Genomic DNA, 55,343 nt, shown 5'->3' with positions numbered 1-55,343 from the left:
GCGGCGGGCGTGTTGGTCCCGTCGACGTTCAGGTTCTCGACCGTGCCCTTGAAGGTCCGCTTCACCCCGGCGCAGCGCTCCTCCAGCGACACGTTGCCCTGTTCGTGGATGACACAGACGGTCTTCTTCCTGCCGCGCGCGTTCAGCTGCTCGCCGACCGCCTCACCGGCCACGCCCTCGTCCTGGCCGATGTGGCCGATCGCGCCGAGCTCCTTGGAGTACTGGGCGCCGGAGTTGATGGTGACGACGGGGATGCCCGCCGCGACCGCCTTCTTCACCACGTCCCGTAGTGCCTCGGGCTTGGCCAGGGTGACGACGATCCCGTCGACTCTCTGGTCGATCGCCGCCTGGACCAGCTGCGACTGCTGCTGGCCCTCCTTGTTCGCCGAGTAGAGGAAGTCGACGTTGTCCTTGGCGGCCGCCTGTTTCGCGCCGCTCTGGACGATGTCCCAGAACGTGTCGCCCTCGCCCGAGTGGGTGACCATCGCGATCTTCAGCCGTGGCGTGGAGACGCCCTTGCCGCCGGACGCGGCGCCCTTGGCCTTGTCCTCCGAGCTCTTGCCGCCCGAGCTGCTGCATCCGGTGACCGTGAGCGCGAGCGCCGCGACGACCGCCGCCGCCGTGACCGCCGTGCGGGGTGTGCGCATGGGTTCCGCCTTCCGCCAGGGCCGCCCGGGTGCGGCACGTGAGTTCTAGCGGCGGGCGCGCGGCCCCGTCAATACTTTGTCCGAACATTCTTACGCGGCGTTCGAGAGCGAACCACCCCCGCGATCATGGCGTACGGGCAGATCACGGCCGGACGAGCAGCTGGAACTCGAAGGCGTACCGCGAGGCGCGGTAGATGTGCGAGCCGAACTCGACGGCCCGGCCGGTGTCGTCGAACGTGGTGCGCTCCATGGTCAGCAGCGGCGCGCCCACCGCCTCGGCCAGCAGCTCCGCCTCGGCGGCCGTCGCGGCCCGCGCCCCGACCGACTGCCGGGCGCTGTGCAGGGTGATCCCCGCGCCGCGCATCAGCCGGTACAGGCCCGTGGCCTCCAGCCGCGCGGTGTCCAGGGCGAGCAGGCCGACGGGCAGGACGTTGCGCAGCCGGGCCATCGGCTCGCCGTGCGCGTACCGCAGCCGCTCCACCACATGGACCTCGGCGCCCTCGGGCACCCCGAGGGCCGCCGCCACCTCGGCGCTCGCCGGCTCGACGGCGTTGCGCAGCACCGTGGTGGCGGGTTTCTGCCCGGCCGCCTCCAGGTCGTCGTAGAGGCTGCTCAGCTCAAGCGGTCGCTTGACCTGGCTGTGCACGACCTGCGTGCCGACGCCCCGGCGGCGCACCAGGAGGCCCTTGTCGACCAGGGCCTGGATGGCCTGGCGGACGGTGGGGCGGGACAGGCCGAGCCGGTTCGCCAGGTCGATCTCGTTGCCGAGGAGGCTGCCGGGCGTGAGGGTGCCCCGCTCGATGGCCGCTTCCAGCTGCTGCGAGAGCTGGAAGTAGAGCGGGACCGGACTGGTGCGGTCCACGCTGAGCTGGAGCGGAGCGACGGTCTCCGGCACGGTTCTGGGCTGCTTGGACACGGGGCGAGCGTAGTGCGCGGAGCATGTTGACGGGAAGTCCGGAAGTTAGATTGTCAGGACAAACTCTTGACAGGACGTCCCGGTGCCGCCACCTTTTGGCCATGCGCATCGGACTCATCGGAACGGGACGTATCGGCGCCTTCCACGCGGAGGCCCTCACCCGCCATCCCTCGGTCACCGAGCTGGTGGTGGCCGACGCCGACCCGGGGCGCGCGGCGGAGGCCGCCGCCCGGACCGGCGCCACGGCCGCCTCGGTCGACCGGCTCTTCGCGGACCGCCCGGACGCGGTGGTGATCGCCTCGGCGACCGCCGCGCACGCCGAGCTCATCGCCCGGGCGGCCCGGGCCGGTATCCCCGCCTTCTGCGAGAAGCCCATCGCCCTTGACCTGGCCGGGACGCTGGCGGCGCTGGCCGAGGTCGAGGCGGCCGGAACGGTCCTGCAGATCGGCTTCATGCGGCGCTTCGACGCCGGGTACACCGCCGCCCGTGAGCTCGTACGCGCCGGACTGCTCGGCCGGCTGCACACCGTACGGGCCATGACCTCCGACCCGGCGCCGCCGCCCGCCGCGTATCTGCCGCTCTCCGGCGGCCTCTACCGGGACTGCCTGGTCCATGACTTCGACATCCTGCGCTGGGTCACCGGCCGCGAGGTGGTCGAGGTGTACGCGACCGGTTCGGACGCGGGGCCCGCGATGTTCCGCGAGGCCGGGGACGTGGACACGGCCGCCGCCGTCCTCACCCTCGACGACGGCGCCCTGGCCACGGCGACGGCGACCCGGTGCAACGGCGCCGGGTACGACGTACGGATGGAACTGGCCGGAGAACTCGGCCAGTTCGCCGTCGGGCTCGGCGAGCGCACCCCGATCGTGTCGGCCGAGCCCGATGTGCCCGCGCCCGCCGGCAAGCCCTGGACCGGCTTCCTGGAGCGGTTCGCACCCGCCTACCGGGCCGAGCTCGACGCCTTCGTCCAGGTCGTACGGGGCGAGCGGGACAACCCCTGCGACGGGCGGGAGGCGCTGTACGCGCTGCGCGTCGCCGAGGCGTGCGAGCGCTCGCGGCGCGAGCGCCGCCCGGTCGCGGTCGCGGAGTTCACCACCTGACGGGCAGGCTCTCCGGCCCCCGCACCAGCATCCCCGAGCGCCAGGTGACCGCGGCCGGGTGGATGTCGAGCGCCAGGTCGGGGCAGCGCTCAAGGAGCGAGCGGATCGCGATGCGCGCTTCGAGCCGCGCCAGCGGCGCGCCCAGGCAGTAGTGGATGCCGTGGCCGAACGCCACATGGCCGCGCGCGTCGCGCCGGATGTCGAAGCGGGACGGCTCGGGGTAGCGGGCCGGGTCGCGGTTGGCGTCGGCCATGGCGACGAGCACCAGCTGCCCGCCGCCGGGCACCACCGTGCCGCCGATGTCGACCGGTTCGGTGGTGAAGCGGTACGTCGGGGTCTCGACCGGGCCGTCGTAGCGCAGCATCTCCTCGATGGCGCCCTCGATGAGCCCGTCGAAGTCGGCGCGCAGCGCGGCCAGCTGCTCGGGGTTGCTCAGCAGGGCGAGCACGCCGTTGGAGATCAGGTTGACGGTCGTCTCGTGGCCCGCGACGAGCAGCAGCCAGGCCATGCCGAGCAGTTCGGGGCCCGACAGCCGGTCGCCGTCCTCGTCCGCCGTGTGGATGAGCGCGCTCATCAGATCCCCGCCGGGGTTCTCGCGCTTGTCCGCGAGCAGCGCGGTCAGATACTCCGACATGGACTTGGCCGCCGCCAGCCGGTCCGCCAGCGCGGTCGCCGATATGGAGGCGTTGGACCACTCACGGAAGCTGCCCTGGTCCAGGCTCGGCACCCCGAGCAGATCGCCTATGACGGTGATCGGCAGCGGGAAGGACAGCGCCTGGACCAGATCCGCGCGGCCGGGCCGCTTCAGCATGGTGTCGAGCAGCGCGTCGGTCGTCTCCTGGACCCGCGGGGCCATCTGCTCCACCCGGCGCGGGGTGAACTCCCGGGTGACCAGCTTGCGCAGCCGGGTGTGGGCCGGGGCGTCGGAGCTGAGCATGGTGGTGCCGGAGGCGACCTGCTGCACACCGAGGTCGGGCGAGGCGTTGCGCCACTCCTTGGACAGGCGCGGGTCGGCGAGCGCGGCGCGGCCCGCCTCGTAGCCGACGACGAGCCAGGCGTCCGCGCCCTCCGGCATCCGGACGCGGTGCACCGGTCCGCGCTCGCGCAGCTCCGCGTAGACCGGGTACGGGTCACGGGTGAAGTCCTCGCCCAGTGCGGTGAGATCGACAATGGCATCGCTGGTCAACGCGGGTCCCTTCAGGACGTGGTGCACACCGCCCGGCGGGCACACCGTGATGGGTCGGCACACCCTAACTCTGCGGTAGCTTCGGGGGCTTCTACCCTGGTCGCAGCGAGGGGAGGCTCGGTGCTGAAGCGTTGGTGGTTCATGGGGATGCTGCGCCCGGCCGGTCCCGTACAAACGGCGCGGGAGCCGTCGAAGGAAGAACAGCAGCGGATCCTGGACGAGTGGGAGACCGCCCGCGAGCGGCTTGAGCGGCTGGTGTCGGCGCGGGTCACGGCCGTCGGCGACGTGCTGCGCCAGGCCGAACTCCCGGTGGAGCGGGCCGCTCTGGACCCGCTGGGCGAGCACGACTACACCTGGGCGCTCGACGCGTTCCAGGCCGCGGGCAAGCTGCTCGACGAGGCGGCCGACCTGCCGGATCTGGCGGCCGCGGCGGTCCTCGCGGAGCGCGCGCTTGTGCGGTTCGCCGCCGTGCACGCCCGCCGCGCGGGGCAGCAGGTGCCCCGGCCCGCCGAGGGCTGCTACTACAACCCGCTGCACGCGGCCGCCGAGCACACCGGCTCGCCCGCGCGCAAACAGCACCGGCGGCGGGCCCGGCGCCGGACCGGGCCGCGCGAGGCGGCCGCCGACCGCCGGCCCGCCTGCGCGTCGTGCCGCAACGCGATCCTGGCGGGCCAGCAGCCCGACGTGCTGCCCGCGCTCGTCCCGGTGAAGGTGTCCCGGCTGCGCAAGGTACGGATGCTGGTGCCGTACTACTCGGTGCCGCAGCAGTGGTCGCTGTGGTCGGTCTCGGCCTGCGGGGCGTACGGGGACGAGTGGCCGGGACTGGTCCTGCGCGGCGAGCACCGCAGACGGGCGGCGGCCGCGCGCAAGGCGTGAGCGCCGCCGGTCACCAGCGCACGGGAAGATGCCGTACGCCCCGGATCAGCAGCCCCGGCAGCCACTCCAACGGGCCGCCGTCCGGATCGCGTTCGAGACCGGGCGCGCGCTCCAGGAGCGTACGGATCGCGATCCTGCCCTCCATCCGGGCCAGCGGCGCGCCCAGGCAGTAGTGGATGCCGTGGCCGAAGGCGAGATGGCCCTGCGGGGCGCGGGTGATGTCGAAGCGGTCCGGATCCGGGTGGCGGCCGGGGTCGCGGCCCGCCGAGGCGAGGGCGACGAGGACGGACCGACCGGCCGGGATGACCGTGCCGCCGTATTCGACGGGTTCGCTGGTGAAGCGGTACGTGGAGGTCTCCACCGGGCCGTCGTAGCGCAGCATCTCCTCGACGGCGCCGTCGATCAGCGCGTCCGGATCGGCGCGCAGAGCCGCCAGTTGCGCAGGGTGGTCGAGCAGCGCGCGCACCCCGTTGGAGATGAGGTTGACGGTGGTCTCGTGTCCGGCGACGAGCAGCAGGAAGGCCATGCCGATGAGCTCGTCGGGCGACAGCGCGTCGCCGTCCTCGTGCCGGGTGCGGATCAGGGCGCTCATCAGGTCGTCGGCGGGCCGGGTGCAGCGCTTGTCCTCGATCAGCCCGACCAGGTACTCGCCCATCTCCCGTACGGAGGTGTTCTTGCCGTCGTCGGCGGTCGGGGCGACGGCCTCGTTGGAGAGTCTGCGGAAGGTCTCCCGGTCCAGGTCGGGCACGCCGAGCAGTTCGCAGATGACGGTCATCGGCAGCGGGAAGGCCAGCGAGTCGACCAGATCGGCCCGGCGGCCGGGCGCGGCCAGCATGGTGTCGAGCAGCCCGTCGGTGATCTCCTGCACCCGCGGGCGCAGGGCCTCGATCCGGCGCGGGGTGAACTCCCGCGCCACGAGCTTGCGCAGCCGGGTGTGGCGCGGCGGGTCCGACTCCAGCATGTTGGCGCTGACCGGGGTGTCCTCGTACTCCCAGTCTCCGAAGTCGCGCCAGTCCTTGGAGAGCCGGGGGTCGGCGAGCGCGGCCCGCGCCTCCTCGTGGCCGACGACCAGCCAGACCTCGTCGGCCTCGTGGGTGCGCACGCGGTGCACGGGCCCTTCCGCGCGCAGCTTCGCGTAGTACGGATACGGGTTCGCGGTGAAGTCCGCGTTGTCCCGCAGGTCGACCACCGTCATGGCACTGACCGCCTTCCCCCGCCGTGTCGCGTGGTTTTCAGCGTACGTCGCCGTCCTCGTCGAGGAGTCCGGCGTCGTGCACCAGGAGCGCGATCTGGACACGGTTGTTGAGGCCGAGCTTGGCCAGGACGCGCGAGACATGGGTCTTCACGGTGGGCACGCTCAGGAAGAGGGCGGCGGAGATCTCCGCGTTGGACTGGCCCCGGCCGACCCCGACCGCCACCTCCCGTTCGCGCTCGGCGAGTTGGCCGATCCTCGCCCGAGCCCGCGCCGCCCGGTCGCCCAGCGGGCCGGAGCCGCCCGCGACCTGCCGCATCAACTGGCGGGTGACGGCCGGGGAGAGCACCGGCTCGCCCGCCGCCACCCTGCGGACGGCGGCGACGATCTCGGCGGGCGGGGTGTCCTTGAGGACGAACCCGGCGGCCCCGGCGCGCAGCGCCCGTACGACCTGGTCGTCGGCGTGGAAGGTGGTCAGGACGAGCACTTCGGGCGCGTCGGGGCGGGCGCGCAGGGCCTCGGTCGCGGTGAGGCCGTCGACGGTCGGCATCCGGATGTCCATCAGGACCACGTCCGGGCGCAGCCGGTCCGTCAGCTCCCCGACCTGCGAGCCGTCCGACGCCTCCCCGACGATCTCCAGGTCGTCGGCGCCGCCGAGCATGAAGGTGAGTCCCGCACGGACGAGGGGGTCGTCGTCGACGACGAGGAGCCGGATGGTCATGAGGGCCACGGTAGCCAGGCGCCGACCCGGAAGCCGCCGTCCGGGGTGCCGCCGTGCTCCAGGCGGCCCCCGGCGAGCATGGCGCGCTCGGTCAGGCCGATCAGCCCCTGCCCGGAGCCGGGCACCTTCGGTACGTCGCCGACGGGTGCGGGGTTGCGCACCTCGACGGTGAGTCCGTCGCCCGGCCCGCCGGTGACCAGGACGGTCACCTCGGCGCCCGGGGCGTGCTTGCGGGCGTTGGTGAGGGCTTCCTGGGCGATCCGGTAGGCGTTGCGCCCGGTGGCCGCCGGGACGGCCTCAAGATCGCCGATCCGGCTGTCCAGGGTGACCTTCATCCCGGCCTGCCGTGACTCGGCGACCAGCGCGTCCAGGGTGGCGAGCGTCGGCTGCGGCCGGTCCTCGGCGCCCTCGCCGGGGCTGCGCAGCACGCCGATGATCTGGCGCAGGTCCTGAAGGGCCTCGTGCGCGCTGTCCCGGATCACCCCGGCGGCGCGGGCGACCTCGGCCGGGGGCGCGTCCGGGCGGAACTCCAACGCGCCCGCGTGCACGCTGAGCAGGGTGAGCCGGTGGGCCAGTACGTCGTGCATCTCGCGGGCGATGGACTCGCGGGCCAGCCGCTGGGCGTTCTCGGCCCGCAGCGCGGCCTCCTCCTCGGCGCGGGCGGCCCGTTCGCGCAGCGCGACGACGAGCTGGCGCCGGGCGCGTACGAGCATGCCCCAGCCGATGACGAGGAGCACGATCAGCGTGCCGACGACGGCGTTGGCCAGCATGCTCGACGTCGGATCGGGGCGGACCACCGGCTGGAGCACCGAACTGACCACGGCGGCGATGCCGACGAGAGCGACGGCCGGTTTGAGCGGCCGGTGCACGGCCAGGCTGAACAGGGCCACGAGCAGCGCCCCGGCGGCGGCGGGCGCCCCCACGGTGACGGCCACCAGCGCCGAGGCGAGCCCGACGGGATGGCGTCGGCGCAGCCACACCGCGCCGCAGGCGGCCGCGCCGACCAGCAGGTCCAGCGCCTGGAGCGGCGAGTCCCGGTAGCCGGCGGTGGAGTTCATGGAGTCGGCGGCGAGCAGGCCGACGAGGACAGCGGCGAGAAAGGCGAGGGTGTCGACGACCCAGTCCCGTACCGTCCGGCGCGGCCTGCTCTTCTGCGAGCGGTCGCCCGGCAGCTCGGGGGCGGCGACCGCCGAGGGCAGCAGCCAGCGGTATTCGGGACCAAGGCGTGTCATGCCCACCAAAGTACGCAGGCCACAGGCGGTCCGGCGGGATCCGGCCGCAGCGCGCTACCAAAGTCGCGGGAGCCGAGACTTTCGCCTCGGCGGGCGCGTCGGAAGAGGGGCGGGGTGTGTCCGGGGGCGGGCGCGGGTGGTGCGGCGCGGGGCGCCCCGGTGCTGTCGGGCCGGGGCGCCCCGGTGCTGTCGGGCCGGGGCGCCCCGCGCATGGGCGGCTGTGTCGTCAGCCGCCCAGCTCCTGGTGGCGGGCGGTCAGCCGCGCCGCGCCGTCGGCCGTGAGCGAGCCGAACAGGCGCAGGCGGGAGATGCCGCCGTCGGGGAAGATGTCGATCCGGACGTGGCTCGCGACCGCGGGAGCGGCGAGCACGAACCGGTGGTTGGTGTCGGGCTGCAGCCGGGTGCGGGGCAGGATCTCGGTCCAGTCGCCCGACTCCCCGTCGCGGACCGAGAGCGCCGCCCAGCCCGCCGAGTTGCCCTTGAGGTACGCGGTGTCGATCTCCACCGCGCGGATCTCGGACTGGGCGGCGAGCTGATAGCGGATCCAGTCGTTGCCCTTGTCGCGGCGGCGGCGGGTCTCCCAGCCGTCGTCCATCTTGCGGGAGCGGCCCGGCTGGATGGTGTTGGTGGCGGGCGAGTAGAAGCGGTCGGAGGCGTCCTCGACCTGGCCGCCGTTCTCCAGGGCCGCGAGGTCGAAGGTGCCGAGCGCCGCGAGCCACTTCGGGTCCGGGGCGACCTCGCCGTACACGCGCAGGCGGGCGATGCCGCCGTCCGGGTGCTGGTTGACGCGCAGGTGCGTGAAGCGCTGCTCGACGTCGACGGCGAACCCGTTGGCCGCGTGGCCGCCGACCGCCGTACGCGGTACCAGCGTCACCCACTTCACGTCGTCGGCGAGCAGGTCCTCGGGCGAGGGCGAGCCGCCGACCGAGGTGGCCTGCACCGACACGGCCTGCGGGTAGTTGCCGCGGAAGTGGGCGGTGTCGACGACGATGCCGCGTACGACGCCGGGGGCGCCCAGGCGCACCAGCGCCCAGTCGTGGTCCTCGTCGGCGGGGTGCGGGACGGCGGCCGAGACGCCACGGCGTCGGCGGGTCTCCCAGCCGTCCATGATCTTGCCCTTGTGGCCGAAGTGCTCGGGGTCGAACTCGGCGGCCTCGGGCTTCAGCAGGTTCTCGCGCTCGGCGAAGAACTCGTCGTTGGCGGCGATGGCACCCGCGCCCAGGCGCCGGTCGGCGAGGTCCGCGTACCGCGTGAACGGGAAGTCGGCGGTGCGGTAGTCCGCGTACGGGTCGCCGCCGCCGTAGGGGCTGGCGTCACCGGTGTAGGAAGGGATCGCGCTCACGGTTCAGTTGTTCCTTTCGAGCAGGCGGCCGGTGGGCTCGGTCAGGGTGCCGTCGTGCTGGATGCGCTCGCCGCGCAGCCAGGTCGACTTGACGACACCGTGCAGGGTCTTGCCCGCGTACGCGGTGACACGGTTGCGGTGCTGGAGGGCGGCGGGGTCGACGGTGAAGGTCGCGTCGGGGGCGAGCACCGCGAAGTCGGCGTCGCGGCCCGCCTCGATGGCGCCCTTCTGGGTGAGCCCGACGAGGGAGGCGGTGGCCGAGGACATCCAGCGCACCACGTCCTCCAGGGTGTGGCCGCGCTTCCTCGCCTCGGTCCAGATCGCGGAGAGGCTGAGCTGGAGGCCGGAGATGCCGCCCCAGGCGGTGGCGAAGTCGTCGGTCTTGAGGTCGGCGGTGGACGGCGAGTGGTCGGTGACCACGCAGTCGATGGTGCCGTCGGCGAGCGCGGCCCACAGCAGGTCCTGGTTGGCGGCCTCGCGGATCGGCGGGCAGCACTTGAACTCGCTGGCCCCGTCCGGGACTTCCTCGGCGGTCAGGGTGAGGTAGTGCGGACAGGTCTCCACGGTCAGCCGTACGCCCTCGCGCTTGGCGGCTGCGATCAGCGGCAGCGCGTCGGACGAGGACAGGTGCAGGATGTGCACCCGGGCGCCGACCCGGCGGGCGGCCGCGATCAGGCCCTCGATCGCGGTGTTCTCGGAGACCTTGGGCCGGGTGGCGAGGTAGTCCGCGTACTTGGGGCCGCTCAGCTGGGGCGCGGCGTCGAGCTCGTGCGGGTCCTCGGCGTGCACGATCATGAGGCCGTCGAAGCCCGCGATCTCGGCGAGCGAGCGGGCAAGCCGGTCCTGGTCGAGCTCGGGGAACTCCTCGACGCCGGACGGCGAGAGGAACGCCTTGAAGCCGAAGACCCCGGCGTCGTGGAGCGGCCGCAGGTCCTTGACGTTGTCCGGCAGGGCGCCGCCCCAGAAGCCGACGTCCACATGCGCCTTGGCCCGCGCGACCTCCTGCTTGGTGCGCAGATTGGCGACGGTGGTGGTCGGCGGCAGCGAGTTGAGCGGCATGTCGACGAGGGTGGTGATGCCACCGGCGGCCGCGGCGCGGGTGGCGGTCCAAAAGCCCTCCCACTCGGTACGGCCGGGGTCGTTCACATGCACATGGCAGTCGACGAGACCGGGCAGCAGGACGTCGTCGCCGAAGTCCTCCAGGCGCGCCCCGGCGGGGACGTCCGCGTCGTACGGCAGCACCGCCGCGATCACGCCACCGGCCACGGCGACCGAGGCCGGGCGGGTGCCCTCGGGGGTGATGACGCGCGAGGAGCGCAGTACGAGGTTGACGTCGGACACCCGAGCCCTCACTTCCGCAGTGGTTCAGCTGGTGCAGCTGATGTGGCTGATTCAGCCAGCGAAATTCAACGAACTGTTGAAGGAGTCTTCACGCCGATCAGGGAGCCGTCAAGGGTGTCCCGGCTCCGGCGACCGCCAACGGCGTGGGTCTTGGAGGTTTCCACAGAATGGAATTAGAATTTCACTTCTCAGAATGTAGCTATCGCCACGGGGCAGCCACCTCGACCGGACAAACCAGCCCTGACCGGCAAGGACGCCCCACGTACGCACTGTACGGCGACAATCCGCCAAGTAGGCTGCTCACCTGCCAGCATGAAAGGACCGCGCCGTGCCGACGTCCAGCGCCAGCACCACCGACGCCTCCAAGCCATCCGCCGCGAGCGGTGGCGTCCAGTCCCTTGAGCGCGCCTTCGACCTCCTTGAGCGGATGGCGGACGCCGGGGGCGAGGTCGGCCTCAGCGAGCTCTCCGCCAGCAGCGGCCTGCCCCTGCCGACCATCCACCGCCTGATGCGTACGCTCGTGGCCTGCGGCTATGTCCGCCAGCAGGCCAACCGGCGGTACGCGCTCGGCCCGCGCCTGATCCGCCTCGGCGAGTCCGCCTCCCGGCTGCTCGGCACCTGGGCGCGGCCGTATCTGGCCCGGCTGGTCGAGGAGACCGGCGAGACCGCCAATATGGCGCTGCTCGACGGGGACGAGATCGTGTACGTGGCGCAGGTGCCCTCCAAGCACTCGATGCGGATGTTCACCGAGGTGGGCCGGCGGGTGCTGCCCCACTCCACGGGCGTCGGCAAGGCGCTGCTCGCGCACACCCCGCCGGAGGAGGTGCGCGCGCTGCTCGCCCGTACGGGCATGCCGGCGGCCACCGAGAAGACCATCACCACGCCGGAGGGCTTCCTCGACGCGCTGGAGCAGGTGCGGCGGGCGGGGTACGCGGTGGACGACAACGAGCAGGAAATAGGAGTCCGGTGCCTGGCGGTGTCCGTGCCGAACTCCCCGACGGCCGCGGCGATCTCCATCTCCGGCCCGGCCGGCCGGGTGACGGAGGCGGCCACGGAGAAGATCGTGCCGATCCTCCAGGGGATCGCGGTGGAGCTGTCGGCGGCGCTGGCGAATACGGGGCAGGGCTAGCCCTGGAGGGACCGGGGTTTCGGGTTGCCTGTCGACTGCGGGCCGGTGGGGGCTGGTCGCGCAGTTCCCCGCGCCCCTTAAAGGCTCGGGCAACCCGTACCCCCCGTCAGCCGACCACCTGACCCGCAGGGCGCGCGCCCAACCGCCCGTCCGCCATCTCCACGACGTGGTCCACCCGCTCCAGGTGGGCCGCGTCGTGGGTGACGAGCACCGTCGCGGTCGCGCGCTCCCGGGTGAGCCGGACCAGCAGGTCGAGGACGGCCGCCCCGCGCGCGTGGTCGAGCGCACTGGTCGGCTCGTCCACCAGCAGCACCGACGGCGAGTTCATCAGCGCCCGCGCGATGTTCACCCGCTGGCGCTGGCCGCCGGAGAGCTGGTGCGGGCGCCGGTCCGCCCGGTCCGCGAGGCCGACCGCGTCGAGCAGTTCGAGCGCCCGAGCCCGGGCGGCGGCGGGCTTCGTGCCCGACAGATGCGCCATGACCTGCAACTGCTCGGCCGCCGTCAGCGACGGCAGCAGATTCGGCTGCTGGAAGACGATCCCGATCCGCTCGCGCCGCAGCGCCGCCCGCTCGGCCGCGCTCAGCTCCCCCGTCTCGGCCCCGGCCACCACCACCCGCCCCCGGTCCGGCGCGATCAGCGTCGCCGCCACCGCGAGCAGGCTCGACTTGCCCGAGCCCGACGGGCCCACGCACGCCGTCAGGGTGCCGCCCGGCACGGCCAGGGCGACATCGTCGAGCGCGGTGAGCCGGCCGTCGCCGTCCGGGTAGGTCAGCGTCACGGAGTCGAGCAGCAGCGGCACGGTCATCGGGCACTTCCCAACGCGGTCAGCGGGTCGACGGCGGTGATCCGCCGGATGGACAGGGCGGCGCCGAACGCGCCGAGGGCGATCAGGACAAGCGCCGGGATCAGCGTGGTGCGGGCGTCCAGGACGAACGGCACCGAGTCCTCGACCAGGCCCCCGACCAGCGCCGCCAGACCCGTCCCCGCCGCCGTCCCCGCGCACAGCATCAGCACGGCCTGCCCGAGCGCGTCCGTCAGGAGGTACGGCGTGGACGCGCCCAGCGCTTTGAGGACCGCGATGTCCCCGCTGCGCTGGATCGTCCACACCGTGAAGAACGCCCCGACCACCAGCGCCGAGATGACGAAGAGGAACCCCCGCATCAGCTGGAGCGAGCCGTTCTCGGCCTGGTAGGAGGGCAGCGCGGAGAGCGCGCCGTCCAGCGTGCGCGTCGTCGTCCCCAGCTCCCGGTCCGTCGCGGCCAGCGGCACCCCGTCGTCGAGCCGGAGCGCCACCACCGTGGCCGGGGCGCCGGACGCGAGAGCCGTCCAGACGACCGGCGTGTGGCTGTACGAGTCCTCGCCGCGCACCGCCGACACCTTCAGCGCACGGCCGCCGAGGACCAGCGTGTCCCCCACCGCCGCGCGCAGCTTGTCCGCCGCGCCCCGCGACAGCACGGCGCCCCCGTCCCGTACCGGTGCGAGACCGGAGCCGGGGCGGACGGCGAAGAGCGACACCGCGGCCGTCCGCTCACCCGCCCTGGCGTTCACCGTGGAGATCGCGATCGGCTCGGCGGAGCGCACCCCGGTCACCCGGCCCCACCGCTCCCACACCGACGGCCGCAGTATCGAGCTCGTGAAGGAGAGCGACTGCCCGGCGGGCGGGGCTGCCAGCGCGAGCCGGTCGGCGGGCAGCGCGGTGACGGCCGAGGTGTTGTCCCGGGCCAGCCCGGCGGTGAGCCCCGACAGCAGGCCGACGAGCAGGGTGATGAGCACCACCACCGTCCCCATCAGCGCGAACCGGCCCCTGGCGAACCGGAGATCTCTCCATGCGACGAACATGGCTCCAGCCTCGCGGCCGAAGCCCGCCCGGGCATCGCGCCACAGCACGCATGCCCCGGATCGAAGGACGGATCCGCATATCAAACTTTCGATTGACCGGGCCGGGGCCGGGCCCGCTTACGCTGGAAGTCCTATGAACCCCCTCCCCCACACCCCGGTCGCCCGGCTGCTGCGCCTGTGTCTGCACGCGCTGCTGGGCGGGCTGCTCGTGCTGGTGGCCGCACGGGCGCTGGGCCAGGTGCCCGTGCTGGTCGCGGTGGGCGCGCTGGCCGCGGTGTACGCGGCGGGGGCGCTCGCGCCGAGGGTGCGGCCGCGGACCCGGGAGGCGGCCTGGTGGCTCGGGGCGCTCGGCGGCATCTGGCTGGTGCTGCTCGCGCTCTCGCCGGACGCCCTGTGGCTGGCCTTCCCGCTCTACTTCCTCCAGCTGCATCTGCTCCCGGCCCGCTGGGGGACGCCGGTCGTCGCGGCGACGGCGGGCGCGGCGATCGCGAGCTTCCTGCTGCACGGCGAGAGGATCACACCCGGCACGTTCATCGGGCCGCTGCTGGGAGCCGCCGTGGCGGTCGCGACCGTACGCGGCTACGAGGCGCTGTACCGGGAGAGCGAGCGGCGGCGCGAGCTCATCGAGGAGCTGGTCGCCACCCGCGCCGAGCTCGCCGACGCCGAGCGCGCGGCGGGCACGCTCGCCGAGCGCGAACGGCTCGCCCGCGAGATCCACGACACCCTCGCCCAGGGCCTGTCGTCCATCCAGCTGCTCCTGCGGGCCGCCGAGCGCGCGCTCGGGCCGGACGACCCCGCCCGCGCCCATGTCGAGCAGGCCCGTACGGCCGCGCAGGACAATCTGGCCGAGGCCCGCCGTTTCGTGCGCGCGCTGACGCCGCCGGATCTGGAGCGCGCCTCGCTGCCCGGCGCCCTGGAGCGCCTGTGCGCCTCGACGCCGGGTCCGGCCGTGCAGTTCGGGGTCAGCGGCACACCGGTCGAGCTGCCCACTCCGTACGAGGTCGCGCTGCTGCGGATCGCCCAGTCGGCGCTCGCCAACACGGTCCAGCACGCGGCGGCGGCGCGCGCGGAGATCACGTTGAGCTTCATGGACACCTCGGTGGCACTGGATGTCGTCGACGACGGACGCGGCTTCGACCCGCGCGGCGTACGGCCGTCCGGCACCGGCGGCTTCGGGCTCCCGGCCATGCGCTCACGGGCGCGCTCGCTCGGCGGCACCCTGAGCGTCGAGTCGGCGCCGGGCCAGGGCACGGCGGTCGCGATCACCCTGCCGCTGGACCGGAGCACGTCATGAGCGGGCCGACGACCGGACCGATCAGGCTGCTGCTCGCGGACGACCACCCGATCGTCCGGGCCGGGCTGCGGGCGGTGCTCGACACCGAGCCGGACTTCACGGTGGCCGGGGAGGCCGCGACCGCCGAGCGGGCGGTGGAGCTCGCGGCCGGGGGCGGTTTCGACGTCGTCCTGATGGACCTCCAGTTCGGCGCCGGTATGCACGGCTCGGCGGCGACCGCCGCGATCACCGCACGGCCGGGCGCGCCCCGGGTGCTGGTGCTCACCACCTACGACACGGACGCCGACATCCTGGCGGCGGTGGAGGCGGGCGCGGCCGGGTATCTGCTCAAGGACGCGCCGCCGGAGGAGCTGGCGGCGGCCGTGCGGACGGCGGCGGCCGGGCACTCCGCGCTCGCCCCGGCGGTGGCGCACCGGCTGATGGACCGGATGCGCACCCCGGCCGAGGCGCTGACCCGCCGCGAGCTGGAGGTGCTGCAACTCGTCGGCGACGGGCTCTCCAACCAGCAGATCAGCAAGCGGCTGTTCCTGAGCCAGGCGACCGTGAAGTCCCATCTGGTGCACATCTACGCCAAGTTGGGAGTGGAGTCGCGCACGGCGGCGGTCGCGGCCGCCTCGGCGCGGCGGCTCATTCGCCAGCCGGGGTGAATTCGTCTACGCCCCCGCATCGGAGGTGGCGGGGCGGGGCATTGATGCGTCATGTGCCCGGCCTGACCCCGTGCGGAGGCCCGTATGCCACAGACAGCACGCCAGTACTGGTGGAACCTTCAAGGGCGCACCAGGCTCAACTTCAACTGGGGCATCATCAACCACGACTCGACGGTGATCGTCACCGCGTCCGAGTTCAGCGTGGACAACAACGACCCGCGCCACAGCCCCCGGTTCGTCGGCGCCGCCACGATCACCGTGGAGAACATCAGCCCGCACTCGCCGCCCTACGACCCCAACCACGGCGTCACGTTCACGGTCAACGTCGACTGGGGCTCCCCGCTGCACATCGTCACCGACATCACGGTGCTCGACGGGCCACCCGTCGACATCGAGTACCAGAACGGCTGAGGGGGGCCGATGCCGCGTACCGCACGTCAGTACTGGGCCGGTCTGCAGGGCCGGACGGCGCTGAACTTCAACTGGGGCATCATCGACCACGACTCGACCGTGATCGTCACGGTCTCCGAGTACAGCGTCGACCCGAACGACCTCCAGCACAGCCCGAGGTTCACGGGCGCGGCGCCGGTCCGCGTCAGCAACATCAGCCCGCACTCACCGCCGTACGACCCCAACCACGGTGTGACATTCGTGGTCACGGTTGACTGGGGCGCGCCGCTGCACATCGTCACCGACATCACGGTCCTGGACGACAAGCCGGTCTACCGGCTGTGGGACGGCGGCCGCCTCGCCTTCGTCATGCAGCACCAGCAGCAGACCAACTGGTGCTGGGCGGCGGTCTCGACCAGCATCGCGCTCTACTACAACGCGGGCAGCACCTGGACCCAGTGCGCGGTGGCCAACCAGCAGACCGGGCGCACCGACTGCTGCGCGGGCGGCGCGAGCGGCGCGGGCTGCAACTCCCAGCAGCCCCTTGACAATCCGCTGAGCATCGTCGGCCACCTCGACCACATGGTCTCCAACACGGTGGACTTCGCGACCGTCGAGTCCGAGGTCAAGGCGGGCCGCCCGCTGTGCATCAGGATCGGCTGGTCGACCGGCGGCGGGCACTTCCTCACCGCGATGGGCGTGGACGCGCCGTACAACAACTCGGACGCGATCGTGGCCGTGGACGACCCGATCTACGGTCCGTCCGACCAGGTGTACAACACGCTCGCGACCAACTACCAGGGCAGCGGAACCTGGACCCACAGCTACTACACCCGGGCATAGGGACGGACCATGGCGCTTCAAGTACCGCAGCCACCCGAGGAGTCGCGTTCCGCCGCCGAGGCCGGGGTCGAGCTCCTGGCGGGCCTCGGCCGGGTCCGACCGGCGGCCACGCTGGTGCCCGCCGGGGCCGACGAACTCCGGCTGGCGCACCCGCTCCAGATGTACGTGATCGGGCTCGCCGATCTGCCGGGCGGCCTGGCCGGGGCGCGGCCGGTGGCCTGGCGCTATCTCGTCCAGCACGAGTCCGGCCCGGTCGCGCTCGCCGAGACGGTACGCGACGAGGCGGGCGGCCATGTCTTCAGCCAGCTCAACTACGGCCCGTTCGTGGCCGGAACGGCGGCCGCGCTCGACGCGGCGGGGCGCGAGCCGGGCGACGCGGAGGTGCGGCTGCTGCATCTGCCGGCCGTCCACCTGATCGCGGTCTGGCTGCACGGCGAGGCGTCGGACACGCTGATCCCGGCGGCCCCGGCCCCGCCGAACGTCGAGGCGGACCACGCGTATCCGGCGACGGACCTCTTCACGCTCCTCGCCCGCGACGCCCCGCAGGACATCCTGCCGCCCGAGGCACAGGACGACCGGGGCGGCGGCTGACGCAGCCCCGCGGGCCTCACCCCCGCAGGGTGAAGTCCTCGGCCGTCGCATGACGCAGCTCCCGGGCCGCGCCTTTCGGGGGGCGCGGCGCCGGTACGGTCAGAAGCGGGCACTGGGCGTGCCGCAGTACGTACCGGCGCACCGGGGCCCACCGGGCGCCCGGGCGGCCGCCCACGACCAGCAGGTCGTCGGGCCGGCCCGCGACGGCGCACAGCACCCGGCCGGGCCGGTCCATGCCCGCCACCTTGCGGACCTCGACGCCCTCGGGCAGTCCGCCGAAGGCGTCCTCGAAGGCCCGGTCGAGGCGTTTGCGCGCCTCCAGTTCCCAGTGCGCGGCCCAGGCGGGTTCCGGGTTGCGCAGATACAGGGCCCTGCCCTCGGGCGGCTCCCAGGCGATCACGGCGACCAGCACGCGCCCGAGACGCCGGGCCTCCCCGACCCCCGCACGCAGGGCGGCGAGCCCGCCGAGCGACCCGCTGACGCCGACCGCGACCCGCCCGGGCGCGGGGTCCGTCGGCGCGCTCACTTCCGCCTCCTCGTACGCCCCCACCACGTCCTGAGCCGCCCCGGCGACACCCTCCTCGCCCCCTCCTCGCGGAGCCGCTGCATCTCGCGTTCGAACCGGTCCGTCACCACGACCGCGTCCGGTACCTCGCCGTACATGGTTCTCGCCCTCTCCCCACTTCCGCCAGGCCAATCGCGCCGACTTCCTTCGAGTCTGTACGCTGATTGGACTGGACAGCAGGGCCAATCCAAGGGAGTTGGTATGGCAGGGATCCGCATGGTCCACTCGGTGGGCGGCACGGCGGACACCAGCAGGACGCTGGGCAGCCGACAGCTGGCCACCCTGGTCGGCGCCACCGCAGGACCCCGCCCCGGCTACCGCCCGCTCGCCCAGGGCGTACGCACCCTGCTCCTGGACGGCCGGATTCCGCTGCACACCAGGCTCCCCGCCGAGCGGGAGCTGGCCACCGCGCTGGGGGTCAGCCGGGCCACCGTCACGGCCGCGTACGACCTGCTGCGCGAGGGCGGGTACGCGCTGAGCCGGCGTGGCGCGGGCACCTGGACCGAGCTGCCGGAGGGCCAGCGCCCGGCCAATGTGGCCAGCTTCGCGGACGGCTCGGACCTCATCGACCTGGCCATGGCGGCGCCCGCCGCGCCCGAGGCCGAGTACGCCGAGGCGCTGGCCCTCGCCGCGGACGAGCTGCCCGCCCATCTGCGCACGCCCGGCTACCACCCGCTCGGCCTGCCCCGGCTGCGCGCGGCCGTCGCCGAGCGCTACACCCGGCGCGGCCTGCCGACGCTGCCCGACCAGATCCTGATCACCACGGGCGCCCAGCAGGCGCTCTCGCTGGTGGTGTCCCTGCTCGGCCGCCCGGGCGACCGGGTCCTGGTCGAGAGTCCGTCGTACCCGAACGGCCTGGACGCGGTAGGGCACGCCGGGCTGCGCATCACGCCCGTACCGGTGACGGACAGCGGCTGGGACGGCGAGCTGATGGAGTGCGCGCTGCGGCAGACCGCGCCCCGGCTCGCGTATCTGATCCCGGACTTCCACAACCCGACCGGCGCGCTGATGCCGACCGAGCAGCGCACCCGGCTGCTGCGGTCGGCGCGGGCCACCGGCACCTGGCTGCTCATCGACGAGACGATGGCGGAGATGGCGCTGGACGTACCGGCGCCCGCGCCGTTCGCCTCGCTCGCGCACCACGGCGAGGCCGAGCAGATCGTGACGGTCGGCTCGCTCAGCAAGACGCACTGGGGCGGGCTGCGGATCGGCTGGGTGCGGGCGGGTTCACGGCTGATCACCGAGCTCGCGGGAACGCGGATCCATCAGGACATGGCGTCCTCGGTCCTGGACCAGCTGGTGGCGGTGAACCTGCTGCCCGGCATGGACGACGTACTGGTGGAGCGGCTGCGGCGGATGCGGGAGCAGCGCGCGGCCCTCACGGACGCGCTCACCGCCCAGTTCCCCGAGTGGCGCTGGCAGTCGCCACCGGGCGGCCTGACCCTCTGGGTCGACCTGGGCCGCCCGATCGCGGGCGCGCTGGCGCGGGCGGCGCTGGCGCACGGGGTACTGCTCCAGGGCGGCGCCCGCTTCGCGGCAGACCCGGGCACCCACGAGCACCGCCTGCGAATCCCGTACTGCCTGCCCGCCGACCTGACACGCGAGGCGGTACGAAGGCTGGCGGTGACGCTGGACGAGGGCCTGCCGACAGTGACGGGCGAGCCGTCCCAGCCGCACTGGGTGGCGTAAGCGCGATGCGGTACCGGGTACCTCCAGGGGCGCGGGGCTGTCACATTGTGCGGCTCCGCCGCGTGGGCGCGACCAGCCACGCACGGCCCGCAGCCAAACAACCGCAGGCGCAGCGCCTAGCGCGACGGCTCGCCGAATAAGTCAACGGCTTCCCGCACACCCTTCACCGCAAGGGACAACGCGCTGACAGACCCGATGGACCCGGCGATCAGGAGCAGCGAGCGGCGCAGCCGCGGAACCTCCGGGTTCCCGGAAACGGCCATGGCATCCAGCGCCGCCAGCTCGTCCTCGGCCACGGCCCGGTCCCGGAACTCCGCCGGATGCCCGGCCAGCTCCCGGCGCAGCCGTGCCACGGCCACCCGCAGTTCGGCCACTCTGGGGTCCTCACCACTGCCGGTCACGGGCCTCTGCTCCACGCGTCGCAACACAAGTCCTTCCCCCAGGCACCCCACGCACACCGTCGGGCCGGCGTTCACAGCCCGTCAGCGAAGGTCAACTGACGGGAGTTGCGGGCAAGTTAACGCCATCGCGCCGGGCGCGCGCCACTGTGCGGACGGAATTCGGCGGGCCCATTCGGTATACGTGGGGCCATGACGACACCGATGAACGACGAACCGCAGGTCGTGGGTCTGCTCCTGGCTGCGGGCGGCGGGCGCCGCCTCGGCGGACGGCCGAAGGCTCTGTTGACGCACCGGGGCCGCCCGCTCGTGGAGCACGCGGTGCGGGTGCTGCGCGAGGGCGGCTGCACGGCCGTGCACGTGGTGCTGGGAGCCTCCGCCGACGAGGTACGAAAGCGCGCCCGGCTCGACGACTGCGTGCTCGTCGACAACCCGGAGTGGGCCGAGGGCATGGGCTCCTCGCTGCGCGCGGGGCTCGCCTCGCTCGCCGGTACGGGCGCACCGGCCGCCCTGGTCTGTCTGGTCGACCAGCCCGGCATCGGCCCGGCTGCGATCGCGCGCGTACGGGCCGCCTACGCCTCACCGTCGTCGCTGGTCGCGGCCGCGTACGAGGGGCGGCGCGGCCACCCGGTGCTCTTCGGGGCCGACCGCTGGCCCGACATCGCGGCGAGCGCGGAGGGCGACCGCGGGGCGCGCGCGTATCTGAAGGCGCACGAGTCGGCGATCACGCTGGTCGAGTGCGGGGACGTGGCCGAGCCGTACGACATCGACACGGAGGCGGATCTCAAGCGGCTCGACTGATACTCCGGTACACCTGGAGTGAACGGGGTGGCACCGAGCGCCACGGTCTGTCGACCCGGAGAATCTCGACATCAACAAACCATTGAACTTCCACCATGAGGAAACTAGTATCCACTGTTCAGAAGCGCCCGATTGATTGAGACGGCGCCCCCAGTCGCATCCGGGGCCATGGCACTCAGTGCCATTTCTGCCTCCCGGCGGCCGGCGAGGGCACCGCCCGCGAAGGAGTGACAGCACATGTCCGCACCAGCGCCGTCCCCGCTGGCCATCGTCGACGCCGAGCCCCTGCCCCGGCAGGACGAGGTGCTCACCGACGCGGCCCTCGCCTTCGTGGCCGAGCTGCACCGGCTGTTCACGCCCCGCCGTGACGAGCTCCTGCTCCGCCGCCAGGAGCGCCGCGCCGAGATCGCCCGCACCTCCACGCTGGACTTCCGCCCCGAGACCGCCGCCGTGCGCGAGGGCGACTGGAAGGTCGCCCCGGCCCCGGCCGCGCTCAACGACCGCCGGGTCGAGATCACCGGCCCCACCGACCGCAAGATGACCATCAACGCGCTGAACTCCGGCGCCAAGGTCTGGCTCGCGGACTTCGAGGACGCCTCCGCCCCCACCTGGGAGAACGTCGTCCTCGGCCAGCTCAATCTGATGGACGCCTACGAGCGCCGGATCGACTTCACCGACCCGGGGTCGGGCAAGTCGTACGCCCTCAAGGACGCGGACGAGCTCGCGACCGTCGTGATGCGGCCGCGCGGCTGGCACCTGGAAGAGCGCCACCTGCGCTTCGACGGCCGCCCGGTGCCGGGCGCCCTGGTCGACTTCGGCCTCTACTTCTTCCACAACGCCAAGCGCCTGATCGAGCTCGGCAAGGGCCCGTACTTCTACCTCCCGAAGACCGAGTCGTACCTGGAGGCCCGCCTCTGGAACGACATCTTCGTCTTCGCCCAGGACTACGTCGGCATCCCGCAGGGCACTGTCCGCGCGACCGTCCTGATCGAGACGATCACGGCCGCGTACGAGATGGAGGAGATCCTCTACGAGCTGCGCGACCACGCGGCCGGGCTGAACGCGGGCCGCTGGGACTACCTCTTCTCCATCGTCAAGAACTTCCGCGACGGCGGCGCCAAGTTCGTGCTGCCGGACCGCAACGCGGTGACCATGACGGCCCCCTTCATGCGCGCGTACACCGAACTCCTGGTCCGCACCTGCCACAAGCGCGGCGCGCACGCCATCGGCGGCATGGCGGCCTTCATCCCGTCCCGCAAGGACGCCGAGGTCAACAAGGTCGCGTTCGAGAAGGTCAAGGCCGACAAGGACCGCGAGGCGGGCGACGGCTTCGACGGCTCGTGGGTGGCCCACCCGGACCTCGTCCCGATCGCGATGGCGTCCTTCGACGCGGTCCTCGGCGACAAGCCCAACCAGAAGGACCGGCTGCGCGAGGACGTGTCGGTGGCGCCCGGCGACCTGATCGCCATCGACTCGCTCGACGCCAGCCCCACCTACGACGGCCTGCGCAACGCCGTCCAGGTCGGCATCCGCTACATCGAGGCCTGGCTGCGGGGCCTGGGCGCGGTCGCCATCTTCAACCTCATGGAGGACGCGGCCACCGCCGAGATCTCCCGCTCGCAGATCTGGCAGTGGATCAACGCGGGCGTCGTGTTCGAGAACGGCGAGCTCGCCACCGCCGACCTCGCCCGCAAGGTCGCGGCCGAGGAACTGGCCGCGATCCGGGCCGAGATCGGCGAGGAGGCGTTCGCGGCCGGCCGCTGGCAGCAGGCCCACGACCTCCTGCTGAAGGTCTCGCTCGACGCGGACTACGCGGACTTCCTGACGCTGCCCGCCTATGCGCAACTGGTCGGCTGACCAGGGCATTTACGGCCGGCACTGAGCCAAGGGGCGCGGGTCCGGGGCGAATCGACCGCTCCGGGCCCGCGCCCCTGTCAGAATGAGTGAATGTTACGTGGAGGCAGGGTCGCCGTAGTCGGGGGAAGCGTCGCCGGATGTGCCGCGGCGCTGGCAGCGCACCGCGGCGGCGCCGCGCAGATCACCGTGTTCGAACGGGCGGCGGGCCGGCTCGCCGACCGGGGCGTCGGGCTCGCGATGCACAACGACCGGTACGCGGAGCTGGAGTCGGCCGGGTATGTGGACGCGGCGATGCCGTGGCTCCAGCTGAGCCGCCGCTGCTGGTACGTCAGGAACGGCTCGGCGCCGCTGGGCCGCCGGATCGGGGTGCTGCCGTTCCCGTTCCGTACGTACAACTGGGGTCCGCTCTGGCAGGAACTGCGCGACCGCGTGCCGAAGTCGGCGGAGTTCCGGGGCGGGGCGACCGTGACCGGCATCGAGGCGGACCCGGACGGGGTGGAGCTGACCACCGCGTCCGGCGGGAGCGAGCGGTTCGACCTGGTGATCGGCGCCGACGGCTACCGCTCGGCGGTCCGCACGGCAGCGTTCGCCGAGGTGCGCCCCGAGTACGCGGGCTATCTCGCCTGGCGGGGCGCGTTCCCGGCCGACCGGCTGATGGCCCCGGAGCTGTGGCCCGACGAGGACTGCGTGTACGCGGTCTTCCCCGGCGGACACACGATCATCTACCGCATCCCGGACGGCAAGGGCGGGCTGCGCATCAACTGGGTGCTCTACACCGCCCCGCCCGCGGACCTCGGTCTTGACTTCGACAACCCCACCAGCCTGCCGCCGGGCACCCTCGCCGAGACCCTGCACACCCGGCTCGCGCACATCGCGGACACCCGGCTCGCCCCGTACTGGGGCCAGTTGGTGCGCACGACCACCGCCGACGAGCTCTTCGTCCAGCCGATGTACGACTTCACCGCGCCGCACTACGCCAGCGGCCGGCTGGTCCTCGCGGGCGACGCGGCGACGGTGGCCCGCCCGCACACCGGCGGCGGCGCGGTCAAGGCGCTCCAGGACGCCACCGCCCTGGAGGCCGGTCTCATGGCCGCGCCCGACTGGCAGACGGCTCTTCGCGCCTACGACGAGGGCCGCGCTGCGACCGGCCGTTCCATGGTCGAACTGGGCCGCCAACTCGGCCTCGGACTGGTCGAGGAGACGCCCGACTGGAGCACGATGGACCAGCGGGGCCTGGAGAAGTGGTGGCAGCAGGTCGACGGTTCGGGCGGATTCGGCGGCCGCCGCCTCAAACCGTGAACGGTCGGGTCGCGAACAGTCGGGTCGGGAACGGCCGGGTCGTGCACAGTCGGGTCGGGAACAGTCCGGAGGAATCGTTCAGCCACCGATGAGTTCCACCCGCCCCACCGGTCTCCCCTGCATGGACGCACACACCCAGACCCCCGGGCCCGACCTGGCCCCCGCCGCCGAAGCCGTGGCCCGCCTGATCGACGGCGTACGGGACGACCAGCTCGCGGCCGCGACCCCCTGCCCCAAGTACTCCGTACGCGAGCTCGTCGGGCACATCGCCGGGCTCACCGCCGCCTTCACCGCGGCCGCGCACAAGGACTTCGGTCCCGCGACCGGCACCGACCCCGGGTCCGTCACGCCCGTACTGCCCGAGGACTGGCGCACCGGGCTGCCCGGGCGGCTCACGGCGCTGGCCGAGGCGTGGCGGGAGCCGCAGGCGTGGGAGGGGGACACCCAGGCGGGCGGCTTCACCCTGCCCGCCGCGATCGCGGGCGTGGTCGCGCTCAACGAACTGGTCGTCCACGGCTGGGACCTGTCCCGCGCGACCGGCCAGGCGTACGACCCGGGCGCGGCCGGCCCGGAGGCGGTGTACGGGTTCTTCGCGGCGAACCGGGACAGCGCCCTGCGCGCCCCCGCGTTCGGGCCGGTCGTCGAGGTCCCCGAGGACGCCCCGATGCTCGACCGGGTCGTCGGGCTCAGCGGGCGGGACCCGGGCTGGGCCGCCTGAGCCCGGCGGCCACGGCGGCTCCGGTGGCGACGAGCAGCAGCCCGGCCGCCCAGAAGGCACGTTGGGCTCCGTGGGCCGGATCCGCCGCGCCCAGGAAGACGCTGCCGAGCAGGGCGGTGCCCAGGGTCCCGCCGAGCTGCTGCACCGCGTTGAGCAGCCCGGCGGCCGAGCCGGTCTCGGCGGGGCCGACGCGGTGCAGGGCGGCGGTGAAGAACGGGACGGTGAACAGCCCGACGCCCGTGCCGCACACCGCGAGCGCGCCGGGGAGCGGCCACGGGTAGCGGGCGGGGTCGCTCGCCGCGTACACCGCCGTCGCGGCCAGGACGCCCACGAGGAGAGTGGCGAGCCCGGCGTACATCAGGCGCGGCCCGTACCGGGGCACGAGCCGGGTGCCCGCGACCCAGGACGCGACGGCCATGCCGAAGGACCAGGGCAGCAGAGTGAGACCGGCCGTCAGCACATCGGATGCCAGGCCGAGTTGGAGATGGAGCACCACGACCAGCATCAGGCCGTTCAGCACCGCGAAGAAGAGCGTGGAGGTCACCAGGGCCGCCGGGAAGCCCCGGTGCCGGAAGAGTGAGGCCTCGACCAGCGGGCTGCGGCCGCGGCGGCTCTTGCGGCGCTGGTCGAGCCCGAAGAGCCCGAGCACCGCCACCCCGGCCGCCAGGAGCACCCAGGACCAGGCGGGCCACCCGGCGTCCCCGCCCTCGATCAATGGGTAGACCAGCGCGCCGGATCCGGTCACCACGAGCGCGGTGCCGGTGAGGTCCAGGCGCGGACGCCGGGCCGCCCGGTCCTCGCGCAGCAGCGGGGCCGCGAGCAGCACGGCGGCGCCGAGCGGCAGGTTCACCAGGAACACGGACCGCCAGGACGAGCCGAACAGATCGGCGTGGGTCAGGAGCCCGCCGAGCGCGGGCCCGCAGACGGCGGCGAGCCCCATCACCGGACCGATGCTCCCGAGCGCACGCGCCAGCTCTCCACCGTCGAACATGGCCCGGATCAGGCCGATGGTCTGCGGGATGACCAGCGCGGCGGCGGCTCCCTGCGCGGCCCGGGCGCCGATCAGCACCCCGTACGAGGGCGCGACCGCGCAGGCCAGCGAGGCCGCGAGGAAGACCACCACCCCGACGCGGAACACCCGTCGGCGCCCGAGGATGTCGCCCAGGCGTCCGCCGGTGATCAGGAACATGGCGAAGGGGAGGGTGTACGCGGCGGCGTACCACTGGACCACGGAGTCCGGGCCACCCAGGTCGGTCCGGATGACGGGCGTCGCGACCTGCACGATCGTCGCGTCGAGCAGATTCATCGCCTCGGCGACTAGCAGCACGGCGAGCGCGGCCCAGCGCCACCGGTACGGCCCGGCGGACGACCCGGGTGATCCGGGCGCCCCGGGCGATTCCGGCACCACACCCACCCGTACGACCTTCGACACCTTCGGCACAGCCGCTCCTTCCGTAGAGCCGCCGGGCTCCCGGCGGCTCCCCCGAGCCTGCCGACGCGTACGCTTGTGGTTCCATCCACAGCGTCGGATTTGCCGATTCATTCCATTGGCGCGCCCGAGGTGAAGGAATCTCACGTGCTCGACGAGATCGACCGTGCCCTGGTCCACGCCCTGCACCTCGACGGGCGGGCCCCGTTCGCGCGGATCGCGGCGGTCCTGGACGTGTCGACGCAGACCGTCGCCCGGCGCTACCGGCGGCTGCGGGCCGAGGCGGGGCTGCGGGTGGTCGGGCTCGCCGATCCGGCCAGGGCGGGGCTCGCGCAGTGGATGGTGCGCCTGAGCGCGGTGCCGCGCGCCGCGCAGGATCTCGCCCAGGCCCTGGCGCGCCGCGAGGACACCTCCTGGGTCAAACTCGCCTCGGGCGGCACCGAGATCGTCGCGATCGTCCACGCCCCGCAGACCATGCTGCTGCGCGAGATCCCCCGCACCGCCGGAGTGACCGCCGTGTCCGCGCACTACGTCCTGCACACCTACCTCGGCGGCCCCACGGCCTGGCACGGCCGGGCCCGCGCCCTGGACGCGGAGCAGCAGCGAGCTCTCACCCCAACTGTCGCACCGGAGAAGGAAGTCGAGGGATCACGGGCGCTTCCCGTCCCCGCCGACGACCGCCTCCTCGCCGCCCTGCGGCACGACGGCCGGGCGGCCCTCGCCGACCTCGCCGCCGCCACCGGCCTCTCGCCCGCGACGGTCGCCCGGCGGATCGCCGAACTCCGTACCAGCGGGGCCCTGTTCTTCGACGTCGAGATCGACAGCGCCCAACTGGGCGGCGGCACCCAGGCACTGCTGTGGATGGCGGTGACCCCGGCGCATCTCGACGAGGTGGCCCGGACGCTCGCCCGCCACGACGAGCTCGCCTTCGTCGCCGCGACCACCGGCCCGAGCAACCTCGTCGCCCAGGCGCTCTGCCCCGACCCGGCCGCGCTGCACCACTACCTCACCCACCGGCTGGGCGCGCTGGAGGCGATCCGCACCCTGGAGACCGCGCCGGTGCTGCGCACGGTGAAGGCCGCGGGTCCGCTCGCCCCCGCGCGGCGCGCCGCTCCGGGCGGGCGCACCCTCAACTCGCCTCCCGCACCGGGACCTTGAGCTGGTTGAAGCCGTAGTACACCGCGAGCAGGCCGTGCACCGCGAGGGTCAGCGGCGCCGAGACGAAGGCGAGCCCGACCGTCGCCGGGTAGGCCAGCGACCCGAACGCGAAGCGGGCGCGGGCGGCCCGGGCCGCCCGGACGTCGACCCGGGAGTCGAAGAGGTGGCCGGTGCGGGTCAGATGCCACCACAGCGCCGTGAAGTTGAGGGCCATGACGACCATGAAGCCGCTGTACACGGCGGCGGCGACATGCGAGGCGTGCTCCTCCCGCAGATATTCGGCCATCAGCCCGGCCGGCCAGGGGATCGCGGCGACCGTCATGAGCAGCAGCAGATTGAGGAACATCAACGTGCGGTCGACGCGGACCACATAGCTGAAGACCGTGTGGTGGTTGACCCACATGATGCCGATGACCAGGAAGCTCACCACATACGCGGCATACGAGGGCCACTGCCGGCCCAGGTCGCTCCACAGGTGGTCGCCGGAGTGCTGGGGCACCTTGATCTCCAGGATGAGGAGGGTGATCGCGATGGCGAACACGCCGTCGCTGAACGCCTCGACCCGGCTTGATTCATTCACCGGGTGAACTGAACAGGACCCGGCCCGATTCTTCAACATCCTCGTGCCACAAGGGTGTACGGGCCCGCCCGACACCTGGTAGGAAAGTTTCCTAACAAAACAGGGAACGACGAACTCCCCCCAGGAGGTCCGGTGCTCACCCCCCACCACAGCGCCCTCGTACGTCGTCTCAGGATCACCGCCACGGCGCTGCTCGGCATCGCCGTCCTCGCCGTACCCGCCGCCAACGCCACCGCGGCCACCAGCCACAATGCCCCCATGGCAGCTGCGGCGACCGGGCTAGACGACCCGGCCAAGAAGGAAATCGCGATGGAGCTCGTCTCCAGCGCGGAGAACTCCTCACTCAACTGGAAGGCCCAGTACAAGTACATCGAGGACATCGGCGACGGCCGGGGCTACACGGCCGGGATCATCGGGTTCTGCTCCGGCACCGGTGACATGCTGGACCTGGTCCAGCTGTACAGCGACCGCGAGCCCGGGAACGTACTGGAGAAGTACCTGCCCGCGCTGCGCAAGGTGAACGGATCGGACTCGCACGCCGGGCTCGACCCGCACTTCACCCGGGACTGGAAGACGGCCGCCTCGGAGACCGCCTTCAAGAACGCCCAGAACGACGAGCGCGACCGGGTGTACTTCGACCCGGCGGTCAGGCAGGGCAGGGCCGACGGCGTGGGCACGCTCGGCCAGTTCATCTACTACGACGCCCTCGTGATGCACGGCGACGGCGACGACCCGACCACCTTCAGCGGCATCCGCAAGAAGGCGCTGGCCAAGGCCCAACCGCCGTCCCAGGGCGGCGACGAGACGAGGTATCTGAACGCCTTCCTCGACGCCCGCGTCTGGGCGATGAAGCAGGAGGAGGCGCACAGCGACACCAGCCGCGTCGACACCGCGCAGCGGGTATTCCTCAAGAAGGGCAACCTGAACCTCGACCCGCCGCTGGACTGGAAGGTCTACGGCGACCCGTACCACATCGACTGAAGACGGCCGATGAGCCGGTGAGACGGTGAACGAGCGGCGCGCACGGTACGGGCAAGGTACCGTGCGCGCCGCTCGCGTCCGAGGACCGTAGGCGGCGGGTCAGTGCGCGACCACCGCGTGCTCGGCCGCCACTCCCGCTTCCGATGGCGTCGAACTCACCTTCTTACCCAGGTGGTTGAAGGCCAGGTTGAGGACGATCGCGATCACGCAGCCGGTGGAGATGCCGGAGTCCAGGACGACCCGGACGTTCTGCGGGAAGGCGTCGTAGAAGGTCGGCGCCGCGATCGGGATGAGGCCGACGCCGAGGGCGGCCGCGACGATCAGCGCGTTCTCGCCCTGGTCGAGGGCGGCCGTGGACAGCGTCTGGATGCCGCTGGCCGCGACCGAGCCGAAGAGCACGATGCCCGCGCCGCCGAGGACCGGCAGCGGGACCAGCGCGATCACGGACGCGGCCACCGGGCACAGACCGAGCAGGACGAGGATCCCGCCGCCGGTGGCGACCACGAAGCGGCTGCGCACCTTGGTCATCGCGACCAGGCCGATGTTCTGCGCGAAGGCGCTCGCCATGAAGCCGTTGAAGAGCGGACTCACCGCGCTGCCGAGGGTGTCGGCGCGCAGCCCGCCCTCGATGGTGCGCTCGTCCGCCGGACGGCCGACGATCTTGCCGAGGGCCAGCATGTCGGCGGTCGACTCGGTCATACAGACCAGCATCACGATGCACATGGAGACGATCGCGGCGATCTCGAAGTGCGGGGCGCCGAAGTGGAACGGCGTCGGGAAGCCGACGACGTCCGCGTCGCGGAGCGCGTCCAGGCTGGTCATGCCGAACGGCACGGCGATCAGGGTGCCCACGACCAGGCCGAGCAGGATCGCGATCTGCTGGAGGAAGCCGCGCAGCAGCTTGCGCAGCGCCAGCACGATCACCAGGGTGAGCGCGGCCATCCCGATGTTCTTCGTCGAGCCGTAGTCGTGCGCGGCGGCGTTGCCGCCCTGCGCCCACCGGAAGGCCACCGGGAGCAGGGAGACACCTATCAGGGTGATGACCGTGCCGGTGACGACGGGTGGGAAGAAGCGGAGCAACTTGCTGAAGTACGGGGCGAGTACGAAGCCGAGGACGCTCGCGACGATCACCGCCCCGAAGATGACGGTCATGCCGTCGTGGCCGCGGTCCTTGCCGATGGCGATCATCGGGGTGACACCGGCGAACGAGACGCCGTTGACGAACGGCAGACGGGCGCCGACCTTCCAGAACCCGATGGTCTGGAGCAGGGTCGCGAGCCCGGCGGTGAACAGACTCGCGCCGATCAGGAACGCGGTCTCCTTGGCGGTGAGCCCGACCGCGGGCCCGACGACCATGGGCGGGGCCACCACGCCCGCGTACATCGCGGCCACGTGCTGGAGGCCGCTGGTGAACATCTTCAGTGGGGGGAGGGTCTCGTCGACCGGGTGCGCGGCACCTTCGGCGGCCGGGACACGAGGGGCGGGTGCTCCCTCGGGTGCTGCATCGTTGCGGGGCGCGGGCAGGGCGGCCACGGGCGGTTCCTCCGGTCGGGTAACGCGTCGGCGGCGACGCGGGTGTCAGGGAGGTGGTGCAGTGTGGTGCGGCTGTGTTTCGTGGGGCGTACGGTTCGGTCTCGTACGGCGAAAAGATCTTTCTCGCACGTCTCGTGCGAGGAAAAGACCTGCCTCGTGCGGGGATTGGCACGAGTCACCGTCCCGGGGGGTGCGCACCTTCCTGTGGTGCGCACCCCCCGGGCGCGGCTGCCGCGGGCCCCGCTCGGGTCCACGGCGACCGGCCGAGGGCCGTCCCCCTCGGCCGGACTCCTGGGCGGGAATCCCGGCCGGGATCAGGCCTGCGCGGCGATCCGCGCGAGGCGCTGCGCCTCGTCCCGCGTGGCGCGGGCGATGGCGTCCTCGTCGACCGTGAGGAGGCGGTTGTCCTCGACGATCTGCTTGCCGTTGACGAACGACGCCGTCACCGGGGCGGCGGCGCCGAAGACCAGTGCGATGACCGGGTCGGCGATGGAGGCGTGGGCGAGGGTGTCCAGCTTCCACAGCACGAAGTCGGCGAGCTTGCCGGCTTCGAGGGAACCGATCTCGGCCGAGCGGCCGAGCACCTGGGCACCGCCGTACGTGCCGAGCCGCAGCGCCTGGCGGGCGTTGAGGGCGGCCTCGCGGTGGGCGCCGAGGCGGTTGATCAGAAGCGCGTTGCGCAGTTCGGTGTGGAGCTCACCGGACTCGTTGGAGGCGGTGCCGTCGACGCCGAGGCCGACCGGGACACCCGCCTTCAGCATGTCGGGAACGCGGGCGATACCGGCGGCCAGGCGCGCGTTGGAGGACGGGCAGTGGGCGACGCCGGTGCCGGTGCGGGCGAAGGCGGCGATGTCCGAGTCGTTCATGTGGACGCAGTGCGCCATCCACACATCGGAGCCGAGCCAGCCGGTCGACTCGAAGTAGTCGGTCGGACCCATGCCGAACAGCTCCTTGCAGAACTGCTCCTCCTCGACGGTCTCCGAGCCGTGGGTGTGCAGCCGCACGCCCTTGCGGCGGGCCAACTCGGCGCCCTGCTTCATGAGTTCGGTGGAGACCGAGAACGGCGAGCAGGGGGCGACCGCGACCTGGGTCATCGAGTCGAAGGAGGCGTCGTGGAACCGGTCGACGGTCTCCTCGGTCCCGGCGAGCGCGCCCTCCAGGGTCTCGACGGCGAAGTCCGGCGGCAGACCGCCGTCCTTCTTGCTGCGGTCCATGGAGCCCCGGGCGAGCGTGAACCGTACGCCCATCTCGGCGGCGGCGCCGATGATCGCGCCGGAGAGGTCACCGGCGCCCCGCGGGTAGACGTAGTGGTGGTCCATCGCGGTGGTGACACCGCCGCGGGCCATCATCGCGAGCGAGCCCTGTGCGGCGACGCGCCCCATCTGCTCGTCGATGCGCGCCCAGGTCGGGTAGAGCGCCACCAGCCAGTCGAACAGGTTGTGGTCGGTGGCCAGGCCCCGGGTGATCCACTGGTAGAAGTGGTGGTGCGTGTTGACCAGGCCGGGGGTGACCAGGTGGCCGGTGCCGTCGATGCGGCGGACCACGTTCTCCAGGTTCCGCGGGGCCTGCCCCGCCCCGATCGACTCGATCCGGTTGCCGGCGACCACGAGGTACCCGGAGGCGTACTCGGTGTCGTTGGCGTCCACGGTCGCGATCGAACAGTTCTCGATGACGATGCGCTGGGCTGCCGATGGTGCCATCGTGCTTCCTCTTCTTCTTCATCTTGCAGAGCGGGCACGGCAGGACCCTAGAGGATTTGAGTGCCGGGGCCGGGTGGCCCACGGGTGCCGAGTGGGTGGAAAAGCGCCCCCGGGCGGCGGGGTCCGGGGGCGCTCCGCGTCAGAGGTTGGTCATGTCGACCGGGATGCGCGGCTCGACGCCGTCGCGCAGCACGGTGGCCTCGATCAGACCGTACGGGCGGTCGGCCGCGAAGTAGACCTCGTTGTCGTTCTTGAGCCCGAACGGCTCCAGGTCGACCAGGAAGTGGTGGTTGTTCGGCAGCGAGAAGCGGATCTCGTCGATCTCGCTGCGGCTGTTGATGACCCGCGAACCCATTTGGTAGAGGGTCTGCTGGAGCGAGAGCGAGTACGTCTCGGCGAAGGCCTGGAGTATGTGCTTCTTGGCCTGCTCGTACGACTTCTCCCAGTTGGGCATCCGGTCTTCGTCGCTGGTCCAGTTGTAACGCCAGGCGGCGGAGACGTCGGTGCACAGGATGCGGTCGTACGCCTCCTTCAGCGTCGTGTACTTGTCCTTGACGTAGCCCCAGAACTCCGAGTTGGTGGAGTTCATGACCGTGAGGTCCTTGAGACCGGAGATGATCTCCCAGTTCTCACCGTCGAAGGTGATCTGGGTGGTGCGCAGCTCCTGGCCCTTGCGGGCGAAGGAGTGCCGTACCTCGTCCGAGCCGATGAACTTGGAGTTGGCGTCCGAGGTGGCGATGCGCTCCCAGGTGTACTCCTCGATGCGGATGCGCGCCCGGTGGATCGGCTCCTGCGACGTCACGAAGTGACGGGCGAGGTGGATGCCGAACTGCTCGGCGGACTCGATGCCGTACTCCTTGGCGAAGGCGAACACCGTGTTCTTGGTGGTGTCCGTCGGCAGGACGTTCGCGTTCGAGCCGGAGTAGTGGACGTCGTCCATGTCGCCGGAGAGGGCGACCGAGACGTTCAGGTCCTTGATGTGGTGCGTGTCGCCGTCCCGCGTGATCTTGACGACGCGGTTCTCTGCTTTGCCGTACTGGTTCTGGCCGAGGATCACGGGGCGGGTGTGGCGGGAAATGTCAGTCATGTCTGCTAGCTCCCTCGGTAAACGGAGTAGCCGAACGGGTTGAGCAGCAGCGGTACGTGGAAGTGCTCGCCCGGCACGACGGCGAACGTGATCGCCACCTCCGGGAAGAACGCACCGCTGTCCCTTACGCGGGGGGCGTCCTGCTGCGCCTCGGCTTGCTTCTTGTCGAAGTAGGACTCGACCTCGAAGTCGAGTCGTACGTGGGTCGTGCCCTCCGGCAGCGCCGGCAGGTCCTTGCAGCGCCCGTCCGCGTCGGTCGCGGAGCCGCCGAGCGTCACCCATCCGGCGTCGCGGCCCGAGCGGGCGGCGAGCGAGACGGCGACGCCCTCGGCGGGGCGGCCGACGCTGGTGTCGAGGATGTGCGTCGACACCGACGCGGTGGTCGCGGTGCTCATCAGTTGGTGCCCTCTTCTTCCGCGGTTTCCACGAGACGGGTCAGCCGGATCCGGTTGATCTTCCCGAGTTCGGCGCGCACGATCTCGCGCTCCGCCTCGGCGGTGTTGCCGATCCTGGCCTTCATCGCGTCGCGCATCTGCTCACCGGTGGCCCCGGTGGCGCAGATCAGGAAGACATGGCCGAACCGGTCCTGGTAGGCCAGGTTGAGTTCGAGCATCTCGGCCTTGAGCTCCTCGGAGGCTCCGGCCATCCCCCGCTGTTCGCGGGCGGACGTCGGATCGCCCGGCTTCGGCCGCCCGATCGGCGGGTGCCCCGCCATCGCCTCCCGGAGGTCCGCCGCGTCCAGCTCGACCATGGCGGCGTCGCTGGCGGCGAAGAGCTCGTCGGCGGTGGCGTACGGGCGCTGGGCGAGCAGCTTGCTCCCCCATACCGAGCTGGCGCACACCTCGTGGAGCGCGGCGAGCGCCGTGCTGTCGTCGGAGGTGTTGAACCGGGCGAGGCCCGGCGTCGAGGTCGAAGTCACGAACGGCCTCCGTGGCCTTGGTGCTGGACGGGCTGCGGATAGCTAACGCCCTCGGAAACATCCCGTCAACACTTTGTTGAAAACTTGGAGCAACAAAAAGCCGCCGTCCCATTCGATGGACGGCGGCTCTGTGCACGAGGCTCCGTGGCGCGCCGCGCTCACTCGCCCTTGGCGGCGTTTTCCCTGTTCAGATAGTTGTACACGGTGAAGCGGCTCACCCCGAGCGCGGACGCGACGGTCTCCACCCCATGGCGTACGGAGAACGCGCCGCGCGCCTCAAGGGTCCGTACGACCGACTGCTTCGCCTTGCGGTCGAGCTCGGCCAGCGGCACGCCGTGGCGCCGCTCCATGGCGGCCAGGATGTGGTCCAGGGAGTCCGACAGCTGGGGCAGCCGGACCGCGACGACGTCCTCGCCCTCCCAGCTGAGCACCACGTCGTCGGGCTGGGCCTGGTCGGGCCCCAGTATCTCGGCGCCCATGGCGTCGACCAGCGGCTTGACGGCGGTGACCAGCGGGTGGTCGGCGGGCTCGGTCACTTCTCGCCCTCCCCCACCACGTTGACCTGGAGCGAGACGCGGGTGGCACCGGCCGCCAGGGACTTGCGCAGCAGCGCGTCGACGGCGGTCAGCACCTCGTCCGCGCCACCCTCGGCGGTGTTGCCGAAGGGGCCCACGTCCACGGCGTCGAGCGCCGCCGTCTGCAGGACCTCACGGGCGGCCACCGCGTGCGGGGGCGCCTCGTCCAGGTCGAAGGGCTCGGTCGTGAACTCCACTCTCAATCGCACGCGCACAACCTACTGCGCGGATTCGGCAATCCGGGAGGCCAATCGGACAGGGCCCCCTTGACAAGCTCGGCACTCTGCCTGCAACCTTCCATCAAGCAGAAAGTAACTTCCGCAATACGGAAGGAGCGCCGACCCTCATGGGATATTCGGACCAGCGCTTCGATGTGAACCTCTCGATCCTCTTCACGGAACTCCCGCTCCTGGAGCGCCCCGCGGCCGCCGCCGCGGCGGGCTTCACGGCGGTCGAGCTGTGGTGGCCCTGGATCGAAACCCCCACTCCGGCGCAGGCCGAGCTCGACGCCCTGAAGAAGGCGCTCGACGACGCCGGCACCCAGCTGGTGGGGCTGAACTTCTACGCGGGCGCCCTGCCGGGCCCCGACCGCGGAGCCCTCTCCGTACCCGGCGAGGAGTCGGACCGCTTCCGCGCCAACATCGAGGTCGCGGCGGACTTCGCCGCCTCGGTGGGCTGCAGGGCCCTCAACGCGCTGTACGGCAACCGCGTCGAGGGCGTGGACCCGCAGGTCCAGGACTCGCTCGCGCTGGAGAACCTGGTGCTCGCGGCCCGCGCGGCCGACCGCGTCGGCGCGATCCTCCTGGTCGAGACCCTGAACAAGCCGGAGTCGCCGCTGTACCCGCTGGTCAGCGCCCCGGCCGCGATCGAGGTCATCGACAAGGTGAACGCGGCGACCGGCCTCGGCAACGCCAAGTTCCTGCTCGACATCTACCACCTGTCGATGAACGGCGAGGACGTCGCCCAGGTCATCGAGGCGTACGCGGACAAGACCGGCCACGTACAGATCGCCGACAACCCGGGCCGCGGCGCCCCCGGCACCGGCTCGCTGCCTCTGGAGTCCCTGCTCGACCAGCTCGCCAAGGCGGGTTACGAGGGCTGGGTCGGCCTGGAGTACAAGGCCGCCGACGCCGCCGCGTCCTTCGCGTCGCTGCCGTCCGAGGCCCGCGCGGCGCGCTGAGGCTGAGGCAATGGGCTCAGCCGCCCCCTGAACTTCCTGACGCAACACCGCAGTTGAGAGAGGCCCCCCAATGAGCACCCTTCCCAAGATCGCATGGATCGGCCTCGGCATCATGGGCTCCCCCATGTCCGAGAACCTGATCAAGGCCGGTTACCCCGTCACCGGCTTCACCCTTGAGCAGGACAAGCTGGACCGTCTGGCCGCCGCCGGTGGCACCGCCGCCGCCTCGATCGCCGACGCGGTCAAGGACGCGGACGTCATCATCACGATGGTCCCGGCCTCCCCGCAGGTCGAGGCCATCGCGTACGGCGAGGCCGGCATCCTGGCGAACGCGAAGGCGGGCGCCCTGCTGATCGACATGTCGTCGATCACCCCGCAGACCTCCGTGGACCTGGCGAAGGCGGCGGCCGACAAGGGCGTGCGCGTCCTGGACGCCCCGGTCTCCGGCGGCGAGGCCGGCGCGATCGAGGCCGTGCTCTCCATCATGGTGGGTGGCGACAAGGCCGACTTCGACGAGGCCAAGGGCATCTTCGACGCGCTGGGCAAGACCATCGTGCTCTGCGGCCCGCACGGCTCCGGCCAGACGGTGAAGGCCGCCAACCAGCTCATCGTGGCGGTCAACATCCAGGCGTGCGCCGAAGCCGTGGTCTTCCTGGAGAAGTCCGGCGTGGACCTCACCGCGGCCCTGGACGTCCTCAACGGCGGTCTGGCCGGCTCGACCGTGCTGACCCGCAAGAAGGACAACTTCCTCAACCGCGACTTCGCGCCGGGCTTCCGTATCGACCTGCACCACAAGGACATGGGCATCGTCACCGACGCCGCCCGCAACGTCGGCGCGGCGCTCCCGGTCGGCGCGGTCGTGGCCCAGCTGGTCGCGTCGCTGCGCGCCCAGGGCGACGGCGGCCTGGACCACTCGGCGCTGCTGCGCGCGGTCGAGCGCCTGTCGGGCGCCCAGATCTGAGCCCCGGCCCGCCGATACGGGCGGGCCCCCTGACTTCCGGGCGGCGGTGGCGCTGACACCTGTCCTGTCGCGCCCAGGCGTCGCCGCCGCCCGGAACACCCCACTTCATTTTCAACAAACTGTTGACGTTCGCTTCGGGGCGTACCTACGCTCCTGACACCGCAGACCGTTCAGCAGTGCAGCTCCCGTACGGAAGGTCACGATGTCGAAGCGCGTGCTTACGACCGAGTCCGGCGCCCCCGTCGCCGACAACCAGAACTCCGCCACCGCCGGCGTCGGTGGCCCCATCCTCCTCCAGGACCAGCACCTGCTGGAGAAGCTCGCGCGCTTCAACCGTGAGCGGATCCCGGAGCGCGTGGTCCACGCCCGCGGCTCCGGCGCGTACGGCTACTTCGAGGTGACGGACGACGTCACCGGCTTCACGAAGGCCGACTTCCTCTCGCAGGTGGGTAAGCGCACCGAGACGTTCATCCGCTTCTCCACGGTGGCGGACTCGCTCGGCGGCGCGGACGCGGTCCGCGACCCGCGCGGCTTCGCGCTGAAGTTCTACACCGAGGACGGCAACTACGACCTCGTCGGCAACAACACGCCGGTGTTCTTCATCAAGGACCCGATCAAGTTCCCCGACTTCATCCACTCCCAGAAGCGCGACCCGTTCACGGGCAAGCAGGAGCCGGACAACGTCTGGGACTTCTGGGCGCACGCCCCCGAGGCGACGCACCAGATCACCTGGCTGATGGGCGACCGCGGCATCCCGGCGTCGTACCGCCACATGAACGGCTACGGCTCGCACACCTACCAGTGGACGAACGAGGCGGGCGAGGCCTTCTTCGTGAAGTACCACTTCAAGACCAACCAGGGCATCCGCAGCCTGTCGTCCGAGCAGGCGGCCGAGTTGGTCGGCAAGGACGCGAACAGCCACCAGACCGACCTCCTCCAGGCGATCGAGCGCGGCGTGAACCCGTCCTGGACGCTGTACGTGCAGGTCATGCCGGCGGCCGAGGCTGCCGACTACCGCTTCAACCCGTTCGACCTGACGAAGGTGTGGCCGCACAGCGACTACCCGCTGCAGCGCGTGGGCCGCCTGGTCCTGGACCGCAACCCGGACAACGTGTTCGCCGAGGTCGAGCAGGCGGCGTTCTCCCCGAACAACTTCGTTCCGGGCATCGGCCCCTCCCCCGACAAGATGCTCCAGGGCCGCCTGTTCGCGTACGCGGACGCGCACCGCTACCGCCTGGGCGTCAACCACACGCAGCTGCCGGTGAACGCGCCCAAGGCGACGGTCGCGGACAACTACGGCCGGGACGGCTACATGGCGACGCGCAACGGCCGCCGCACCGACAAGAACTACGAGCCGAACTCGTACGCGGGCCCGTCGCAGACGGACGCGGCCCTGTCGGCCCCGCTCGCGATCGCGGGCTGGACGGGCACGCACGCCGCCCCGACCCACGTGAAGGACGACGACTTCTTCCAGGCGGGCGAGCTGTACCGGCTGATGTCGGACGACGAGAAGTCCCGCCTGATCGCCAACATCGCGGGCGGCCTGTCCCAGGTGACCCGCGACGACGTGATCGAGAAGAACCTGGCCCACTTCCACGCCGCGGACGCCGAGTACGGCAAGCGCGTGGAGGAGGCGGTCCGCGCCCTGCGCGAGGACTGAGCGGGTTCGTTTCATGAGACCGCGCGAGGAATCTGACGGGAGGTCACATTCCCCGCGCAGTCCGGACCGCCGGCCCGATGAGGGGTGGCCGGCGGCCCCGGACGGGCCGAGGATCGCGGCGGCATTTCGTGATGCCAGTGCGGTGGTCAAGGTCGTCCCCGCCCCCTTCTTGACCTGAAGGAAGGGAGCGCCGGGGCCGAACCAATCACTGGCCGCCGCGATCCCGGACGCCCATTTACCCCTCTCCACAAGACTCCGCCCGGCGGCGCGAACGTCCTGTCGCGCCAGCCTCGTTCCGTCGGGCGGCCACCACTTCACAGCCAGGGCGCTGGGTTCGGTTTACGGTCCCGAATCGAGCGCTCGATGATCAAGGCTTCACCTGGACGTTGTCCGGGTGGAGCCTTGATCGTTTTTAAGCCCGTGGGGCAGTTGAGCCTTGAATGCTGTCACTCTCCGCACTCAGTCGCGACGGTCGTCACCAGATCCACATCGCTCGCGCGTCAGTCTGACCTCTCCCGTCAACGCCGATCAGATGGGCCGCCTCGGGACCCACGCGCGAAGCCTGGTCCAACGGGATGGCAAAGCGGTGCTCTCCGAAGTCCACCGCGAGGAGCCGGTCCGCGAGCAGCTCGTAGTCGTCGACGGTCTTGCCGATGAAGGAGCGCATGAGCTCTAGGGATCCCGGCGCGGGGAAGTGCCATCCGCGGCAGCCATAGAGGCCGAAGGGGGTGCTGAGTGCCCGCAAGACCGGCCCGTCGAAGTGCAGCTCGACCCAATCGCGCACGAAGCAGAGGGCGCTCACCTCCCGCCCCAGAAGCAGCCGGAGGGGGTCACTCGACTCGTCGACGATGGTCACGGGCTCATGCTGCCAGACGCTCCCGCTCCAGCAGGCTCGGCCTCCTGCGCCCATCACCGAAGGTCTGCATGGAGATTTGGCGCGCCCCCTGACGGGGTCTGCTACAAGGCAGGGCACCACGATCACGACGCTGCCCCGGTGATGGTGAGCCTGCAACAGGCCGGCGCAGGACACCGACACCGGACAGGGGTGCGGGGTGGAGGGGGCGCTCCCGTGGTGCGCGTCGCCGAGCCCGTGCTGCACGCCGAGTACACGCTGGTGCCGCCCGAGCCGCTGCGGGACGCACGTATCACGCGTCTCGCCGGGTTCGTCGGCGATCTGCTGGCCGAGTACGCGCGGGCGGCCGGACTGCCGTACGAAGGTGGGGACGCGGTTCGGGCGGAACGGGGCCTCTTCGTCATGTGCCGGCAGCCCGCGCGGCTTCCAGGGCCAGGTGCCACGGGTATGCCTCCGGCCGCCCCTGCCCAGGCTGGTTGGGCACGAATCCGCCCTCGCCGTACAACACGGTCACGCCGGCTCCACGCAGTGTCTCCACCGATCGGTCGAACGCCGGATGCTGGACATATGCCGCATTGACGCAGGGCATCGTGACCATGGGGATGCCCTTGCCGATCCCTTCGGCCACCACCCCCACCACGAAGGCCGTGGTCAGCCCGAGCGCCCAAGCGTTGATCGAATTGAAGGTGGCCGGCGCGAAGAGGATCACGTCCGCCTTCGGCCACACGTCCGGTTCCCCGGGCCGCTTGTAGTCGCATCGCACCGGATGACCGGTCAGAGCCGCGAGCCCCTCCAGGCTCTCCTCCAGCCACCGAGCCGCAGTCGGCGTGAGCCCTAGGCACACGTCCCAGCCGTCCGCCTGGGCCTCCTCAATCACCCGCGCCACGTCGAAGACCGGCGGAGCGGCCGAGCAGAGCAGATACAGGGTTCGAGACGTCGTCATGGGTCCATCCCATCGCGCCTGATCGATCACATGCAACCGCCCCCGCACCGGGTGGAAGCGGGGCGGAGCAGGCACCAACGCGCGGAAGCGCGAGTACCGTTCCAGATGACGAGTCAGGAACTGGAGACCGGTATGCCGACACTGGACGACGACCACACCGGCGCGCGTATCAAAGAGCAGCGACGACTCGCCCGTCTCACTCAGCGGCAACTCGCAGCGATGATCCCGTACTCGTACAGCCTGCTGAACCAGGTCGAATGCGGGGCTCGCGCGGCCACGGTCGACTTCACTGCGGCTTGTGCACGCGCTCTGCGGATCGACGTCACCGTCCTGACGGGACAACCCTACGTGACCGAACTTCAGCAAGACCGGCTGGCCAACCTCGTGCGTCCCATCCGCGAGGCCCTTGATCTGTACGACCTCGGTGCCAGTGACGTCCTCACCGCCCGGCCTGCCGCGCAGTTGGTGGCCGCCGCCGACCAGCTGTGTGCTGAGGTCCGCGCCACCCACCTGCGCAACGCTGCCACCCTGCTGCCCGATGTCATCGCCGAGCTGACGAGTGCCGCCTGGCGCACACCCACGACGGAGCTGTGGCAGGCTCTTGCCTCGGCGTTTCGCACCGCCCACGACGTGACTGTGAAACTCGGCTACTACGATCTGAGCTCTGTGGCCCTTGACCGCATGGACTGGGCGGCCCACCGGGCATCCGATCCGTGTCTCGCCGCTGTGCGCCAGTACATGCGCGCCCTCGTCTACTTCCGCGAGGGCGAGTACACGATCGGGCAGCGCCTCATCACGTCCGGGCACGGCATTGTCGGCCAGGCAGACGGCACACGCGAATCCCTCGCGGTGGCCGGCCAGTTGCATCTCGGCGCATCGGTCATCGCGGCCCGGGCCGACGACGAGAACGCGGTGAAGCAGCACATCGCCGAGGCGAAGGCGTACGCCCGGCGCACCGGAGACGCCTCGGACGTGCACTGGCTGTCGTTCGGCCCCACCAACATCGCGCTGCACCGCATGTCAGCTGCCGTCGAGATGCACCAGTACGACGACGCGCTGAAGCAGGCCCGTAAGGTCAGACTTCCCGCCAGCCTGGCAACGTCCCGCCGCGCTCACTTCTACATCGACCGAGCCCGGTCGGAGATGGAGACGGGACGCGCCTCAGCCGCCCTGGCTTCGATCGTGAAGGCCCGCCGCGCAGCCCCCGAACAGACTCGATATCACCCTGGCGCCCGCGAGACCATCACGGGCCTGGTCCATATCTCCCGCCGTACACCCGACACCCTCGGCCACATGGCCACATGGATCGGGCTCTGACGCTCACTCACCACCTCGACCCCGCTCACAAATCTGTGAGCGTTGTGGCCAATCTCCCTTGTCTGGCTGGGCATTGAACCCAATCAGCCGACGACAGGGACTGAACCCGTGTTCGCCATCCCCATCGGAACAGGCAGGGGCGACAGTCGCGTACCCGTCGCCCTGTACGCCTGCATCTCAGACGGCAGCGACCCCGACGCAGCGCTCAACACGCTGCGCGAGTACGCCACGGCACAGCCGTGGACCGTGACGGCCGCGCTGTACGACATTGGCCCGCTGGACCGCGCGAAGGACCAGCGCCCCGGCCTGGTGCGCGTACTGCGCCTCATGGAGGACGGGCGGGTCAGCGGAGTGGTGACGCCGTCGGCAGCCCACTTCGCCGTCGCGCTCCCGCTCCGCAGCCGCGCGTCCGCCGCGTTCATCCGCTACCTCCAGGCCGTCGAGGGCACTGCCGAGGTGGTGTCACCGTGATCGACCAGGCCGGAGCCGCCATCACCAACTGGCTCGCCTCAGCCCACGACACACCGACTCGGGCCCGGCGGGAGTTCGACGTGGGCATCGCTCTCGTGCCGACCGGCACCAAGTTCGACGCGATCCGTCTGCCTGCCCCCGTCGTCCACGCTGCCGCAGGCAGCTCAGCCCCCGAGGCCGTCGTCGCGTTCCTCGCCGAGGGCCTGAAGGTCGGAGCGGTCATCCACGACGCGTACGGCGTCGGCGTCTGGTACTACGCCCTCGTCCCGCCTGGCACGTACGACCACTGGCGGGTGCCCGGGGTAGAGTGCCTGGCGCCGGGGACGTGGCTGGGGGTGCCGCGGCTCGATTTCCTGTCACGGCCCGGCCCGCACTGGGCTCTCCCGCCGCGCGCCGTGGGCAGCGTCTGCGACGCCCGCGCTGTGGCCGCCCTCGTACTGCGTGGGCGAGACCGACTGGACGTCGTCCCAGGCGCGGAGCGGACGCTATGAGCCTCCGCTCGGTGATCCGCTACGCGGAGTGGATGCTGGGTCCGGACCGGACGCCCGGCGCCCTGACTCCGGTGTACCTGATGGAGTGAATGACCTGCCTCGACCACGTCCGAGCCCTCCGACGCTCCGCAGGGCCCGGAGGATTGGGCGATCCGGCACACTGCCCGGCAGCACGGCCACAAGAAATTCCGGGCTCTGCTGTCGTCGTTCGTCCGGGTCACCCCGGCCCGGGCAACCCGCTGCACGAGGAGCCCGATCCCGGTGACCGCCCGCCCCCGGATAGTTGGGCGCCCCGGGGGCGGGTGCCCGTCTCGGCCGCTCCAGTCGCCGGCGCGGCTGGGCGCGTCCTGACGGGGAGCGCGATGCGATCCCGGGCAATGCGCCGGCAACTGCCCTCAATGCGGAGCCATCGTCGGAGCCCCGCCGGGCGGGCAGACTCCCCCGCATCAGGCGCAGGGGAGTCGCGAGATGTGCCCGGGTAGCGGCGCGCCTGCTGTCCAGGCCGGCCGTTGACCGCCCGCCCTCGGATGGACTGGGCACCCCGGGGACGGGTGCTCATCTCGGTCGCCCCAGTCGCTGGAGCGGCCGGGGCAGCGAGCCGGATCACAGACCGTAGGCAACTCCAAGATCGGCAGAAGACCGCCCGCCGTACCGCCGCTCCGACGCGTCACCACCTACCGGCGGACGCCCTTCGTCGCCAGTTCAGTAGTACATGAACGTCGGGATCAGGCCGCCGCCGCTGGCATTCGGTATCGTCACCAGCCCGCCGGCAGCGACGCCCCTGCTGTTCGCGACGTTGACCACGTCGTAGACCGAGCCGTAGTTGCCCATCCAGTGCCACGAGGCGTCATCCTTCCGAGCCTTGCAGGCGCTGACGAGCTGGATGCCCTCCTTGGCAGTGAGAACCTGGTCGGCCCGCGGCGTGTAGCAGCCGGCGTTCGGCGTTGTCGGCGCCTTCGGCGCGGGTGCGGCGGAAGCCGGAATCGCAAGGCCGATCAGCATTGCCGCGGGCGCGGCCGCGATGGCGAGGGTGCGAAGTCGCTTCATGGTTGACCTCCCTGGCTGGCCACCTGTCTCGGAACCGAGATCTTGACCGACCGTAGGTCGCCGGATGCGGTACCGCCATTCGGGTGCGTCCATTCGGGTGATGGTGAGGCGTCGATGCCGCTCCTGTTCGATCCACCGGCGGGTCCGGTCCAGGTCGTCACGATCCGCTTGCGGCCGCCCCTCCGATACCGGCCACACCACAGTGGCCGAGTCGGGCCCTCCCGCATGCCGACGGCGGCGTGCCGGGCTAACGTCACTGTCTCGTGAGGCGCCGTAGCGCCGACGGTGACCACCTGAGCACCGGTGAAGGGCGCGATGGCCGCCCTCACCAGTTCGGGGCGTTCGACCGCAAAGGTCACCATTTGGGCTTGGATGCAGGCCAAGCTGATCCTTGGGCACCGAGCCCGTTGTGCCCGGTCCGATCGACCTTGGGGAATCATGAAGACATCGAAGTACCGTGCCGTTCCGCTGGCTGTAGGGCTGGCGCTGGCCACGGGCGCCGCTGCCGTGCCGGCGGCCGCCCAGTCCCACCTGGCCGCCGCCCAGCGGGTGGTGCTGACCAACGCGGACAACGGCCGGAGCCTGGCCCTGGCGGCCGGGGACGACGTCGACGTCAAGCTCACCGGCTACCGCAGTCAAGGGCTCAACTACACCTGGAGCGTTCCGCAGTCCAGCGCCCCCGACGTGCTCCGGCGCACGGCCGGCGGCACCACGCCGACGGGCAGCGCCAGCGGAGTCCTCCACGCGGAGCACCTCGGCACCACCACGATCACCGCAACGCGCCACTGCCGCCCCGACCCGGGCCGCATCTGCCCTGGGGCCGTCCTGCTGTGGAAGGTCACGGCCGAGGTGAAGTGAGGCGGCATCGATCGCCGACCTCTTCGGAACGCCTTTGACCAGGACCGCAAAGACTTCTTCTCGAAGAACCCTTCGCGAAGAAGTCTTTGCGGTCTATCCTGCGTGGCATGGTCGACTCAAGTGACAAGCACATAGCGGGCATTGGGGCGAGCGACGCTGTCGTCCTGGATGCGAAGGGGCTGCGCGCCATGGCGCATCCCGTACGAGTGCAGCTGGTCGGGCTGCTGCGGCGGCACGGGCCCTCGACGGCCACGCGGCTGGCCGAGCGGCTCGGGGTCAATTCCGGTACGGCCAGCTATCACCTGCGCCAGCTCGGCGCGGCGGGGTTCGTCGAGGAGGACGTCGAGCGCGGGAACGCACGGGAGCGCTGGTGGCGTTCGGTGCATCAGACGACGTGGTTCGACGAGTCGGAACTGGCCGAGCGGGAGCCCGAGGCCGCGCTGACGTATATGCAGTCCGTGGCCACCACGTACGCCCAGCGCGCCCAGCGCACGATCAACGAGCTCGCCACCATGCCCGCTTCCTGGCGGTCCACCTTCGACATGAGCGACTGGACGCTGCAGCTCACGGCGGAGGAAGCCACGTCCCTCGACGAGGAGTTGAGGGCCGTCATCAACCGCTACCGGCGCGCCGCGCCAGAGGGTGCGGCCGATGCCCCCGAGCACTCCGAACGCGTCTCCGTCGTCGTGCACATCCTGCCCGACCCCGATGAACACGCCCCGCGGGAGCCGGGACCGGAGGCGTCGTGACGGTGGCCGCGGCGGCGTCGGAACGGATATCCGGCGAGCGGTCCTTACGGCCGCTCGGTGGCGTACTCGCGGCGATGGCCGTCTCGTTGACCGGCACCCGGATCTCCGCCATCGCCCTGCCCTGGTTCGTACTCGCCACCACCGGCAGCGCCACCCGGACCGGGCTGGTGGCGTTCTGCGAGATGGTCCCCTACGTCGTGGCCAAGGCGTTCACCGGGCCACTGGTGGACCGGGCCGGGCCACGTTCCGTTTCGTGGGTGACCGACGTGGTCAGCGCGAGCGCCGTCGGCGCGGTCCCGCTGCTGCACGCCCTCGACATGCTGTCCTTCTGGCCACTGCTGGTTCTCGTCGCGGTGATCGGCGCGGCGCGCGGTCCCGGCGACCTGGCCAAGGAAGTCATGGTTCCGGAGGCGGCCGAACGCGCGCTGATACCGCTGGAGCGGGCCGCCGGGCTGACCGGTGTGACCGAACGGCTGGCTGCCACGGTCGGTCCGGCGATCGGGGGCGCGACCGTGGCGCTCGTCGGCCCGCTCGCCGCTCTCACCGCCGACGCGGTGTGCTTCGCGTCGGGCTCCGTGATCATCGCTCTCGCCCTGCCCCGGCGGAGCGCGCACGTCTCACCGGCGGCGGAAGGGCCTCCCGAGCCCGGCTACTGGAGCCGCTTCGGGGACGGGTTCCGGTTCCTGCGGCAGGAGCCGCTGCTGCTCACGATCACCGTCACGGTCGGCATCCTCAACCTGCTGGACGCGGCGTTCAGCACGCTGCTCATGCCGGTCTGGGCCCGGGAGTCCGGCCACGGCCCGTCCGTGATCGGCCTGACCGGCAGCGTGCTGGGGATCGCCGCGGTGGGCGGCAGTCTGATCGCCGCCGCGGTGGCTCACCGGATGCGGCGCCGACTGGTGTTCTTCGGGGGCTTCCTGGTCGCCGGAGCGCCGAGGTTCCTCGTGCTGGCCGCCGGCGCCCCGATGTGGGCGGTGCTCGCGGTGTTCGCCGCGAGCGGGTTCGGCATGGGGTTCCTCAACCCGATCCTGGGGGCCATCACCTTCGAGCGGGTGCCGCGTCCGCTGCTGGGCCGGGTCAACGCCCTGGGCGACTCGCTGGCCTGGGCCGGTATCCCCCTGGGCGGGCTGATCGCCGGGGCGGGCGTGGCCTCCTTCGGGCTCACGGCGGTCCTGCTGGTGGCCGCGGCCGCGTACGTCCTCACCACGACCGTGACCGCGCTGCGGCCCCAGTGGCGGGAGATGGACCGGGTGCGCGCGAGCGGCAGCACCCCGGCTCCGGGTCTGGCTCCGGCTCCGGCTCCGGCGACAGAACAAGGCCCCGACCCGCTGACGCGGACGGAGCCCTGATCGTATGGCCTGCCTCGCCTCAGAGGCGGTGCATGCGTGTGTAGGGGCTCAGGATGCGTGCGCGCCGGGAGCCGAAGTCGACGAGCATGGCGACTCCGTCCTCGACGCCCACGATCCTGCCCAGGCCGAACTGGTCGTGGGAGACCCGGTCGCCCAGTTCGAAGGTCTTGGCCTGCGGGTCGACCGGAGCTTTGAAGGGACTGGTGGGCAGGTGGCGCCTCGGCGCGGACGGCTGCGTCATGGTCCTACCAGTATGCGCCGTCGCGGCCCGTCCCACTGGCCTTCACTCGTCTCGGATTCGACACGATTGGCCTGTGGGCCCAGTGACGCCGGGCTCGGGGCGGGTCGGGAACGGGCGCGAATGGGCAGATGGTGCATCGCGGGCGGCTTTCCTTCGGGGTGAACGCTAACGAGTGAACGGCGACGGCTCCGGTGCCACCCCCCACGGGAAACACCGGAGCCGTCGGTCTTACGGGCGAGCTCGCTCACGTAACGGCACGTACCGGATTCGTACGTACGTGACGTACAAATCCGTTACATACGGAGTGTTACGACTTCTGCAGCGGGCGGATCGCCGTCGGGGCGTGGCCCGGCTCCGTCGCGAGCTCCTCGAACTCGTTGATCGCGTCGATCTTCACGCCCATCGAGATGTTGGTGATCCGCTCCAGGATCGCCTCGACGACGACCGGGACGCGGTACTCCGCGGCCAGCTTCTTGGCCTCCTCGAAAGCCGGGAGCAGCTGGTCCGGCTCGGTCACGCGGATCGCCTTGCAGCCCAGGCCCTCGACGACCTTGACGTGGTCGACGCCGTAGACGCCCAGCTCCGGGGAGTTGATGTTCTCGAACTCCAGGTTGACCTGGAAGTTGATGTCCAGGCCGCGCTGGGCCTGGCGGATCAGGCCCAGGTAGGAGTTGTTCACGAGGACGTGGACGTACGGGATGTTGTGCTGCGCGCCGACCGCCAGCTCCTCCAGCATGAACTGGAAGTCGTAGTCGCCGGAGAGGGCGACGACCGGGGTCTCCGGGTCGGCCGTGGCGACACCCAGCGCGGCCGGGATGGTCCAGCCGAGCGGGCCGGCCTGGCCGCAGTTGATCCAGTGGCGCGGCTTGTAGACGTGCAGCATCTGCGCGCCGGCGATCTGGGAGAGGCCGATGGTGGTGACGTACCGGGTCTCCGGGCCGAAGGCGCGGTTCATCTCCTCGTACACGCGCTGCGGCTTCAGCGGGACGTTGTCGAAGTGCGTACGGCGCTGGAGCCGCGCCTTGCGCTCCTGCGTCGACGCCGCCCAGGCGCTGCGGTCGGGCAGCCTGCCCGCGGCCTTCAGCTCCTTGGCCACCTCGACGAAGAGGGTGAGCGCGGCCTTGGCGTCCGAGGCGATGCCGTAGTCCGGCGCGAAGATCTTGCCGATCTGGGTCGGCTCGATGTCGACGTGGACGAACTTGCGGCCCTTGGTGTAGACGTCCAGTTCGCCGGTGTGGCGGTTGGCCCAGCGGTTGCCGATGCCGAGGACGAAGTCGGACTCCAGGAAGTTCGCGTTGCCGTAGCGGTGCGAGGTCTGCAGGCCGACCATGCCGGCGTTCAGCTCGTGGTCGTCGGCGAGGATGCCCCAGCCCATCAGGGTGGGGATGACCGGCGTGCCGGTCAGCTCGGCGAACTCGACGAGCAGGTCGGACGCGTCGGCGTTGATGATGCCGCCGCCCGCGACGATCAGCGGCCGCTCGGAGTCGAGCAGGAACTGAATCGCCTTCTCGATCTGGGCGCGGGTCGCGGCCGGCTTGTAGACCGGCAGCGGCTCGTACGTGTCCGGGTCGAAGTCGATCTCGGTGAGCTGGACGTCGATCGGCAGGTCGATGAGGACCGGGCCGGGGCGGCCGGAGCGCATCAGGTGGAAGGCCTGCTGGAACACGCCCGGGACCTGCGCGGCCTCCAGGACGGTGGTCGCGGCCTTGGTCACCGGCTTGGCGATGCTCGCGATGTCGACCGCCTGGAAGTCCTCCTTGTGGAGCTTGGCGACCGGCGCCTGGCCCGTGATGCAGAGGATCGGGATCGAGTCGGCGATCGCCGAGTACAGGCCGGTGATCATGTCGGTGCCGGCGGGGCCGGAGGTACCGATGCAGACGCCGATGTTCCCGGCGTTGCTACGCGTGTACCCCTCGGCCATGTGGGACGCGCCCTCGACGTGGCGGGCCAGCGTGTGCTTGATGCCGCCGCCGGCCTTGAGGGCCGCGTAGAAGGGGTTGATCGCCGCGCCCGGCACGCCGAACGCGTTGGTGACGCCTTCGCGCTTGAGGATCTCAACTGCCGCTCGGGCAGCGGTCATACGAGGCATGGAGTGCTCCTGCTTCGGCCTGGCGGAGTCGGGCTCTGTCGCGCCACCTGAGAGCCTTGATTCCGTAATGCGGAAGTTTAGTTCTGCGATATGGAAGAAACATAGGGGGCGTACGCAGGCGCGTCAAGGGATCCCCGAAGTCGCCTCCCGCACGGCCCTCAGTGGAGGACGATGGGCGGATCGGGCAGGCGAGCGCGGGGTGAAGGGCATGAGCGACGGGGTGGACGGCGGGGGTGGCTTCGGCGGGGCCGGCGGTCCTGGGGGCGTCGGAGGCGGGGACGGCTTCGGCCGCGGTGAGAGTGCGGGAGGCGTCGGAGGCGGGGACGGCTTCGGCCGCGGTGAGAGTGCCGGGGGCATCGGCGACGGGCCCGGCTTCGGGCTCGGTGAGGGTGCGGGAGGCGTCGGAGGCGGGGACGGCTTCGGGCTCGGTGAGGGTGCCTGGGGCATCGGCGACGGGCCCGGCAGCGGCCAGGCCGAAAGCACGGGAGGCGTCGGCGACGGGCCCGCGAGCAGCCGGACCACAGGCCCAGGAGGCCCCGGCGGCAGCCGAAACGGTGGTCCCGGCAACGCCGGCGGCGCGGGCAGCGGCGGCCCCGGTGGTGGGTATCGGTCGCCCCGGCCCGGCGTCAGGCGTGGCGACGGTGTCCCCGTGCGGTGTCCCGCCTGTCGGCGTGAGCACCGGTACACGCCGACCTCCTACCCCTGCCCCTGCGGCGCCCCGCTCGCGCCCCCGCTCGCGCGCGGCGGGGCGCCCGAGCCGATTACTCATCGCACCTGGAACGAGGACTGGGTCGTCGTGCGCTGCGGGGTCTGCGGGCGGGAGGACCAGTGGCCGCAGCCCGAGCTCGGGTGCTCGTGCGGCACGGTGCTGCGGATCCCCGTACGGCCGGTCACCGCGCCGCCCGTCCCGCTGCCGGTCCACATCCCGGTCCCGCCGACCGCCCCGCCCCCGCGTACGGCGTTCCACCCGGTGACCATCCGTACCGCCCGGGACGCGGTGACCGCGGCGGCGCTCTATCTGAAGTGGCTCGGGTTCCGCGACGTACTGCAGTCCGAGGCGCGCCCCGCCTCCGGGATCGATCTGCGCGGGCCCGGCCTGGTCGCGCAGGTCGATCCGACGACGCGCCCGGCCTCGCTGCGGGCCGTGGAGTGCCTGTGGCTCAACGGGCTCAGCAACTCGTCCACCAGCGTGTACTTCTCGCTCGCGGGCTACACCAAGGACGCCCGCACCCGTGGCGACGAGCTGCGCATCCCGCTCTTCGTCATGGACCTCACCGGCACCCCGCAGCCCGTGAACGACGCTGCCGACGAGCTCATCGTCACCGGACCGTGAGCCCGTGAGTCAGAAGGATCTCCCAGCCCCCCTCGGCCCCCGCCCCGGACCCGGACCCGGACCCGTCAAAGCTCAAATCAAGCTCTGAAAACCGGCCCTGCCGCTTCGCCCCTCCCCCCTGCGGGGACATTCCCCCCACGGGCACCCTCGGGGGAGGCGGACGGCCATGTGGTGGTTCATCGGGGCGGCGGGCATCCAACTGATCATCGCGGCGGCACTGCTGCGCCCCGCCCCGGCCCGGCGTGCCACGCTCGACGCCGTGGCCGCCGCGTGCGTGCGGGGCGGGCCCCGCGCGGCCGTGACCGTGGCGCTCGCCGGGCTCCATCTGAGCGGCACGGTGGACGCCGACCCCGACCGCCCCGGCGCCGTATCCGTACGCGTCGACGAACTTCCCGTACGGCTGCCCGATCCGCTGCAGCACGCCGTCGCCACCTCCCTGCGGACGCCGATGGACGTACGGGCGATCATCGCGCGGCCCAGGGTGCGGCAGGCCGTCGGCAACCTGCTCGACGGCCTCACCGCCGACGGCCTGCTGCGCCGCCGTGCGCGATGGACCGCCGCCCAGATCCTGCTCGCGGCCGTCCCGCTGAACCTGATCACCGCCGTGGTGTTCGGTCCGCGCCACCCCACCGTCACTCAACTCGCCGTCACCGCACTGGCGTTGACCGGTGCCACCGCGCTGTTGTGCCTGCCCCGCCGCACCCCGGCCGCGCACGCGCTGCTCGTCTCGTTGCGCGCCGCGCACCCGCTGCCCATGACCCGGCCCCGGCCTCCCGACGGGGAGATCCTGATGCTCGTGGCCCTGCACGGCGACCGCGCCCTGGCCCAGTCGCTGCCCCGGTTCGCCCGGGAGGCGGGGCTCCTGGCCAGGGGCGGCGGCGAACACGGCGGCCGCAACCCGCTGCGCCAGGTTGTCCCGCCCAGCCCGCACACCTGAGCCGAACCGTCGACCAGCTGAACAGCCGAGCAGCCGACCAGACGAACAGCCACGCGCGCCCCGACTACTCCCCGTACCCCTCCCTCAGCTCCACCTTCCGCACTTTTCCGCTCACGGTCATCGGGAACTCGCGCAGAATCCGCAGCCGCCGCGGCACCTTGTAGTGCGCCAACCGGTCGCGGCAGAAGGCGGTGAGGTCGTCGAGCGTGGGCGGGTCGGCGGGGTCGCGCGGGATGACGCAGGCCAGGATCTCCTCGCCGTACCTCTCGTCCGGCACGCCCACCACCTGCACATCCGCGATCTTCGGGTGCGCGTACAGGAATTCCTCGATCTCGCGCGGATAGACGTTCTCGCCACCTCGGATGATCATGTCCTTGATGCGGCCGACGACCTGTACGTAACCGTCCTCGCGCAGCACGGCCAGGTCGCCCGTGTGCATCCAGCGCCCCGCGTCGATCACCTCGGCGGTCCGCTCCGGCTCGTCCCAGTAGCCGAGCATCACGCTGTATCCGCGGGTGCACAGCTCGCCCGCCTCGCCGCGCGGCAGAGTGACACCGGTCGCCGGATCCACCACCTTCACCTCGATGTGCGGCATCACCCGCCCCACCGTCCCCGTCCGGCGCTCCAGATCGTCGTCACGGCGGGTCTGGGTGGACACCGGGGACGTCTCCGTCATGCCGTAACAGATGGACACCTCCGCCATGTTCATCTCGGCGACGACCCGCTTCATCACCTCCACCGGACACGGCGAACCGGCCATGATCCCGGTGCGCAGCGAGGACAGATCGTACGAGGCGAAGTCCGGGAGGTTCAGCTCGGCGATGAACATCGTCGGGACCCCGTACAGCGAGGTGCACCGCTCCTGCTGGACTGCCCGCAGCGTCGCCGCCGCGTCGAAGGACGGCGCCGGGATGACGACGCACGCGCCGTGCGAGGTGGCCGCGAGGTTGCCCATCACCATGCCGAAGCAGTGGTAGAACGGCACCGGCACACAGATCCGGTCCCGCTCGGTGTACGCGATCGACTCCCCCACGAAATACGCGTTGTTGAGGATGTTGTGGTGGGAGAGCGTCGCCCCCTTGGGGAAGCCGGTGGTGCCCGAGGTGTACTGGATGTTGACCGGGTCGTCGCACGTCAACTCAGCCTCCCGCGAGATGAGTTGAGCGCCCGTCACCTCTTCCGCGTCGGCCAACAGCGCGTCCCACGACTCGTCGCCGATGTAGTGCACCGACCGCAGCTCCGGGCACTGCGGGCGCGCCTGCTCGACCAGCGCCCGGTAGTCGCTGCCCTTGTGCCGCTGCGAGGCGAAGAGCACCGAGATCCCGGCCTGCTTCAGTACGTACGCGAGCTCGTGCGCCCGGTACGCCGGGTTGATGTTCACCATGATCGCGCCGATCCGGGCGGTCGCGTACTGCACGAGCACCCACTCCGGACAGTTCACCGCCCAGATGCCGACCCGGTCGCCCTTCGCGACCCCGGCGGCGAGCAGAGCGCGCGCCAACTCGCCTACGGACGCGGCGAATTGGATGTAGGTCCAGCGCCGGCCCGACGCCATGTCGACCAGCGCCTCGCGCTCGCCGTACAAGGCGACCGCCCGGTCCAGGTTGCGTCCGATCGTGTCGCCGAGCAGCGGCGTATCACTCGTGCCGTGGCTGTACGAGAGGTCCGGCACGGCGGGTTCCGTCATCCCAGGTCCCGTCACCGCAGGTCCCCCTCGTCGTACTCGGCCGTCGAACCGGCCGCCGTCGCCTCCCGCAGTTCGATACGGCGGATCTTCCCGGACACCGTCTTGGGCAGCTCGCCGAACTCGATCCGGCGGATCCGCTTGTACGGCGCGAGGACCGCCCGCGAGTGCGCGAAGAGCACCTTCGCGGTGTCCGGGCCGGGCTCCCAGCCCTCCGCGAGCACGATGTACGCCTTCGGAACGGCGAGGCGCAGCGGGTCGGGCGCGGGCACGACGGCCGCCTCCGCCACGGCCTCGTGCTCCAGGAGCGCGCTCTCCAGCTCGAACGGCGAGATCTTGTAGTCGGACGCCTTGAAGACGTCGTCGGCGCGCCCGATGTAGGTGATGTAGCCGTCGGCGTCGCGGGCGCCGATGTCGCCGGTGCGGTAGTAGCCGCCGGCCATCGACTCGGCGGTACGTTCCGGGTCGCCGTGGTAGCCGGTCATCAGGCCGACCGGGCGGGCGGACAGGTCGAGCGCGATCTCGCCCTCGGCCGCACCGGGCGCGCCCGTCACCGGGTCCAGGAGCTCCACCGTGTAGCCGGGGCTCGGCCGCCCCATCGAGCCCGCCTTCAGCAACTGCCCGGGCGTGTTGGCGACTTGGACGGCCGTCTCGGTCTGCCCGAAGCCGTCCCGGATCACCCGGCCCCACTCCCGCCGGACCGTCTCGATGACCTCGGGGTTGAGCGGTTCACCGGCAGCGACGACCTCGCGCGGCGGGTTCCGCAGCGCGCCGAGATCCGCCTGGATCAGCATCCGCCACACCGTCGGCGGCGCGCAGAAGCTGGTGACGCCCGCCGCGTCCATCGCGGACATCAGCCGGACCGCGTCGAAACGCGTGTAGTTGTGGATGAAGACGGTCGCCTCGGCGTTCCACGGGGCGAACAGATTCGACCAGGCGTGCTTGGCCCAGCCGGGCGAGGAGATGTTCAGGTGCACATCGCCGGGCTTGAGCCCGATCCAGTACATGGTCGCCAAGTGCCCGATCGGGTACGACACATGGGTGTGCTCGACGAGCTTGGGCCGGGCGGTCGTCCCGGAGGTGAAGTAGAGCATCAACGGGTCGTCGGCCCGGGTCACACCGTCGGGCTCGAACGACGCGTCCATCCCGTACGCGTCGTCGAAGTCCAGCCACCCGGGAACGGGGGCGTCGGCGGCTCCCCCGGAGCCCGGAGCGGCACCCTGCGACCGCACCGCGATCCGCGTGTACTCCCCCGGCACCTCCCCGAACTTCCCGGTGTCCTCGGCCCGCACGACGACGTGCCCGGCCCGCCCCCGCTCGATCCGGTCGCGCAGGTCCGCCGGGCCCAGCAGGGGCGTGGCCGGGATGACGACCGCGCGCAGCTTCATCGCCGCGAGCGCGGTCATCCACAGCTCCTGCTGGTTGCCGAGCATCACGACCACCCGGTCCCCGGCCCGTACGCCCTGGGCTCGAAGCCAGTTGGCGACCTGGTCGGAGCGCAGCGACATCTCGGCGTACGAGAGGACGGTCTCACGGCCGTCCTCCTCGACGATGTGCAACGCGGTCGCGGCGTTGCCCTCGGCGATCACGTCGAACCAGTCGAGTGCCCAGTTGAAGTGCTCGGGGCGCGGCCAGGCGAACCCCTGACAGGCCGTCGCGTAGTCGTCCCGGTGCTCCAGCAGAAAATCCCGCGCGGCCCGGAACTCCTCCGTGGCGCCGTGTGTGTCCATATGCCCTCCTCGTTGACCTGGCCTCTCTCTACCATCCTGGAGACCTCGCCGCCGTCCGGGGAAGGCGGCGAACCCTACTTGTCCGGCGACGGTCACGACGTAGCCGAGCTGCCGCGGTTCCCCACGGGGTCTCCAACCAGGGGTTTCGCCCGGCCCGGCCCGGCGGCGGAAAGGGGCGGCGCTAGAGAGCCGTCAAAGTCGGGCGGCACGGAGTCAGCGCCGCGTCAGGACGCGACGCCGGGGCCCGGGCGCGGGCATAGCGTCGAAATCGCCGCGGCCAACGGCTTCGGCATCGAATGCCTCGAACTCCCACCGGAGGGCACCACCATGGACAGCCTCACCATCGACGACGTCGCCGACGCGGACCCCGACGAACGCCGCCCGGCAGGGCCCTTGTACGTGCCGGTTCGGCTCGGCTCTGCCGGAGGAGAGCAACTGCGCTTCGTGCGCACACCACTCGGTGTACGGACCGCCGTCGGCTTCACCAGCCCGGAGCGGCTGTGCGCGGTGCTCGGGCGCGAGCAGCGCTGGATCAGGCTGGCCGAGCCCGCGCTGCGCGCGCTCGCGGCACCGCTCGGGGTGACCACCGTGACGGTCGACCCGCAGCTCACGGCCCCGGCACCGACGACCGTACGAAAGCGTCGGGAGCCCGTCGAGCAGCCCTGCGCCCGCCGCTCCCGACTGCACCCGGACACGGTCGGCGTGCTCCGCGTGACGGGCGCGGCCGCCGCCGTCTGGACCGCCGTCACCGCGATCCACGCTTTCGTCGACTGAGGGAGACACCTCCGCATGACCACTGAACCCGACCTTTTCGTACGGGAGTTGAGCGCGCCCTCGGTGTGGCCCGACTCCGCCGTGAGCGCGCCCGGCGGCGA

General features: G+C 71.7%; 56 protein-coding genes (2 of these 56 cut by a window edge). 28 read left to right on the top strand and 28 right to left on the bottom strand.

Annotated elements, in window-relative coordinates; all coding sequences use genetic code 11:
- Positions 1–647: the 5' portion of a sugar ABC transporter substrate-binding protein gene (locus tag ACGFRG_RS14990; protein WP_393264015.1), read on the bottom strand. The gene continues 358 nt to the left of window position 1, outside the view; only the first 647 of its 1,005 coding nucleotides appear in the window; the start codon lies at positions 645–647; its stop codon lies off the left edge, out of view.
- A gap of 142 nt (positions 648–789) precedes the next feature.
- A complete protein-coding gene (locus ACGFRG_RS14985; protein WP_361420089.1) occupies positions 790–1,509 on the bottom strand; it encodes a GntR family transcriptional regulator in 720 nt (239 codons plus the stop codon).
- 155 nt (positions 1,510–1,664) lie between these two features.
- Between ACGFRG_RS14985 and ACGFRG_RS14980 the strand changes: the two genes are divergently transcribed.
- Positions 1,665–2,663 carry a Gfo/Idh/MocA family oxidoreductase gene (locus tag ACGFRG_RS14980; protein ID WP_393264013.1) on the top strand — a complete coding sequence of 333 codons (999 nt, stop codon included), beginning with the start codon at positions 1,665–1,667 and terminating at the stop codon, positions 2,661–2,663.
- On the opposite strand, the gene ACGFRG_RS14975 is transcribed toward ACGFRG_RS14980, so the two are convergent.
- The gene (locus tag ACGFRG_RS14975; RefSeq protein ID WP_361419762.1) at positions 2,653–3,849 is read right to left on the bottom strand and encodes a cytochrome P450; all 1,197 of its coding nucleotides are present in this window, start codon (positions 3,847–3,849) and stop codon (positions 2,653–2,655) included. The two genes, ACGFRG_RS14980 and ACGFRG_RS14975, sit on opposite strands and share 11 nt — an antisense overlap.
- A gap of 120 nt (positions 3,850–3,969) precedes the next feature.
- On the opposite strand from ACGFRG_RS14975, the gene ACGFRG_RS14970 reads away from it, so the two are divergent.
- Positions 3,970–4,725, top strand: a complete 756-nt coding sequence (locus ACGFRG_RS14970; protein WP_393264011.1) for a hypothetical protein — start codon at positions 3,970–3,972, stop codon at positions 4,723–4,725.
- Positions 4,726–4,735: 10 nt separating this feature from the next.
- On the opposite strand, the gene ACGFRG_RS14965 is transcribed toward ACGFRG_RS14970, so the two are convergent.
- The 5 genes from ACGFRG_RS14965 to allB all read right to left on the bottom strand — a co-directional run bounded on the left by ACGFRG_RS14965 (position 4,736) and on the right by allB (position 10,553).
- Complete coding sequence (locus tag ACGFRG_RS14965; protein ID WP_393264009.1) at positions 4,736–5,920, bottom strand: cytochrome P450; 1,185 nt, start codon at positions 5,918–5,920, stop codon at positions 4,736–4,738.
- A gap of 37 nt (positions 5,921–5,957) precedes the next feature.
- Complete coding sequence (locus ACGFRG_RS14960; RefSeq protein WP_393264007.1) at positions 5,958–6,638, bottom strand: response regulator; 681 nt, start codon at positions 6,636–6,638, stop codon at positions 5,958–5,960.
- Positions 6,635–7,870: a histidine kinase gene (locus tag ACGFRG_RS14955; RefSeq protein WP_361419774.1), complete on the bottom strand. Its 1,236-nt coding sequence runs from the start codon at positions 7,868–7,870 to the stop codon at positions 6,635–6,637. Before ACGFRG_RS14955 ends, ACGFRG_RS14960 begins: the two co-directional genes overlap by 4 nt.
- 226 nt (positions 7,871–8,096) lie before the next feature.
- Entirely contained in the window at positions 8,097–9,212 is a 1,116-nt protein-coding gene (gene alc / locus ACGFRG_RS14950; protein ID WP_393264004.1) for an allantoicase, read from the bottom strand.
- Positions 9,213–9,215: 3 nt separating this feature from the next.
- Positions 9,216–10,553: an allantoinase AllB gene (allB, locus tag ACGFRG_RS14945; protein ID WP_361419780.1), complete on the bottom strand. Its 1,338-nt coding sequence runs from the start codon at positions 10,551–10,553 to the stop codon at positions 9,216–9,218.
- 328 nt (positions 10,554–10,881) lie between these two features.
- Between allB and ACGFRG_RS14940 the strand changes: the two genes are divergently transcribed.
- On the top strand, positions 10,882–11,682 hold the full coding sequence (locus tag ACGFRG_RS14940) for an IclR family transcriptional regulator (RefSeq protein ID WP_393264002.1): 801 nt from the start codon (positions 10,882–10,884) through the stop codon (positions 11,680–11,682).
- A gap of 106 nt (positions 11,683–11,788) precedes the next feature.
- On the opposite strand, the gene ACGFRG_RS14935 is transcribed toward ACGFRG_RS14940, so the two are convergent.
- Together ACGFRG_RS14935 and ACGFRG_RS14930 are read right to left on the bottom strand one after the other, a co-directional pair.
- Positions 11,789–12,487 (bottom strand): ABC transporter ATP-binding protein, encoded by a 699-nt coding sequence (locus ACGFRG_RS14935; RefSeq protein ID WP_393264000.1) that lies wholly within the window; start codon positions 12,485–12,487, stop codon positions 11,789–11,791.
- Positions 12,484–13,521, bottom strand: a complete 1,038-nt coding sequence (locus tag ACGFRG_RS14930) for an ABC transporter permease (protein ID WP_361419789.1) — start codon at positions 13,519–13,521, stop codon at positions 12,484–12,486. The genes ACGFRG_RS14935 and ACGFRG_RS14930 overlap by 4 nt, the downstream gene beginning before the upstream one ends.
- A 133-nt stretch (positions 13,522–13,654) precedes the next feature.
- On the opposite strand from ACGFRG_RS14930, the gene ACGFRG_RS14925 reads away from it, so the two are divergent.
- The 5 genes from ACGFRG_RS14925 to ACGFRG_RS14905 all read left to right on the top strand — a co-directional run bounded on the left by ACGFRG_RS14925 (position 13,655) and on the right by ACGFRG_RS14905 (position 17,286).
- A complete protein-coding gene (locus ACGFRG_RS14925; RefSeq protein ID WP_393263999.1) occupies positions 13,655–14,815 on the top strand; it encodes a sensor histidine kinase in 1,161 nt (386 codons plus the stop codon).
- Complete coding sequence (locus tag ACGFRG_RS14920; RefSeq protein ID WP_361419795.1) at positions 14,812–15,462, top strand: response regulator transcription factor; 651 nt, start codon at positions 14,812–14,814, stop codon at positions 15,460–15,462. Before ACGFRG_RS14925 ends, ACGFRG_RS14920 begins: the two co-directional genes overlap by 4 nt.
- Positions 15,463–15,546: 84 nt before the next feature.
- A complete protein-coding gene (locus ACGFRG_RS14915) occupies positions 15,547–15,873 on the top strand; it encodes a hypothetical protein (protein ID WP_393263997.1) in 327 nt (108 codons plus the stop codon).
- Positions 15,874–15,882: 9 nt separating this feature from the next.
- Complete coding sequence (locus ACGFRG_RS14910; protein WP_361419801.1) at positions 15,883–16,695, top strand: papain-like cysteine protease family protein; 813 nt, start codon at positions 15,883–15,885, stop codon at positions 16,693–16,695.
- Positions 16,696–16,704: 9 nt separating this feature from the next.
- Entirely contained in the window at positions 16,705–17,286 is a 582-nt protein-coding gene (locus ACGFRG_RS14905) for a hypothetical protein (protein WP_361419804.1), read from the top strand.
- A 16-nt stretch (positions 17,287–17,302) separates the two neighbouring features.
- Here the strand turns inward: ACGFRG_RS14905 and ACGFRG_RS14900 are convergent, their stop codons facing one another.
- Complete coding sequence (locus ACGFRG_RS14900) at positions 17,303–17,812, bottom strand: universal stress protein (RefSeq protein WP_393263994.1); 510 nt, start codon at positions 17,810–17,812, stop codon at positions 17,303–17,305.
- Between the two features lie 240 nt (positions 17,813–18,052).
- Between ACGFRG_RS14900 and ACGFRG_RS14895 the strand changes: the two genes are divergently transcribed.
- The gene (locus ACGFRG_RS14895; RefSeq protein ID WP_393263992.1) at positions 18,053–19,540 is read left to right on the top strand and encodes a PLP-dependent aminotransferase family protein; all 1,488 of its coding nucleotides are present in this window, start codon (positions 18,053–18,055) and stop codon (positions 19,538–19,540) included.
- 116 nt (positions 19,541–19,656) lie between these two features.
- Here the strand turns inward: ACGFRG_RS14895 and ACGFRG_RS14890 are convergent, their stop codons facing one another.
- Positions 19,657–19,968 carry a DUF5955 family protein gene (locus ACGFRG_RS14890; protein WP_361419810.1) on the bottom strand — a complete coding sequence of 104 codons (312 nt, stop codon included), beginning with the start codon at positions 19,966–19,968 and terminating at the stop codon, positions 19,657–19,659.
- A 162-nt stretch (positions 19,969–20,130) separates the two neighbouring features.
- On the opposite strand from ACGFRG_RS14890, the gene ACGFRG_RS14885 reads away from it, so the two are divergent.
- From ACGFRG_RS14885 to ACGFRG_RS14870, 4 genes are all read left to right on the top strand, one after another.
- Positions 20,131–20,739, top strand: coding sequence for an NTP transferase domain-containing protein (locus ACGFRG_RS14885; RefSeq protein WP_393263990.1), 609 nt, complete (start codon positions 20,131–20,133; stop codon positions 20,737–20,739).
- Positions 20,740–20,976: 237 nt separating this feature from the next.
- Positions 20,977–22,596, top strand: a complete 1,620-nt coding sequence (gene aceB / locus ACGFRG_RS14880; RefSeq protein ID WP_393263988.1) for a malate synthase A — start codon at positions 20,977–20,979, stop codon at positions 22,594–22,596.
- A gap of 90 nt (positions 22,597–22,686) precedes the next feature.
- Positions 22,687–23,895, top strand: a complete 1,209-nt coding sequence (locus ACGFRG_RS14875; RefSeq protein ID WP_361419819.1) for an FAD-dependent monooxygenase — start codon at positions 22,687–22,689, stop codon at positions 23,893–23,895.
- Positions 23,896–23,983: 88 nt separating this feature from the next.
- On the top strand, positions 23,984–24,613 hold the full coding sequence (locus tag ACGFRG_RS14870; protein ID WP_361419822.1) for a TIGR03086 family metal-binding protein: 630 nt from the start codon (positions 23,984–23,986) through the stop codon (positions 24,611–24,613).
- Here ACGFRG_RS14870 and ACGFRG_RS14865 read toward each other — a convergent pair.
- Positions 24,582–26,054, bottom strand: coding sequence for an MFS transporter (locus tag ACGFRG_RS14865; RefSeq protein ID WP_393263985.1), 1,473 nt, complete (start codon positions 26,052–26,054; stop codon positions 24,582–24,584). The genes ACGFRG_RS14870 and ACGFRG_RS14865 overlap by 32 nt on opposite strands.
- Positions 26,055–26,189: 135 nt before the next feature.
- Here ACGFRG_RS14865 and ACGFRG_RS14860 point away from each other — a divergent pair, with 135 nt between their 5' ends.
- Positions 26,190–27,200, top strand: coding sequence for an Lrp/AsnC family transcriptional regulator (locus ACGFRG_RS14860; protein WP_393263983.1), 1,011 nt, complete (start codon positions 26,190–26,192; stop codon positions 27,198–27,200).
- Here the strand turns inward: ACGFRG_RS14860 and ACGFRG_RS14855 are convergent.
- Positions 27,172–27,780, bottom strand: a complete 609-nt coding sequence (locus ACGFRG_RS14855) for a TMEM175 family protein (protein ID WP_393263981.1) — start codon at positions 27,778–27,780, stop codon at positions 27,172–27,174. The two genes, ACGFRG_RS14860 and ACGFRG_RS14855, sit on opposite strands and share 29 nt — an antisense overlap.
- Before the next feature lie 132 nt (positions 27,781–27,912).
- Between ACGFRG_RS14855 and ACGFRG_RS14850 the strand changes: the two genes are divergently transcribed.
- The gene (locus ACGFRG_RS14850; protein WP_393263979.1) at positions 27,913–28,761 is read left to right on the top strand and encodes a chitosanase; all 849 of its coding nucleotides are present in this window, start codon (positions 27,913–27,915) and stop codon (positions 28,759–28,761) included.
- Positions 28,762–28,860: 99 nt separating this feature from the next.
- Here the strand turns inward: ACGFRG_RS14850 and ACGFRG_RS14845 are convergent, their stop codons facing one another.
- The 7 genes from ACGFRG_RS14845 to ACGFRG_RS14815 form a co-directional block, all read right to left on the bottom strand.
- Positions 28,861–30,285 carry a nucleobase:cation symporter-2 family protein gene (locus ACGFRG_RS14845; RefSeq protein ID WP_393264414.1) on the bottom strand — a complete coding sequence of 475 codons (1,425 nt, stop codon included), beginning with the start codon at positions 30,283–30,285 and terminating at the stop codon, positions 28,861–28,863.
- A gap of 323 nt (positions 30,286–30,608) precedes the next feature.
- Positions 30,609–31,994, bottom strand: a complete 1,386-nt coding sequence (locus ACGFRG_RS14840) for an 8-oxoguanine deaminase (RefSeq protein WP_393263977.1) — start codon at positions 31,992–31,994, stop codon at positions 30,609–30,611.
- 139 nt (positions 31,995–32,133) lie between these two features.
- Positions 32,134–33,081: a factor-independent urate hydroxylase gene (pucL, locus tag ACGFRG_RS14835; protein WP_361419838.1), complete on the bottom strand. Its 948-nt coding sequence runs from the start codon at positions 33,079–33,081 to the stop codon at positions 32,134–32,136.
- Between the two features lie 5 nt (positions 33,082–33,086).
- Entirely contained in the window at positions 33,087–33,476 is a 390-nt protein-coding gene (gene uraH, locus ACGFRG_RS14830; RefSeq protein ID WP_361419841.1) for a hydroxyisourate hydrolase, read from the bottom strand.
- Positions 33,476–34,000 carry a 2-oxo-4-hydroxy-4-carboxy-5-ureidoimidazoline decarboxylase gene (uraD, locus tag ACGFRG_RS14825; RefSeq protein ID WP_393263974.1) on the bottom strand — a complete coding sequence of 175 codons (525 nt, stop codon included), beginning with the start codon at positions 33,998–34,000 and terminating at the stop codon, positions 33,476–33,478. Before uraD ends, uraH begins: the two co-directional genes overlap by 1 nt.
- 158 nt (positions 34,001–34,158) lie before the next feature.
- Positions 34,159–34,536 (bottom strand): helix-turn-helix domain-containing protein, encoded by a 378-nt coding sequence (locus ACGFRG_RS14820; protein WP_361419847.1) that lies wholly within the window; start codon positions 34,534–34,536, stop codon positions 34,159–34,161.
- Positions 34,533–34,784, bottom strand: coding sequence for a hypothetical protein (locus tag ACGFRG_RS14815; RefSeq protein WP_188278773.1), 252 nt, complete (start codon positions 34,782–34,784; stop codon positions 34,533–34,535). Before ACGFRG_RS14815 ends, ACGFRG_RS14820 begins: the two co-directional genes overlap by 4 nt.
- A gap of 137 nt (positions 34,785–34,921) precedes the next feature.
- Here ACGFRG_RS14815 and ACGFRG_RS14810 point away from each other — a divergent pair, with 137 nt between their 5' ends.
- The 3 genes from ACGFRG_RS14810 (at position 34,922) to ACGFRG_RS14800 (ending at position 38,376) form a co-directional block, all read left to right on the top strand.
- Positions 34,922–35,755 (top strand): TIM barrel protein, encoded by an 834-nt coding sequence (locus tag ACGFRG_RS14810; protein WP_393263972.1) that lies wholly within the window; start codon positions 34,922–34,924, stop codon positions 35,753–35,755.
- Positions 35,756–35,825: 70 nt separating this feature from the next.
- Positions 35,826–36,716 (top strand): 2-hydroxy-3-oxopropionate reductase, encoded by an 891-nt coding sequence (locus tag ACGFRG_RS14805; protein ID WP_361419854.1) that lies wholly within the window; start codon positions 35,826–35,828, stop codon positions 36,714–36,716.
- Between the two features lie 202 nt (positions 36,717–36,918).
- Entirely contained in the window at positions 36,919–38,376 is a 1,458-nt protein-coding gene (locus tag ACGFRG_RS14800; protein ID WP_361419857.1) for a catalase, read from the top strand.
- 475 nt (positions 38,377–38,851) lie between these two features.
- On the opposite strand, the gene ACGFRG_RS14795 is transcribed toward ACGFRG_RS14800, so the two are convergent.
- Together ACGFRG_RS14795 and ACGFRG_RS14790 are read right to left on the bottom strand one after the other, a co-directional pair.
- On the bottom strand, positions 38,852–39,232 hold the full coding sequence (locus ACGFRG_RS14795; protein ID WP_393263969.1) for a hypothetical protein: 381 nt from the start codon (positions 39,230–39,232) through the stop codon (positions 38,852–38,854).
- Positions 39,233–39,629: 397 nt separating this feature from the next.
- Positions 39,630–40,172, bottom strand: coding sequence for a flavoprotein (locus tag ACGFRG_RS14790; RefSeq protein WP_393263967.1), 543 nt, complete (start codon positions 40,170–40,172; stop codon positions 39,630–39,632).
- Between the two features lie 132 nt (positions 40,173–40,304).
- Between ACGFRG_RS14790 and ACGFRG_RS14785 the strand changes: the two genes are divergently transcribed.
- The 3 genes from ACGFRG_RS14785 to ACGFRG_RS14775 all read left to right on the top strand — a co-directional run bounded on the left by ACGFRG_RS14785 (position 40,305) and on the right by ACGFRG_RS14775 (position 42,451).
- Entirely contained in the window at positions 40,305–41,489 is a 1,185-nt protein-coding gene (locus ACGFRG_RS14785) for a helix-turn-helix domain-containing protein (protein ID WP_393263965.1), read from the top strand.
- 108 nt (positions 41,490–41,597) lie between these two features.
- Positions 41,598–41,960, top strand: coding sequence for a hypothetical protein (locus ACGFRG_RS14780; protein WP_393263963.1), 363 nt, complete (start codon positions 41,598–41,600; stop codon positions 41,958–41,960).
- Positions 41,957–42,451: a hypothetical protein gene (locus ACGFRG_RS14775; RefSeq protein ID WP_393263961.1), complete on the top strand. Its 495-nt coding sequence runs from the start codon at positions 41,957–41,959 to the stop codon at positions 42,449–42,451. Before ACGFRG_RS14780 ends, ACGFRG_RS14775 begins: the two co-directional genes overlap by 4 nt.
- A 702-nt stretch (positions 42,452–43,153) precedes the next feature.
- Here ACGFRG_RS14775 and ACGFRG_RS14770 read toward each other — a convergent pair.
- On the bottom strand, positions 43,154–43,498 hold the full coding sequence (locus ACGFRG_RS14770; RefSeq protein WP_393263959.1) for a hypothetical protein: 345 nt from the start codon (positions 43,496–43,498) through the stop codon (positions 43,154–43,156).
- A gap of 438 nt (positions 43,499–43,936) precedes the next feature.
- On the opposite strand from ACGFRG_RS14770, the gene ACGFRG_RS14765 reads away from it, so the two are divergent.
- The 3 genes from ACGFRG_RS14765 to ACGFRG_RS14755 all read left to right on the top strand — a co-directional run bounded on the left by ACGFRG_RS14765 (position 43,937) and on the right by ACGFRG_RS14755 (position 46,454).
- Positions 43,937–44,356, top strand: a complete 420-nt coding sequence (locus ACGFRG_RS14765; RefSeq protein WP_361419878.1) for a hypothetical protein — start codon at positions 43,937–43,939, stop codon at positions 44,354–44,356.
- Positions 44,357–44,463: 107 nt separating this feature from the next.
- Positions 44,464–45,105: a helix-turn-helix domain-containing protein gene (locus tag ACGFRG_RS14760; protein WP_393263957.1), complete on the top strand. Its 642-nt coding sequence runs from the start codon at positions 44,464–44,466 to the stop codon at positions 45,103–45,105.
- 2 nt (positions 45,106–45,107) lie between these two features.
- Entirely contained in the window at positions 45,108–46,454 is a 1,347-nt protein-coding gene (locus ACGFRG_RS14755; protein ID WP_393264411.1) for an MFS transporter, read from the top strand.
- Between the two features lie 19 nt (positions 46,455–46,473).
- Here ACGFRG_RS14755 and ACGFRG_RS14750 read toward each other — a convergent pair whose 3' ends face one another.
- A complete protein-coding gene (locus ACGFRG_RS14750; RefSeq protein WP_188278760.1) occupies positions 46,474–46,695 on the bottom strand; it encodes a hypothetical protein in 222 nt (73 codons plus the stop codon).
- 307 nt (positions 46,696–47,002) lie between these two features.
- A complete protein-coding gene (gene gcl / locus ACGFRG_RS14745) occupies positions 47,003–48,784 on the bottom strand; it encodes a glyoxylate carboligase (RefSeq protein ID WP_393263955.1) in 1,782 nt (593 codons plus the stop codon).
- Positions 48,785–49,433: 649 nt separating this feature from the next.
- Here gcl and ACGFRG_RS14740 point away from each other — a divergent pair.
- Both ACGFRG_RS14740 and ACGFRG_RS14735 read left to right on the top strand, forming a co-directional pair.
- Positions 49,434–50,117 (top strand): hypothetical protein, encoded by a 684-nt coding sequence (locus ACGFRG_RS14740; protein WP_361420104.1) that lies wholly within the window; start codon positions 49,434–49,436, stop codon positions 50,115–50,117.
- Positions 50,118–50,283: 166 nt separating this feature from the next.
- On the top strand, positions 50,284–51,054 hold the full coding sequence (locus ACGFRG_RS14735) for a TIGR04222 domain-containing membrane protein (protein WP_393263953.1): 771 nt from the start codon (positions 50,284–50,286) through the stop codon (positions 51,052–51,054).
- Positions 51,055–51,118: 64 nt separating this feature from the next.
- On the opposite strand, the gene ACGFRG_RS14730 is transcribed toward ACGFRG_RS14735, so the two are convergent.
- Positions 51,119–52,726 carry an AMP-binding protein gene (locus tag ACGFRG_RS14730; RefSeq protein ID WP_393264408.1) on the bottom strand — a complete coding sequence of 536 codons (1,608 nt, stop codon included), beginning with the start codon at positions 52,724–52,726 and terminating at the stop codon, positions 51,119–51,121.
- Positions 52,727–52,752: 26 nt separating this feature from the next.
- Positions 52,753–54,468 carry an AMP-binding protein gene (locus ACGFRG_RS14725; protein WP_393263951.1) on the bottom strand — a complete coding sequence of 572 codons (1,716 nt, stop codon included), beginning with the start codon at positions 54,466–54,468 and terminating at the stop codon, positions 52,753–52,755.
- Between the two features lie 327 nt (positions 54,469–54,795).
- Between ACGFRG_RS14725 and ACGFRG_RS14720 the strand changes: the two genes are divergently transcribed.
- On the top strand, positions 54,796–55,242 hold the full coding sequence (locus tag ACGFRG_RS14720; protein ID WP_361419893.1) for an SAV_915 family protein: 447 nt from the start codon (positions 54,796–54,798) through the stop codon (positions 55,240–55,242).
- 15 nt (positions 55,243–55,257) lie between these two features.
- A protein-coding gene (gene lysA, locus ACGFRG_RS14715; RefSeq protein WP_393263949.1) for a diaminopimelate decarboxylase crosses the window boundary here: on the top strand, positions 55,258–55,343 show its 5' end (the start). Its footprint extends 1,246 nt past the window's final position; the window shows 86 of its 1,332 coding nt (coding positions 1–86); its start codon is at positions 55,258–55,260; its stop codon lies beyond the right edge, outside the window.

It is taken from the genome of Streptomyces sp. NPDC048696, from assembly GCF_043198895.1.
In the GTDB taxonomy this organism is placed as follows: domain Bacteria; phylum Actinomycetota; class Actinomycetes; order Streptomycetales; family Streptomycetaceae; genus Streptomyces.
The sequence above is the reverse complement of the archived record's forward strand: the minus strand, read 5'-3'. Positions and strand labels throughout refer to the sequence as shown.

What these genes read in the sequence shown, in the direction of transcription:
- ACGFRG_RS14885 (WP_393263990.1), top strand. Translation starts at nt 20,131, where the DNA reads ATGACGACACCGATGAACGACGAACCGCAGGTCGTGGGTCTGCTCCTG.
- ACGFRG_RS14915 (WP_393263997.1), top strand. Translation starts at nt 15,547, where the DNA reads ATGCCACAGACAGCACGCCAGTACTGGTGGAACCTTCAAGGGCGCACC.
- ACGFRG_RS14955 (WP_361419774.1), bottom strand. Translation starts at nt 7,870, where the DNA reads ATGACACGCCTTGGTCCCGAATACCGCTGGCTGCTGCCCTCGGCGGTC.
- ACGFRG_RS14765 (WP_361419878.1), top strand. Translation starts at nt 43,937, where the DNA reads ATGAAGACATCGAAGTACCGTGCCGTTCCGCTGGCTGTAGGGCTGGCG.
- ACGFRG_RS14760 (WP_393263957.1), top strand. Translation starts at nt 44,464, where the DNA reads ATGGTCGACTCAAGTGACAAGCACATAGCGGGCATTGGGGCGAGCGAC.
- ACGFRG_RS14770 (WP_393263959.1), bottom strand. Translation starts at nt 43,498, where the DNA reads ATGAAGCGACTTCGCACCCTCGCCATCGCGGCCGCGCCCGCGGCAATG.
- ACGFRG_RS14895 (WP_393263992.1), top strand. Translation starts at nt 18,053, where the DNA reads ATGGCAGGGATCCGCATGGTCCACTCGGTGGGCGGCACGGCGGACACC.
- ACGFRG_RS14920 (WP_361419795.1), top strand. Translation starts at nt 14,812, where the DNA reads ATGAGCGGGCCGACGACCGGACCGATCAGGCTGCTGCTCGCGGACGAC.
- ACGFRG_RS14870 (WP_361419822.1), top strand. Translation starts at nt 23,984, where the DNA reads ATGAGTTCCACCCGCCCCACCGGTCTCCCCTGCATGGACGCACACACC.
- ACGFRG_RS14965 (WP_393264009.1), bottom strand. Translation starts at nt 5,920, where the DNA reads ATGACGGTGGTCGACCTGCGGGACAACGCGGACTTCACCGCGAACCCG.
- ACGFRG_RS14810 (WP_393263972.1), top strand. Translation starts at nt 34,922, where the DNA reads ATGGGATATTCGGACCAGCGCTTCGATGTGAACCTCTCGATCCTCTTC.
- ACGFRG_RS14735 (WP_393263953.1), top strand. Translation starts at nt 50,284, where the DNA reads ATGTGGTGGTTCATCGGGGCGGCGGGCATCCAACTGATCATCGCGGCG.
- ACGFRG_RS14805 (WP_361419854.1), top strand. Translation starts at nt 35,826, where the DNA reads ATGAGCACCCTTCCCAAGATCGCATGGATCGGCCTCGGCATCATGGGC.
- ACGFRG_RS14800 (WP_361419857.1), top strand. Translation starts at nt 36,919, where the DNA reads ATGTCGAAGCGCGTGCTTACGACCGAGTCCGGCGCCCCCGTCGCCGAC.
- ACGFRG_RS14930 (WP_361419789.1), bottom strand. Translation starts at nt 13,521, where the DNA reads ATGTTCGTCGCATGGAGAGATCTCCGGTTCGCCAGGGGCCGGTTCGCG.
- pucL (WP_361419838.1), bottom strand. Translation starts at nt 33,081, where the DNA reads ATGACTGACATTTCCCGCCACACCCGCCCCGTGATCCTCGGCCAGAAC.
- aceB (WP_393263988.1), top strand. Translation starts at nt 20,977, where the DNA reads ATGTCCGCACCAGCGCCGTCCCCGCTGGCCATCGTCGACGCCGAGCCC.
- uraH (WP_361419841.1), bottom strand. Translation starts at nt 33,476, where the DNA reads ATGAGCACCGCGACCACCGCGTCGGTGTCGACGCACATCCTCGACACC.
- ACGFRG_RS14725 (WP_393263951.1), bottom strand. Translation starts at nt 54,468, where the DNA reads ATGGACACACACGGCGCCACGGAGGAGTTCCGGGCCGCGCGGGATTTT.
- ACGFRG_RS14785 (WP_393263965.1), top strand. Translation starts at nt 40,305, where the DNA reads ATGCCGACACTGGACGACGACCACACCGGCGCGCGTATCAAAGAGCAG.
- ACGFRG_RS14720 (WP_361419893.1), top strand. Translation starts at nt 54,796, where the DNA reads ATGGACAGCCTCACCATCGACGACGTCGCCGACGCGGACCCCGACGAA.
- ACGFRG_RS14840 (WP_393263977.1), bottom strand. Translation starts at nt 31,994, where the DNA reads ATGGCACCATCGGCAGCCCAGCGCATCGTCATCGAGAACTGTTCGATC.
- ACGFRG_RS14925 (WP_393263999.1), top strand. Translation starts at nt 13,655, where the DNA reads ATGAACCCCCTCCCCCACACCCCGGTCGCCCGGCTGCTGCGCCTGTGT.
- ACGFRG_RS14875 (WP_361419819.1), top strand. Translation starts at nt 22,687, where the DNA reads ATGTTACGTGGAGGCAGGGTCGCCGTAGTCGGGGGAAGCGTCGCCGGA.
- ACGFRG_RS14960 (WP_393264007.1), bottom strand. Translation starts at nt 6,638, where the DNA reads ATGACCATCCGGCTCCTCGTCGTCGACGACGACCCCCTCGTCCGTGCG.
- ACGFRG_RS14935 (WP_393264000.1), bottom strand. Translation starts at nt 12,487, where the DNA reads ATGACCGTGCCGCTGCTGCTCGACTCCGTGACGCTGACCTACCCGGAC.
- ACGFRG_RS14905 (WP_361419804.1), top strand. Translation starts at nt 16,705, where the DNA reads ATGGCGCTTCAAGTACCGCAGCCACCCGAGGAGTCGCGTTCCGCCGCC.
- gcl (WP_393263955.1), bottom strand. Translation starts at nt 48,784, where the DNA reads ATGCCTCGTATGACCGCTGCCCGAGCGGCAGTTGAGATCCTCAAGCGC.
- ACGFRG_RS14790 (WP_393263967.1), bottom strand. Translation starts at nt 40,172, where the DNA reads ATGACGACGTCTCGAACCCTGTATCTGCTCTGCTCGGCCGCTCCGCCG.
- ACGFRG_RS14910 (WP_361419801.1), top strand. Translation starts at nt 15,883, where the DNA reads ATGCCGCGTACCGCACGTCAGTACTGGGCCGGTCTGCAGGGCCGGACG.
- ACGFRG_RS14980 (WP_393264013.1), top strand. Translation starts at nt 1,665, where the DNA reads ATGCGCATCGGACTCATCGGAACGGGACGTATCGGCGCCTTCCACGCG.
- ACGFRG_RS14750 (WP_188278760.1), bottom strand. Translation starts at nt 46,695, where the DNA reads ATGACGCAGCCGTCCGCGCCGAGGCGCCACCTGCCCACCAGTCCCTTC.